Consider the following 57,671-nt stretch of genomic DNA (forward strand, 5'->3'; position numbering starts at 1 on the left):
TCTTCTTGATTTGGTGTTTCTGTCACACAAACTATACCTGTAAGCAGTCCATGTAACTCACTTGGGCTTGTAATTTCTTCAATTTTAGAAAAATTAATTTCCCACTCTGACCAACCTGTAATATCGTCTTGCATTCGTCTTTCCAATCTCTATACTGCGTATATATTACCTTTGTTTGCAACACTGTGCGACCACGATATGTTAGAAGAATTAAAGCAACTTCAAATTCAGATTGAAGGCTTAAAAGATCGCCAAAAAAGATTGGAAAAAGAAAATGCAACCCTGCGTGAAAATCAAAAACAGGCAGAAAAGCAATTTGAGGAACAACTTGCTCAAAAAGAGCGTAAAATTACGCATCAACAAGATGAAGCAACTGTTCTGAAAACCAAATTTGAAGATCTTAAGCATCATCATAAACAGCTTAAAGAAGACTCAAGCACACTTGCCGAGCGTTATAGCCGTTTAGATAAAGGCTGTAACGACCTTAAATCACGCTTCCAAGAAATTTTAACGGAACGCAATGAGCTCAGAGTCAGTAAAGAAAAATTACATAACGATCAACGCCATGCCGAACAACAACTCACAGAGCTTCAGCATGAACGTGAACATTTGATTGCCAAAAATACGCAAGCCAAACATAAAATTGATGCCATTATTCAACGCTTAAGTACGTTGGGTACAGATGAACAGGCGCAAGAAATTCAGCAACTTGCCCATCCGATTGAGGACTAATCCATGAGTGAAGCTGTAACTGTTGAACTTCGCCTCATAGAGCAAATTTTTAGACTCTCTACCACACGCGAAAAAAAAGCCGACTTAGAAAAAGCGGCTGATTTACTAAACGAGAAATTTCAAGAATTCAGACGTAATGCCCCGCGTGTTGAGCATAATAAACTCGTGATTATGGTCGCCCTTGAACTCATGCAAGAAATTTTAGCAATGGATAAAACCCTTACAGAAATCAATGAATGTAAATCTCTTGTAAATACATTACTTGAAAGTACAAAAGCACACCAACTGTAACTTTTCATAGCGCTCTATTTTCGCTATAATCATATTAGTTTCTGAGGTGTTCGCCAGCGGTCAAATTCCCCTGAGCCGATATCAACACTTTAGGGTGTTTTCTGCATATTTAGCGTGTATGCCTACCTTGAGTAGGAAACCCATCAAGTATACGTTACACCCACCTTGAACTTTAGGGTTCAAGGGTAATGACATGCAGCGGCATCTTGGGACTACTTTTCTACCGCTTTCCACATCTTTAAAGCAGCGACTGTTGCTTTTACATCATGTACTCTTATAATTTGCGCACCTTTTTGTACACACAATAAGTGTCCTATTACACTGCCTGTAATACGATCATCTGCAATTTCTGATACAAAACGCTTACGAGATAATCCCGCTAAAATTGGATAACCAAGCACTTTTAATTGCTCAAATTGTTTTAGAATTTCTATGTTTTGCTCAGTATTTTTTGCAAAACCAAAGCCGGGGTCTACAATAATATTGTCTGCTTTTACCCCTGCCTCTAAAGCAAGTTTAATTTTTTCTTTTAATTCTCTTAAAACTTCCTGCATAACGTCATTGTAATATGCAAGTTGGTTCATCGTCGTGGGTTCACCACGCATATGCATGAGTACCACAGGAATATTAAGCGCTGCTGCGGTTTCTAGTGCATGTGGTCGAGTCAATGCGCGCACATCATTCCAAATATGTGCTCCTGCTTGAACAGCCTGTTTAATTACTTCAGGTTCACTTGTATCAATTGAAATTTTTACATTGTATTTTGCAAGTTCTTTAACAACAGGAATCACTCGTTCAAGTTCTTCTTGTACATCAACACTTGCTGCACCCGGGCGTGTAGACTCCCCTCCAATATCAATGATCGTTGCACCCTCTTCTATCATTTGCAGTGCATGCGCCACAGCCTGTTCTTTTTGGTTATGTTGTCCACCATCACTAAATGAGTCTGGTGTAACGTTTAAAATACCCATTACTTCAATCATACTTTTTCCTCTTAAAAAAAAGAGCCACCGAAGTGACTCTTTTAAATTAATTTGCAGGTAACGGTGGTGGTGTATCTGTTACATCAATCACAGGATTTTCAGCAACATATACTTTTGGTGGACTAGGTTCTTTACCTTCCATAATCTCAAGCACTTGCTCACGATTAATTGTTTCCCACTCCATCAACGCATTTACCATTACATGTGCTTTATCCTTGTTTTGCTCAAGAATATCCCATGCAACTTTATATTGTTCATCTAAGATACGACGTACTTCAGCATCAATTTGCTGTTGTGTTGCTTCGGAAATGGTACGGCTTGTAATGTTACCCATCATTGATTGTTGGCTATCATCTTCGTAAACCATCACCCCCATCTTATCAGACATACCATATTTGGTAACCATCGAACGTGCCATTTTCGTTGCACGTTCAAAGTCATTTGATGCACCCGTTGACTGCTGATTAATAAAGATCTCTTCTGCAATACGACCACCAAACAAAATCGAAATTTCATTTAACATTTTGTTTTTGTAGTGGCTGATTTGATCTTGTTCAGGCAACTGCCAAGTGACACCTAAAGCCCAACCACGTGGCATAATTGTTACTTTATGAACAGGGTCTGTACCCGGAAGCATTTCGGCAACAATTGCATGACCAGATTCATGATAAGCCGTAGCACGACGCTCTTCATCACGAATAATCATCGATTTACGTTCAGGTCCCATATACAACTTGTCTTTTGCATCTTCAAAGTCATGCATATCCACTGTGTTCTTGTTGCGACGTGCAGCAAATAACGCAGCTTCGTTAATTAAGTTTGCAAGTTGTGCACCAGAGAAGCCTGGTGTACCACGCGCAAGCACAGGCACTTCCACACCCGTTACAGAAGGTAACTTCTTAAGATGTACATTTAAAATTTGCTCACGACCTTTGATATCAGGCAAACCAACCATCACTTGACGGTCAAAACGCCCCGGACGAAGTAATGCTTTATCAAGTACGTCCGCACGGTTAGTTGCAGCAATAACAATAATACCTTCATTGCCTTCAAAACCGTCCATCTCAACGAGCATTTGGTTGAGTGTTTGCTCACGCTCATCATGACCACCACCTGTACCTGAACCACGGTGACGACCCACTGCATCAATCTCATCAATAAAGATAATACATGGCGCATGACGTTTTGCTTGTTCAAACATATCACGTACACGAGAAGCACCAACACCCACAAACATTTCAACAAAATCTGAACCTGAAATGCTAAAGAAAGGTACTTTAGCTTCGCCAGCAATGGCTTTAGCAAGTAATGTTTTACCTGTTCCCGGTGGTCCAACCATCAGTACACCTTTTGGAATAGATGCACCTAAGCGTTTAAATTTTGCTGGATCTTTTAAAAAGTCTACAATTTCAACTACTTCTTGTTTTGCTTCGTCACAGCCAGCAACATCACCAAAATTTACTTTAATTTGGTCTTCTGCCAACATTTTTGCTTTTGACTTACCAAAACTCATTGGACCATTTTTACCACCAGCACCACCGCCCATGTTACGCATAAAGAACATGAACAAGCCGATAATTAAAATCACAGGGAAACTTGCAATGAGTAACTGCATCAAAACACCCTGACGCTGAGGTGCTGCACCCTCAACCACCACGCTGTTTTTAATTAAACTTGGCATGAGTTCAGGATCTTGTACCGCAGGGCGAATACTTTCGAAATCCGTACCATTCTTTTTTTCGCCAGTGATTTTTTCGCCATCAATGGTGACTTGTTTAATTTGACCGGCATTAACCGCAGAAACAAACTCTGAATAGTTCATTTGTGAGGTTTTGTCGTGACTTCCGAGGTTACTGAAAATTAAGATCAGCACTCCGAGTATCACAAGCCACAACACGGCATTTTTGAAGAGATCGCTCAAAGCTTTATTCCCATATCATCAATCTAGTTTTTTGCCTTACTGTTAAGACAGATTTTTAAATCCGAGTAAAACACTCAAGATAAACCTTGCCTAATTTTTCCCGACTTGGCAAGTCGTTACAAAGACTTTTTACGCCCTTGCCCTATCAGAAACACTTCTTTAGAACGTGCACGAGAGGCTGCAGGTTTCGCTGTTTTAAGTACGTCGAAAGTATCAACCACTTGTTTACGAAACTCGTCAAATCCTGTGCCTTGAAACACTTTAACAACAAACTGTCCTTTTTGATCAAGGACTTTTTGAGCAAAATCGAGCGCAAGTTCACATAAATAAATTTGACGTGGCTGATCAACAGACTTATTACCTGATGTATTGGGGGCCATATCTGAAATTACAATGTCTACCTTACGTCCATCTAAAATATTTAATAGTTTTTCAAATACTTCTTGCTCGCGAAAGTCACCTTGTAAAAAGGTTACATCAGGCAGTGCATCCATTTCTAAAATATCAGATGCCACAACAAGCCCTTTTGTACCTACAAGTTTTCCTGCAATTTGTGACCAACTTCCTGGTGCTGCACCAAGGTCAACCACTGTCATTCCAGGTTTAATCAGCTTATATTTTTCTTGAATTTCAAGAAGTTTATAGGCAGCACGTGCACGATAACCTTCTTTCTGCGCTTTTTTTACAAAAGGGTCATCAAGATGTTCTCTCATCCACGCACGACTACTTTTAGATAACTTTTGGTTGGTAATGCGTGTTGCCATAATCTTCAAAATTCATAAACATCAATATTGTATTGTACGAAAAAAACAAGGTTCTTGCAGTAAGCAACGACATGAGTTTTTCTGATTGTAATTATCGTTTTCGCAACAATAATAAAATCACTGACCTTTGCAATTTATCATACTTTTAACATGGGTCAGTTATATAATTGTTTATTTTATCAGCTTTTATGAGTTTTTTATACTTTATAAGGTACAATTTGATATACTGCAACGCTTTTTAAAATAGGTTGACTCATGGCAAATTTATCCATTCAAGAACGCAAACGTTTACGCCAAATTGGGCATGCGCTAAATCCTGTTGTGATGCTTGGTACGCACGGTGTAAGCGAAAGCGTTGTTGAAGAAACATTACGTGCGCTTAATGACCACGAACTTATTAAAGTTAAAATTGCAGGCGAAGACCGTGAAGCACGCGTGCAGGCAATGGACGAACTTGCACAAAAAACAGGTGCTGAAGTCGTTCAAAAAATTGGTAAAATTGCACTGCTTTATAAAAAAGCACCGCAACAAAATGCCAAACTTTCTAATCTTGTTCGTCACGCACACGTTTCTAACTAAGCTATGGCAAGTTATGAGCTTCAGGCATTTTCGCGTTTTAGCGATGTAAGCATTGTAGGTGCTTTAGAATCGCAAGGCACAACGCTTAACGTTGGATTTTGGCTACGCGATCCACTTCAACTTATTGAATGGCAAACGCCTTGTGAGACTGTTCGACAAGATTTTCTTTGGGAAAATACGTGTTTTGAACTTTTTATTGGCGTTAAAAATGAAGATTTTTACCGTGAAGTGAACCTATCACCTTCTCAAGCATGGCAATGCTATCAATTTGAAGAATATCGTTATCCTGAAACCATGCCACCTGAGCATGCAAATGATATTGACCTTGTGGGTTTAAAACGCACGCATTACGGTATCAATGCCACAATAGATTTAGCGTTATTTATGGCAACACATCAACTAAAATGGGATGATCTTTTTTTAGGAATGTATGTTGTGCTCAAGACAACTCAAGGCAAACAATATTTTGCAATGCAACATAGTAGCCCTGAAGCAGATTTTCATAACAAACGAGATTGGTTACATACATTTTAAAAGTGGGCATTGTGCCCACTTTTTTATTTTTTATCGTCTTTTACTTTATGCCATGCTTCTTTGGCATTTTCTTTAGTGCGCTCTAACGCTTCTGATACATGTTCTTTATGTTTAGAAACATCTTCCTTAATTTCTTTAGAAAATTTAGATACTTCATTAAGTAAAGAATTAAATTCAATTTTTGCAACTTCTTTTAATTCAACCAAATCATCTTGAGATAATGTAAATTTATCTCGAAACTCATCAAAACGCGTTAGAAAATCAGCTTTAAATTCTTGCATTTGTGCTTGGAATGAGGCGTTGGCACCTTTTGCGTCAGATTCAGCTTTTTCTTTAATGTCTTGGATTTTTTCACTTGCCTCTTCTTTTACAGCCTCCACCTTGGGCTCAACTGTTTCTTTAGCATCCTCTATTTTGGACTCAACGGTATCTTTTACATTTTGAGCTTGTTCTTTAACTGCATCCACTTTAGGTTCAACTGTTTCTTTTGCTTCAACTTTAATTTCTGCAGTCTTATCGTGAGTTTGTGTTTTTACATCTTTTAGTTGGTTTTCAATTGACATAATAACCTCTATTTCTATGTTTTGTTTATAAGATTTAACATAGCAGAGCACTTAATTTTACGCTATTAATCTTAATATTTTTTTACAGAAATTAAAAACTTATCTTTAATTTTAATTTCTAGACATTCATGATTACTGTGCGTACAATACGTTTTTAAGTTACAAGCAAGCCACCTTAAAAAGTCTGTTTTCTACACACTTTTCGCTTTGTCTTGCCCTTTTACAGCTTAAAAAATTAGGAGCTTTGTGTTGAGCACCACTGCCATTTTAGCCCTTGCCGACGGTACTGTTTTTAAAGGAACATCCATTGGCGCAACAGGGTCAACGACTGGAGAAGTCGTTTTCAATACTGCCATGACTGGCTATCAAGAAATTTTAACCGACCCAAGTTATGCACAACAAATTGTGACATTAACTTATCCGCATATTGGAAATACAGGGTGTAACGAAGAAGACGTTGAGTCTGGTCGTATTCACAAAGTATGGGCAAACGGTTTAATTATTCGCGATCTTCCGCTTTTACACAGTAATTTTCGTGCAGAACAATCACTTAGTGATTATCTAAAAGCACAAAACGTTGTGGCAATTGCAGATATTGATACTCGAAAGCTCACACGAATCCTCCGACAAAAAGGTGCTCAAAACGGTTGTATTCTTGCAGGTGAAAATATAACCGAAGAACAAGCAATTGCAAAAGCACGTGAATTTGGCGGTTTAAATGGTTTAGATCTTGCAAAAGAATGTTGTGATCCAAAAGGTTTTGAATGGACGGAAGGCTCATGGCAACTTGGACACGGATTTAACACACCCGAAACAAAATTTCATGTTGTTGCATATGACTATGGCGTAAAAACAAATATTTTACGCATGTTGGTAGACCGTGGCTGTAAATTAACTGTTGTTCCTGCTCAAACTTCAGCAAAAGACGTTCTCGCACTTAATCCAGATGGTGTTTTCTTATCAAATGGTCCTGGTGATCCAGCAGCATGTGATTATGCCATTGAAGCTGTAAAAACAATTGTAAATACCACTGATATTCCTGTATTTGGTATTTGCTTAGGGCATCAAATTTTAGCACTCGCATCTGGGGCTAAAACTATCAAAATGAATCATGGACATCACGGTGCAAACCATCCTGTTCAAGATTTAGAAACTAAAAAAGTGATGATTACTTCTCAAAACCATGGTTTTGCGGTTGATGAAAACACATTACCTGAAAATTTAAAAGCAACTCACAAATCGTTGTTTGATCAAACATTGCAAGGAATCCATCGTACGGATAAACCTGCATTTAGTTTCCAAGGTCACCCTGAGGCAAGCCCAGGACCACACGACTGTGCCCCACTTTTCGATCATTTTATCGAACTTATTGAAGCATCTAAGTAAGGACTCAGACCATGGCTAAACGTACGGATATCAAAAGTATTTTAATTATTGGTGCAGGACCAATTGTAATTGGTCAGGCGTGTGAGTTTGACTATTCAGGTGCGCAGGCATGTAAAGCATTACGTGAAGAAGGTTACCGCGTTATTTTGGTAAACTCTAACCCTGCAACCATCATGACTGATCCTTCAATGGCAGATGCAACCTATATTGAGCCAATTACATGGCAAACGGTTGCACGTATTATTGAAAAAGAACGTCCTGATGCTGTACTACCGACAATGGGTGGGCAAACAGCACTTAACTGTGCACTTGCATTAGATGCTAACGGCGTCTTAGAAAAATATAATGTAGAACTCATTGGTGCATCAAAAGAAGCGATTGAAAAAGCAGAAGATCGTAAACTTTTTGATGAGGCAATGAAAAAAATTGGTCTTGAATGTCCGCGTGCTGCTGTTGCAGAAACAATGGAAGAAGCACTTAACATTCAAGCAGGTTTTGGTTTTCCTGTCATTATTCGTCCATCTTTTACAATGGGTGGTTCTGGCGGTGGTATTGCGTATAACCGTGAAGAATTTTTAGAAATTTGTGAACGTGGTTTTGAACTTTCACCAACCCATCAGCTTTTAATTGATGAGTCATTGATTGGTTGGAAAGAATACGAAATGGAAGTGGTTCGTGATAAAAACGACAACTGCATTATCGTATGTTCTATTGAAAACTTTGACCCAATGGGCGTCCACACAGGTGACTCTATTACTGTTGCCCCTGCACAAACTCTCACAGACAAAGAATACCAACTTATGCGTAATGCATCGGTTGCAGTATTGCGTGAGATTGGTGTAGAAACAGGGGGTTCTAACGTTCAGTTTGGTATCAATCCAAAAGATGGACGTATGGTCATTATTGAAATGAACCCACGTGTATCACGTTCATCTGCTTTGGCATCTAAAGCAACAGGTTTTCCAATTGCTAAAATTGCGGCAAAACTTGCTGTAGGTTATACCCTAGATGAGCTTAAAAACGATATTACAGGTGGTATTACCCCTGCTTCATTTGAACCTGCAATTGACTATGTGGTAACAAAAATTCCTCGCTTTAACTTCGAGAAATTTCCACAAGCAGAACCTGTACTCACTACACAGATGAAATCTGTGGGTGAAGTAATGGCAATTGGTCGTAACTTCCAAGAATCTATGCATAAAGCATTACGTGGCTTAGAAGTGGGTGCATGCGGTTTTGATGAAAAAATTGATGCAGATACACCAAATGCTAAAGAGAAAATTTTAGTTGAGCTTAAAGTACCAGGACCTGAGCGTATTTGGTATGTCGCAGATGCATTCCGTCATGGCTTTAGCTTAGATGAAGTATTTGAAGCGACTAAAATTGACCGTTGGTTCCTTATTCAAATTCAAGACATCATCAACACAGAATCACAAGTCAAAACACTTGGTTTTGGTGATTTAACGGCAGAAAATATCCGTACATTTAAACGTAAAGGATTATCTGATTTACGTATTGCCAACTTGATGGGAATTTCACAAAAACAATTCCGTAAACAACGTTGGAACTTAGGCGTTTATCCTGTTTACAAACGTGTAGATACCTGTGCGGCTGAGTTTGAATCAGGTACGGCTTACATGTACTCAACGTACGATGAGGAATGTGAAGCAAATCCATCAGACCGTAATAAAATTATGGTGATTGGTGGTGGTCCAAACCGTATTGGTCAGGGTATTGAGTTTGATTACTGCTGTGTTCATGCTGCACTTGCAATGCGTGAAGATGGTTATGAAACCATTATGGTCAACTGTAACCCCGAAACCGTATCAACCGATTATGACACATCAGATCGTTTGTACTTTGAACCTGTAACGCTTGAAGATGTACTTGAAATTGTACGTACAGAAAAGCCAAAAGGTGTAATTGTACAATACGGTGGTCAAACACCACTTAAATTGGCACGTGCTTTAGAAGAAGCAGGTACACCAATTATTGGTACATCACCAGATGCAATTGACCGTGCAGAAGACCGTGAACGTTTTCAACAAATGATTCAGCGTCTACAACTGCGTCAGCCTAATAACAGCATTGTTAAATCGGCAGAAGAAGGTATTGCTGAGGCATCTAAAGTTGGCTATCCACTTGTTGTACGCCCATCTTACGTACTCGGTGGTCGTGCAATGGAAATTGTATATAACGAAGATGAGCTTAAACGCTACCTCCGTGAAGCTGTACAAGCCTCTAACGAAGCCCCTGTTCTACTTGACCATTTCTTAAACTCAGCGATTGAAGTTGACGTAGATTGTGTCTCTGATGGTAAAGATGTGGTCATTGGCGGGATTATGCAACACATTGAAGAAGCAGGTATTCACTCAGGTGATTCAGCTTGTTCAATCCCACCTTACTCATTATCACAAGATGTACAAGATGAAATGCGTCGCCAAACGGTTGCAATGGCAAAAGAACTTGGTGTAATTGGTTTAATGAACGTACAGTTTGCTGTAAAAGGCAATGATGTGTACATTCTTGAAGTTAACCCACGTGCATCACGTACTGTACCATTTGTATCAAAATGTATTGGCGAATCTTTAGCAAAAGTGGCTGCACGTTGTATGGCAGGTATTTCTTTAGTTGAGCAAGGCTTCACCAAAGAGATTATTCCAAAGCATTTTTCTGTAAAAGAAGCGGTATTCCCGTTTGCTAAATTCCAAGGTGTAGACCCAATGCTTGGACCTGAGATGAAATCTACAGGTGAAGTGATGGGGGTTGGTCAAACATTTGGCGAAGCATTTTATAAAGCTGTTTTAGGCTCTAACGAACGCTTACCAGGTCTACCAACCGATGGTGAAATCAAACGTGCGTTCTTATCTGTACGTGACTCTGACAAACAAGATGTTGTCAAAGTTGCCAAACAGCTTGCAAATTACGGCTTTAAACTTGTTGCAACAGGTGGTACGCATCAAGTAATTACTAATGCAGGATTAGACTGCCAGCGTATTAATAAAGTGACAGAAGGTCGTCCGCATATCGTAGATAGCTTGAAAAATGGTGAAATACACCTTATTGTCAATACAACTGAAGGCAAACAAGCGCAATACGACTCTGCTGCAATCCGTCGTGCTGCTTTACAAGGTAAAGTTTATTACACGACAACAATCAGCGGTGCTGAGGCAGTTTGCCAAGCATTTGCTGTTCAATTGCCAATGGATGTATATCGCTTGCAAGATTTAAACGCAACTAGCTAATCCGTTTTACTGAAAGGTCCCGTCACCTTCTCGGTGGCGGGATTTTTTATTTTTATATCCCAATTTTGGAGGACAACATGCAACGTTATCCTATGACACCTGAAGGCAAAGAAGCCTTAGAGAAAGAACTACAACATTTAAAAACTGTTGATCGACCACGTATTATTCAAGCCATTGCCGAAGCACGCGAGCATGGCGATCTAAAAGAAAATGCAGAATACCATGCAGCTCGTGAGCAACAAGGTTTCTGTGAAGGTCGTATCCAAGATATTGAGGGTAAACTTGGTGCTTCTCAAGTTATTGATGTAACAACACTTGAAAAAAACGGTCGTGTGGTGTTTGGTGTTACTGTAACAATTGAAAACTTAGATACAGAAGAGCAAAAAACCTACAAGATTGTGGGTGATGACGAAGCTGATTTTAAAGCAAATAAAATCTCAATTAACTCACCTATTGCGCGTGGTCTACTCGGTAAAAATGAAGGCGATGACGTTAAAATTACAACACCACAAGGTGAAGTAGAATACGAACTTATTAGCGTTAAATACCTATAATTTAAAGCCTCCTTATTAGGGGGCTTTTTTATGGCATCCATTGGTACTGTTTTAATTTTACACGCCAATCTATTACTTCCACACCTTCTACAATCAAACGTTGTTGCTGTTCTTCACGGTTAATGCCACCCTTTTCACCTAAAATACTAATTTTGCCTTGTGAGTTAATTACTCGATGCCATGGAAGATCACTTTTAGGGTCTAAATGCTTTAAAACATACCCCACTAAACGTGCATGTTTAGGTAATCCTGACATACGTGCAATTTGTCCATAAGTTGCGACCTTACCTTTTGGAACCAAGGCTACAGTTTCTAAAATTTGACAGTGTAACTCTTTCATTTCTCTTCCATAAAAAAAGCCACGAAAGTTCGTGGCTTTTATCTAAAAACGAGGAATTAACCTAATTTTTTAGATACGTAGTCAATCGCAGATTGAACAGTTGTTAATTCGTTAGAATCTTCATCTGGAATTGTGATGTCAAAATCGTTTTCGAAAGACATAACAAGCTCAACTAGATCTAAAGAATCAGCACCTAAGTCATCTGTGAAAGATGCTTCGTTTTTGATTTCTTCAGCATTCATGCCTAATTGTTCTGCAACTGCTTGTTTAACGCGTAGTTCGATATCGCTCACAGGAAAATCTCCTCATTGCTTGTGGCGTTTTAATTGCCGTTAGTTTAATTGAATATCAAAAAATTTGAAAGTTTATTGCTTGGCTTACGCCATATATAAGCCACCATTTACATGCAATACATTGCCTGTAATGTAACTAGATTTTTCACTCGCCAAAAAGCTCACCGCATTGGCAATATCTTGTGGCTCACCAAAACGACCTAAAGCCACTTGTTCGTTCATTTTTTTACAAATGTCTTCACTTAAATGTGCAGTCATTTCTGTTGAAATAAAACCAGGTGCAACACTGTTTACAGTAATCTGACGACTGCCCATCTCTTTTGCCAAACTACGACCAAACGCTTCCATACCTGCTTTTGCCGCAGAATAGTTTGCTTGACCTGGGTTTGCAAGATGTGCAACAACCGAGCTGATATTGATGATACGACCAAAACGGGCACGTGCCATACCTTTAAGTACACGCTTAGACAAACGATATACTGCTTTAAGATGAATATTTAAAATATCATCCCAATCATCTTCGCTCATACGTAGTAGTAAGCCATCACGCGTAATACCTGCGTTGTTTACCAATACCAATACTGCACCGTGTTCCTTTTCAATATGAGAAACAAGATTTTCAATTGCATCAGCATCACGTACATCTAATACAGCACCAGCACCATTTTCGGCAAACTGTGCTGTTAATTTCTCTGCCCCTGCTTCAGACGTTGCTGTACCGACAACAAAAAAACCGTCTTGAATAAGTTGTTGAGCGATGGCTGCGCCAATCCCTCGGCTTGCACCTGTTACTAGGGCAACTTTACGTTCTTGTGTCATGCAATTTTTCCTTCTGCCACTAAAATCGTATTTAATGCATCTTCCATACGACTTTGAGTATCTAATGCAAATGTTTTTTCAATATTAGGCAGACGTTTTGCCATATTGCTTAATACAGTACCAGGACCACACTCAGCAATATACGTCACACCGTGTTCTTGTAAATGTGCGATGGTTTTTGTCCACTGCACAGAACGATATAATTGTTCTGTTAAAGATTGACGAAGTTCTTCTACATTTGCTGCCGCTTTTGCGTTGACATTTTGTATTACAGGAATACAAGGTAGCTCAATGGCAGTTTGTTCCAACGCTTGTGCAAACTTTTCGGCAGCAGGTTTCATTAAAGAACAATGTGATGGTACAGAAACAGGCAGTGCAATCGCTTTTTTACCTTGCTCTTTTGCTTCTGCCATCACTGCATTTACAAGCTCAGCTGTACCTGCAATCACAACTTGACCTTTTGTATTATAATTTGCAGCTTCTACAGAACCTGTTGCAGACTCACTTACCTTTTGGCATAGTGCAACTACATCTTCATCAGCCAAACCTAAAATAGCTGCCATTGCACCAACACCTTGTGGTACAGCATTTTGCATGAGTTTGCCACGTAGATGTACCAACTTAACGGCATCGCCTAGGCTCATTGCCTCACCTGCAACCAATGCACTGTACTCACCTAATGAGTGACCTGCTAAGAATTTTGGCGCAACTCCACCCAAAGATAACCATACACGCCATAGCGCAATACTTGCAGTTAATAAAACAGGTTGAGTATTTTCGGTTTGGTTTAAGCCTTCACCTGTTTGGGCAATTTGCCATAAATCAAAGCCAACAGCTTCAGATGCCTCATTAAAGGTATCGCGCACTTCACTAAACTGTTCTGCAATTTCAGCGAGCATGCCAACTTTTTGAGACCCTTGACCAGGAAAAACAAACGCTGTTTTTTCTGCTTGAGCCAGCTGCTCGAGTCGTTTAACAGACATATTAAGAATCCTTTTTCGTCTTCTGTAGAAGTTCGGTGAAGCAATTTATCATTATTTTTTATTTTTTTTAATTGCCAAATACACCAATAAAAAAGGGAGCTTTCGCTCCCAATTTTCATTAAGTCAGGCTTAATGACTGCAATTATTCAGCAGATGCTTTAGCGAATAATTGACGACCACGGTAAAAACCGTCTTTAGTTACGTGGTGACGACGATGTGTTTCACCAGTAGCTTGGTCTACAGTTAATGCATTCTCAGTCAAAGCATCATGCGAACGACGCATGTCACGACGAGAGCGACTTTTACGGTTTTGTTGAACTGCCATGATGGCTCCTTACAAAAATCGAAAAATGGATCAGAACAAAAAAGTTGTCTTAACCCATAAGTATAACATAGTTTATGAGTTAAGTTTACCTTTCAGACTTGCTAATACATCAAACGGATTATCCCGTTTTTCTTCAGCAACATCCTGTTCGGTAGGTTGATGCTTATGCTGACAGACGTCATGTCTAGGAGACAAAGGCACCAACAATAACAATTCATCTTCAATAAGTGCTAACAGGTCAACAACAGCATTATGATCAATAGACCCTTTTGTTGATGACTCATTTTCACCCAATACGATGAAATCAGCATCCTCATCCAAGCGCTCTATCAGTGACTCATTTTCAACTAATGCAAGATGCATCTTTAAGTCAAGCGGAATGTGAACGGTGTCTAAACAACGCTGACACTCCATAGGTGCTTGGGCACTTACTTCTGCATCAAACCACACTAGACGAAGATATGCGTCCATTGATAGCTTACAATTTATTTGAACCCGTTGATCTTCAACAGACCCAACGGCTTCACGGGTAATCCGAGCAAAGCGAGACAAAGGCAGTGTACCTGACCATGTAAAGCCTTGTTCAGCCCATTTAAACGGCTCAATTTGTGCCGGAAAGGTATTTGCTGACATAATTTAGGCGGCAATTCTACAAATTCATCTGAACTCTGTCAAAGTTTAAGATACAATTTTGCACTTTAAAACAGAACGACTGGGTTAAATAAGTGATGGATGTATTGCAATCCCCTGCTCAAGACAACCCGTATTCTACTTGCACCTTAAGTTTACAGCTTTTACCTTGGCAAGATTTGCAAACCGAAGAAGCACAAGTAGATTGGCTTATCTTACACTTTAATACATGGTTTTCCCACCATAATGTGATACTTGTGCGCGGAGATTTTGAACCCGAATATTTTCCTGCCACATCAGATGAGCCTGCTAAAATTCAATTTGCACATGGTTTTTTTAACAGTGCCTTACATGAAATTAGCCATTGGACAATTGCAGGACAAGCACGGCGTCAACTGCCCGATTTAGGTTATTGGTATGCCCCCGATGGTCGTACCCAAGAACAACAAGCACTTTTTGAACAAGTTGAAATTAAACCTCAAGCTATAGAGTGGTTATTTGCTACCGCTTTTGGGCGTAAATTTCGTGTGTCCTTAGATAACCTAACAGGCGAAGGCGGAAACGGTGAAACCTTTAAAAAAAATGTATATGCGCAAGTAAAGCGGTATATTAACCAAGAAGACCGTCTCCCGCGTGATGCCGAACGATTTATCGAATGTATTTGCGCTTGTACACGTCAAGGTCAACCTTTACAACTCAGTGAATTTAAATAAAGAGAACAACAATGCTACATTTAAGAATACATCCCGAAAACCCACAGCCACGTCTGATTCAACAAGCAGTCGAAGCTATTCGTAACGGTGCCGTTGTAGTTTACCCAACCGATGCAGCCTATGCCATTGGTTGCCAAATTGGAAACAAAAGTGCGATGGAGCGTATTGCACAAATTCGTCAACTGGATGATAAACATCAATACACAATCATGTGTTCTGATTTATCGCATTTAGCCAATTTTTCAAAGGTTGATAACAGTACTTACCGCTTACTCAAAGCCCATACACCATCAGAAACCACCTTTATTTTGCCTGCAACAAGCGAAGTACCACGTCGCTTAATGCATCCTAAAAAGAAAACGATTGGTATTCGGATTCCAACCAATCCAATTTGCCGTATGTTACTTGAAGAACTTGATGAGCCATTACTCACAAGTACACTGATTATGCCTAAACAAGATGCGCCGTTAGATGACCCATACGATATAGAAGTACAACTGGGTAAACGCATTGATGTGTTTATAGATGGCGGTTTTGGCACGCTCAATACAACAAGTATTGTGGACTTATCAGGAGACTCTCCCCAAGTCATTCGCCATGGTTTAGGCGATGTCAGTACATTTGAATAAAACCCTAAAAAGCTGATGACATCATCAGCTTTTCTTAAATTAAAGTTTATTTACTCACCTAAATACGCTACAATCTCGCCGCCCCATTCATGCTTTTGAAAATTCGCGTGGTCTAATGAACGTACAATCAACGCCCATCCGCATTATGGATGAATGGCAAGATGTTCCCGAAGATTTATACATCCCTCCTGCTGCGTTTGAAATTTTACTCGATCATTTCGAGGGACCACTCGACTTCTTAATTTATCTCATTCAAAAGAATGGCTTCGATTTACTTCAACTTGATATTGCACCCATCGCAACGCAATATTTAAGTTATATGCAAACGATGAAGTCTTTAAATATTGAATTAACAGCCGACTATATGGTGATGGCTGCTTTGTTGGCAGATTTAAAATCTCGTTTACTTTTACCTAAACCCACTAAAATTAATTTAGAACAAGACCCAAAACAGCAACTCATTGACCGTTTAGAAACCTACTTACGCATTAAAAAAGCCGCAGAACATTTAGATGGACGTGATGTCCTTGAACGAAATACCTTTAGTACGCATGTAAGTATTAATAAACAAACGCCACAAGGTTTTAGTGCCAATTTATTAGCTGATGCCATGGCATGTGTTTTTAACCGTCCTGAGCCGATTATTCATCAAGTACAATCTGATGCGGTATATTTAGAAGAACGTTTACAACATATACAAAAGCTCACGCAGTCAGGGCATATTTTAAATTTTGAGCAATTACTGACCCCCACCCAAGGTAAAATGGGCATGGTCGTTACGTTTATTGCAGTGCTTGAGCTGACCCGTCAGCAAAAAATTAATATTGTTTCTACAGGAGTAGATACTCCTCTTGCTATTCGTGGGGTACAATAATGTCCGCTCACATTCTGTTGCAATTAGAAGCCATTATTTTTGCAAGCGATACGCCTGTTTCTATTGCACGTCTGAAAGAGGCTTTTCAGAACCAATACGATAAAACACAATTGCGTCAGTTTGTAGATCAATTGACCCAACTGCAAGCGGGTCGCTCAATTGAACTAGTTGAAACCGCACAGGGCTTTCGCTTTCAAGTCCGTGCACAATACCAACATATCATTGCACAAACATGGGCTGAACGACCAAAAAAGTTGTCTCCCTCTTTACTTGAGATCGTGGCAACCATTGCCTACCATCAACCCATTACCCGTGCAGATATTGAACAAATCCGTGGAGTAACCAACAATCCACAAGTGTTACGCACACTTTTTGATTGGGGCTGGATCAAAGAATCTGGCTTTCGTGAAATTCCCGGACGCCCGGCGTTACTTGTTACAACGCCACAATTTTTAAATGCTTTTGGTTTAACATCGTTAAATCAATTGCCTCCCCTACAGGATGCCAAGGAAGCTTTCATGACACTTGATGCCCAAGCAGCAAAGTCGTGAAGAGGTGGACTGTTGATTGATTAATTCTAAGGTTATGCTGTTATGAGTGAAAAGTTACAAAAAGTTTTAGCGCGTGTCGGTTTAGGTTCACGTCGTTATATGGAAGAAGTAATTGCCGCAGGACGTGTGAGCGTAAATGGTAAAATTGCACAAGTGGGCGAACGTATCGAACAAAACGATGAACTTCGTATTGATGGTCGCCGTGTACAATTTCAGTTAGAAGATGAAATTCGTCGCCGTGTGATTGTTTACTACAAACCTGAAGGTGAAATTTGTTCACGTAATGACCCAGAACAACGCCCAACAGTATTTGAACGTTTACCACAAATTCCAAACGATCGTTGGGTAATGGTAGGACGTTTAGATATTAACAGTACAGGTCTATTATTGTTCACAAACGATGGTGAGTTAGCTAACCGCTTGATGCACCCTTCTAACGAAGTAGAACGTGAATATGCGGTACGTGTAATGGGTGAAGTAACACCACAAATGCGTCAAACCCTTTTAAAAGGTGTAGAACTTGATGATGGTCCTGCTAAATTTGAGTCATTCTCTGATTTAGGTGGTGAAGGGATCAACCGTTGGTATCAAGTGGTTGTAAAAGAAGGGCGTAACCGTGAAGTACGTCGTTTATTTGAATCACAAGGGTTAAAAGTAAGCCGTTTATTACGTACACGTTATGGTTCTGTGATTTTACCGCGTGAGCTTCGTACAGGTCGCTGGACTGAACTTGATAAGCAAGACATTGATAACCTAACTAAAATTGTTGAGTTAAAGCCACGTCAAGGTACAGGTCTCTTTGGTATGGCAAAACGCCGTGCGGAACGTATGACTGAAAAACCAATGGCAGCACGCCGTGGTGGTTACTTACGTCAGCAACGCCGTGATGAAGATGGTGAGCAACAAAACCAACAACCACGTTCAAATACGCCACGTAGTCCATTTGGCATGAAGCGCAATAACAATAATCGCTAAGAAAAAATGCCTCAATTGAGGCATTTTTTTATATCACAGGAATATTCATCCACTGTGCATTTGGAAAATGCTGTGCAACATAATTTTTTAAATATTGTTGCGTACTATCAGAGATAAGTTTGTTTTTAGACTCATCTTTTAAATTATACGCGATGGCAAATAATTCAATGCCACGCGTTTTAAGAGCTTCCAAACTCAATAATGTGTGGTTAATACTGCCTAATCGCCCTGATGTAACTAAAATAACAGGGTAATTTTTTTCTTGAACATAATCGATAGTCAGCTTTTGTTCTGTTAAAGGAACCATCAAACCGCCTGCACCTTCTAACAGAACCACATCAAATTGCTGTTCTAGTGCTTGGGTTGCTTTCTCAATTTTCTCAAAATTGATCTCTCTTCCATCAATTTGCGTAGCTAAATGTGGCGATGCAGGATAACTAAAAATTTCAGGCATGGTGAGTTTTTGATGATCTTGCTCAAAAAAACCTGTACCCATAATTTCACGATGCTTTTCAATATCCTCAGAGATATCAACATTGCCTGTTTGGATTAGCTTTTGCGTAATAATTGAAGATGTTTGCCACGTTTTTGCAAGATAACCTGTGGCGTATGTTTTTCCAATTTCAGTATCAATACCGCTTACAAAATACACGCTCATTACTTTCTCCGTGTAATCAAATAAATAGGGTGATAAGTTAATTTGTTTTGATAACGTTGTTGATACTGCTCACAAAACTGTTTCAGTGACTGTTTTGTCCATCTAAAATTGGCTTGATTTGCCGTCACGCCTGTCTCTTTTAAATGATGTAACACAGCCAACGGCGTATCGAACTCTAAAACAAGTGTTTGTTCTTCTGCCTGCAACACCTCAAAACCGTATTGGTCAAACAAGTCACAAAGCTGTTGTTTAGAATAATATTCAAGCCCTTGTCCTGTTAAGGCTTTTACTTCTTGCACATTTTGTGTACCAAAAGTAGAAACACACAACCAACCACGACTCACAAGTGCATCCTGTGCTTTTTGCAATACAACAGGTAAATTCATCCACTGCAATGCAGAGCTAGAAACAATTAAATCTGCTTGTGGAAAATCAACCTGTTCGGCATCGCCAATATAGGTTTGAACGCCTTGAGGTAAAAACTCTTTTACATCTGCATATAAATCATTGGCAATATAAGTTTGAGCATGAGGTGCAAGTAAATATGTTAAATTACCCGAGCCACAGCCAATTTCAAACACTTGCTTAAACGGTGCATATTGCATGGTCAAGGTATACAAATGATCACAGATTTGTTGCTGAGCAATTGCCTGTTGTGTATAGCTTTGTTTTGCTCGTGCAAAGCGTTGTTTCACTTGCGTTTTATTTATAGACATTTAATCAATGGCTCAAGGTCTTGATGTTGTATTAACGCACTGAGCGAAATTCTTAACCGTGCACTATTTTTAGGCACAGTAGGTGGGCGTACAGGCATAATATAAAACCCTTGCTGCTGTAAGGTTTTGGCTTTTTGTACTGCAAGCGTACTTTCTCCCACAATCACAGGCACCAAATGGCTAGTTGATGGGCTTTGGTAGCCTTTTTCTAGTACATGTTGTTGTAGCGAATCACTTAAATTTTGAAGGTGTGCACGTTGTTTTTGCATGGTTTGCATATGCTCAAACACATATTGTGTCCATGCTATATTCAACGGTGGTAGTGCCGTACTAAAAATGAGGGGTCGCATGGTATTAATCAGAAATTCTCGAATAATAGAATGGCAAATTAAATAGCCACCCACAGATGCCAATGCTTTACCAAATGTGCCCACTAGAAAATCAATCTCATCAAGCACGTTATATTGCTCGGCACAACCTAACCCTTTTGTACCGCGTACGCCAATGGCATGCGCTTCATCCACATACAACATTACACGGCTAAATTTATTTTTAATGGCAACCAAAGCACTTAAATCTGTTTCATCACCATCCATACTAAAAATACTTTCAGTCACCACCACAATACGCTCGTATGTATCGTGGTTTTGCTCAATTAATTTTTCAAGATGAGCCAAATCGTTATGGCGGTAACGCACATATTTTGCCGTACTTAAACGAATGCCATCAATCATACTGGCATGCACAAGTTTGTCTGCCAAAATTAACGTTTTATTATCACAAATGGCAGGGAGTATGCCAATATTCATGTGATAGCCACTATTAAATAACAGTGCCGAACGCCCATTAAATGCTTTAGATAAACTAGCTTCACACGCTTCGTACTCAGCAAAATCACCTGTGAGTAAACGCGATGATGAGCTACTTAAATAACTGTTCGATTGCTGTAAAAATTGTGTTTTAAGCTCGGTATTTGAAGCTAGCCCTAAATAGTCATTAGATGACAAATTGAGCATTTTATTTTGTTCAATCGTAATCCATTTATCTGTTTGATGGTTTTGCGTAAACTGTCTAAAATTGCCTTGCTGTTTGAGCGTATCAAGTTGTTGTGCGTAAAAATCAAGCATCTTGTATGACCTCAACCAACTGTGTGAGTAAATAATTTAGCTCCTCATCGGCAATAATATAAGGTGGCATCACATACACCAATTTGCCAAATGGACGCACCCAAATTCCACGTTTTACAAACACTTGCTGTAAGGTTGCCATATCCACATTTTTTTTAAGCTCAACTACACCAATAGCACCCAATACACGCACATCTTGTACGGTATCTAACACCGCCAATGGCTGTAAATGCTGTTTTAATGTTGTAGAAATACGTTCAATATTTTTTTGCCAATCTTGTGCAAGTAAAAGTTGTGTACTTTTTAATGCAACAGCACAAGCAAGCGGATTTGCCATAAAAGTAGGACCATGCATAAACACCCCTGCCTCACCTTTTGAGATGGTTTCGGCAATGTGTTGTGTAGTCAGCGTTGCAGACATGGTCATGTAACCACCTGTCAGGGCTTTACCCATACACATAATATCGGGTTGTACTTGTGCATGCTCCCAAGCAAATAACTTACCTGTACGCCCAAACCCCGTGGCAATTTCATCAAAAATTAAAAGGATATTGTATTGCTCACATAATGCTTTCACTTGGCGCAAATATTCAGGGTCATAAAAACGCATACCGCCTGCACCTTGTACAATCGGTTCAATAATAAACCCTGCAATACTTTGGTGATGCTCGGCAAATAATGCTTTTAACGGATTAAGCTCATCAGGGCTAAACGTCGCACACGGTGCGGGTACAAAATGACGAATAGGCAAACAAGAACCAAACACTTGATGCATCCCTGTGACAGGATCACATACCGACATCGCATTCCATGTATCCCCATGATAGCCCGAACGCGTACTCACAAAATTAGTCTTTTGCGTTTGCCCTTGCGATGTCCAATACTGTACCGCCATTTTTAAAGCAACTTCTACCGCGACAGAGCCCGAATCGGCGTAAAAAATTTTATCAAGCTGTGGTGGTGTAATTTTTAATAATAGCTTACCCAACTCTATGGCAGGGTCATGCGTAAAGCCACCAAACATAATGTGCGACATCTGCTCAAGCTGATCTTTTACCGCTTGATTTAGTTCAGGATGATTATAGCCATGAATGGTACACCACCAAGACGACATCCCATCAATCAATGTTGTGCCATCCTCAAGCTCAATCGTTGCACCGTACGCTTTTTTTACTTTAAACGTAGGCAATGGATTAAGCATAGAAGTATACGGATGCCATAGATGTTTGGCATCAAATTGATCTGCCATCCTGTTGTCGTCCTGTGGTTTTGGTTAAACCATCTTAATTTTTTTTTATTTAGGATGCCATTGCGAGATACATCAAAATTGCTTGAACGGTTTTTTCGACCTCAAATACACAAAACGCATGCCCCACATTGTTAAATTGTTGTTGGTGGATAGAACGTGGCACTAACGTATCGTGTTCGGCATGAATATGGAGTGCATCAAGCTGCTTAGCTTGCTCAACCAGATTAAGCTGTTCAAGCTGTTGTAAACCTTTTTTTAGTTTTTCATCGCTTGGCGGATTGGCAATTTCTAAAAGATGTTGCCAACATGCTTTAGGGTTAGCTTGCCCCTTAGAAACATTTAAATAAAACTGCTTGAGTGTTTTTTCTGGATGGGTCAAATAACCTTGTTTAAAAGCTTCAAATTGCATTTGAGGCATGGCAGTTTGCCAATTTTTATTTTGTACAAAACATGGATTACTTGCTAAGGTAATCACTTTTTTATGAAATTTTACGCCTAAATCAATCGCAATTTGCCCACCTAAAGACCATCCAATTAAAAGATCTGCCATTTGTGCTTGATGGGTTAAATCATCGTAAGGTTCTACAAGCTCTACTGTAAAATATTGTTCTAATGCGTGTTGTAATGGTTTTAAAGGTGCTGTACCTACTCCCCACCCTGTAATTAGCAGTACGTTCATCATACAACTCAGTGAAAAATAGGTACATTCTAACGTAGTTTATTTTTTTGATTGTGCTTTTTGTCTAAAGTCTTCGTCACCACATAAAAAAACAGGCTTAAGAGACTTCTTTTTTTCTAACTCTTTTTTGGCATCAGCCAGCATTTTTATGAATTTAGGATCTGCATGTAAACGTGCCACTTCTGCTGCCCCCATCATACGCCCTGCATCTACATCACTTTGCCAATGTGCACCACAAATCACACGGCTTTGACCATAGTCATAACCACGCTTTAAAATTTCGTTTTGACGTTCAGGTAAAATTTCCGCCAAAATTAATGCAGTTGACCAACCAATCGTAGTATGCCCTGATGGATATGAGCCATTGCCACGCAAATAATGTTCATCTTCAGGCATACAAGTTTCGGTATTAAAAAATACAAAGGGACGCATACGGTTATAATGTTGCTTTGCCGTTTTGGTTGCTAATGAGCCACTATCTGTACGGATATTTTTTAATAATGCATAAGTAATTGGTGTGTTTTTTTCAGAAATTTCAACACCCACAACATCTGAAAACGGTTCGCCAATACTCTCATCGCTCCACTCTGCATCTTTTTTAGCACGTTCCCAACGTGGTGTGTCTTTGAGCATACGTCCTGCATCAAATGCGGCTTGGTCTGCTAAAAATGCCACGCTATTAAAGGCAGGTGGTGGTGGTAAAATTGCTAAACTATTTGGCGTTTGCGCTTGAGTTAGAAAAGAAGGTTCATCTGCATGAGCCAAAGAACCACAAAGCGCAAGTGCCATTAAGCATGTTTTTACTGACATACAACAACTCAGTCAAAAACGTTTATTTTAATTTCTTTTGTAGCTCAAGTCTTGCTTCTTTTAATGTTTTCATAAAGTTAGCATCTGCATGTAATCTTGCAACTTCTGCTGCACCTGTCATACGTCCTGCATCTACATCACTTTGCCAATGCACACCACAAACCACACGGCTTTGTCCAAATTCATAACCGCGTTTTAAAATTTCGTTTTGACGTTCAGGGCGTAACTCTGCCAACACCAATGCAGTAGACCAACCAATGGTGGTATGACCTGATGGATACGAACCATTTTTACTTAAACTTGCTTCATCATTGGGGGTACACGAGTGCGTATTAAAAAATACAAATGGGCGCATACGCATGTAATGCTCTTTTGCTGCTTTTGTTGCAAAGTTACCACTATCTGTACGCAATTTTTTGAGTAAGTCGTACGTAATTGGCGTATTAGTTGCAGAAATTTCTATACCCAATGCTTCAGAAAATGGCTTACCAATATTGGCATCAGATAAGTCTGCATCTTGAATGGCTTGTTGCCAACGTGGTGTGCCTTGTAACGTTCTTGCCTGATCAGATGCAGCTTTATCACGTAAAAAATCAACGCTATCAAACGCAGGTGGTTTAGGAACATATGCAAGGCTATCGGGGGTTTGCTCTAAGGTTAAAAATGAGTCTGCAAACGTACTATAAGATGTGGTTGCAACGAACATTGCCATTAAGATTTTTTTAAAATTCATGATATTGCATACATTTAGGTTTGCACACAATATACAAATATTTTTTGACACTACTGTGACATTTTTTTGACAGTATGATGAAAAAAGCCCTCATTAGAGGGCTTTTATTTTATTTCATTTTTTTATGGATTTCGCGTTTTGCTTCTTCTAACGTTTTCATAAATTGTGGGTCTGCATGTAAACGTGCCACTTCTGCCGAACCTGTCATACGTCCTGCATCAATATCACTTTGCCAATGTGCGCCACAAATGACACGGCTTTGCCCATACTCATAGCCACGTTTTAAAATTGTTTCTTGGCGATCAGGACGAATTTCAGCCAAAATTAACGCAGTTGCCCAACCAAATGTGGTATGACCCGATGGATAAGAACCACCTTTGCGTAAATCTTCTTCCCAATCTGGCGTGCATGTACCTGTATTAAAGAACATGAATGGGCGAATACGCATATAGTGATTTTTCGCCACTTTTGTTGCATAACCTACACCATCTGTACGTAATTTTTTGATGATGCTGTAGGTTACAGGCGTATTGGTTGGCGAAATTTCAATTCCAAATGCTTCGCTAAATGGTTTTGCAATTTCAGCATCAGACAGGTTTGAGTCACGAGTTGCCTCATCCCAACGTGGTGTTCCTTTTAACATACGCCCTGCATCAAATGCTGCTTTATCACGCATGAACGCAACACTGTCAAATGTTGGTGGTTCTGGAATATAAGCAAGACTATTTGGCGTTTGTTCTAAAGTTAAAAAAGAATCACCTTTTTCTGAAGAAGCAAAAGTAGATGATGTAGCAACTGCAGCAAGTACTGCACATAAATAAGTTTTTACTGACATTACAATCTCGTAACTTTGATTGGCCGATGGCAAAATTTTACTTTTGCCGTTGGGTTGCTCTTAATATTAAGAGTTAGAAAAATTTGTAATTAAAACCAACTTCAACGTTTGTTTGACGCTGAGAAAGATAATTTTTATAACATTCATTACGAATTTCAAAATAGGGTTTGAAGTTTGGTGTTAACTTATATTCAGCCGCAAACTTTACTTTGTAATCAACATACTGGTTATCGTACATATAATTACGTGATGTGTAGTATTGATCATAACCATAGGTTAAACCCCAATTCCCTACATTTTGGTTTAAACCTAATTCGATGGTGTAGTAATCAAAGTTACTTGCATGTTTATTTGTAAAGTAGTCGTAACGATATTTATTATAGACTTGGAATTGCGGTGTGAGGTTATAGGTAAAACCAACACGGACTTTATAACGCTCAGTTTCTTTTTTATGGTAATGATCCCACCCCATATCTGGTGAAATTGTAAGACGGTCTGAGTAACGATATTTATATTTAACTTTATAATGCGTTTCTACCAAATCTACATTTGATAGCGCCTTTCCTTGCTTTCCATTTGCATATTCTTCTGACTTCCCACGCATTTCAAATGTTGTGGTGACATTATTTTTAAATGTATGGCTTAAATTAATTTGATCATAGTTTTTCTTACTATAATCCTCATAAGTATGTGAGTATCCGACATCAAACGCATAAGTACTTGGTACGACACAGACCAAAACAACAGGTAATAACAAACGACGTATCATAAAATTCAAAGCAACAATTTGAAGAAAAAAAAACAAAATAGCCAAAGTGCTATTCTAAAATTTGGCGCATTATACAAAAAAAATATTTCTAATGAAATATTAAAGACTTATTTTTACCATTTTTATCTTAATATATTTTTTTATTTCTTTTAACTACACTTACTTGTAGATTTCATATATTTATCTTACTTAACTTAATCACAAATAATTCTTATTTTCACTTAGAGTTAAAACCAATAATACTATGAACGGGTACAGAAGAAATTTGAGGATAGTCTTGATTAAAATGTGTACCTCGGCTTTCTTGTCGCTGTAAGGCACTTTGCACCATTGCCAAAGCAGTAATTAGCTCATCTTGAGACGGCGTCGCTTGATACCAATATATAAGTTGTATATAGAGTTTTTTAAGTTCAGCTACACAACGGACAATTCCAAAAAAGCGTGTCATCCATTGTTGTAGATGCTCTATTGAAAACGCAATTTTTTCTGCTTGTTCAATATTTAAATGATATTCAATCAAAAATGCAGAGGGCACAAGATTTATACTATAAGTTTGCTGCTCAATAATATCTTGTGCAGTATTTCGCCCCATCACTACACATTCGAGTAATGAATTACTGGCTAAACGATTTGCACCATGTAAGTAAGTGCAAGCAACCTCACCAACTGCATATAAATGTTTAACTTGAGTATGTCCTAAAACATCTGTAAGTACACCGCCACAGCTATAATGTACAGCAGGGGCAACAGGAATAGGATGCTTTGTTATATCTAGACCTAATGCCAAGCACCGTGTATAAATTTGAGGAAAATGTTGCTGAATAAAATTTGCATCTAAATGCGTCATATCTAGATAAACAGCACCTGTAAGTTTAATTTCTCGCTCAATAGCACGTGCAACAATATCTCTAGGTGCAAGTTCGGCACGTAAGTCATACGCCAACATAAAACGCTGCTGATAAGCATTTTTTAAAATTCCACCTTCACCACGTAATGCCTCTGAAATTAAAAAATGAGAAGCACCTCTTAGTACTAATGCCGTGGGATGAAACTGAATAAACTCCATATTAGCCACTTGGCAACCTGCCTTTAATGCAAGCGCAACACCATCTGCTGTGGCTGTACGTGGATTTGTGGTACAGCTAAAAATTTGGCCTACGCCACCTGTTGCTAAAACCACATGACGTGCTGTCATTTCACCTTGTGTTGTTTGTACGCCATAACACTGTCCATTTTTAACTAGCAATTCTATCACTTTACACTTAATGACATTGTGTACAGCTAATTTTTCTAAAACAGCACGTCCTGTGTAATCTGCAACATGACTAATTCTACGATGCTGATGTCCACCCTCATGGGTGATATCTTCATCAAATATAACACCTTGTGCTTTTAACCATTTTAAAGCTTCAGGAGCTTGCTCTAAAATAGACCTAACATTTGTTTCGCAACACAACCCCGCCCCTGCTACCAACGTATCTTGTACATGGCTCTCTATACAATCTGTGGCGTCTACAACCGTTGCAATTCCACCTTGGGCATAATAACTTGCACATTCTGTTAAATTTTCTTTGGCAAGAATGGCAACTTTGAATGTATCAGGCAAAGATAAAGCTACTGTACGTCCTGCCAAACCTGCACCAATAATAATAACGTCGTAATCCATCATAGATTTACTCGCTGTGCAAACTGCAACATATTTAAAATAGGTTTTGATGCACGCTCAATTAACTGTGGTTCAAGCAAAATTTCATGCTGCGATTGGTATTGGAGTGCCTCCAAACAAGATTCTAACGAATTCATTTGCATCCAAGGGCAAAATGCACACGATTTACATGTTGCCCCTTTACCTGCAGTGGGTGCAGGAATAAACGTTTTTGTAGGTTCTTGTTTTTTCATCTCATGCAAAATTCCTTGGTCAGTTGCTACAATAAACGTGTCATTGCTAAACTCAGATACTGCACTGAGTAAACGGCTAGTTGAACCCACAACATCGGCATGTTTAACAACTTCAGCAGGTGATTCTGGATGAACAAGTACAAGTGCATTGGGATATTTTTGTTTTGTATATGCAAGTTCTTCACCCTTAAACTCATCATGCACCACGCAAGACCCTTGCCAAAGCACCATATCTGCACCTGTCTTTTCTTTTAGATATGTACCTAAATGACGATCAGGTGCCCACAAAATCTTTTGCCCTGTCGCATGTAAATGCGTAATAATTTTTTTTGCAATTGAAGAGGTAACAACCCAATCTGATTGTGCTTTAATTTCTGCACTGGTATTGGCATAAACCACAACGGTACATTCTGGATGTTGCGCACGAAACTTGGCAAACTCATCTGCAGGACAACCAATGTCTAAAGAACAAGTGGCTTGTAAATTGGGCATCAATACTATTTTTTCTGGGCTAAGTATTTTTGCTGTCTCACCCATAAAACGCACACCTGCCACTAACAATGTTTTTGCAGTATGTATTTTACAAAACTTTGCCATTTCTAAAGAGTCACCTACCATGCCTCCTGTTTCTAAAGCAAGATCCTGAATTTCAGGTTCTACGTAGTAATGTGCAACTAAAACAGCACCCTGTTGCTTCAATTCTCTTTTAATTAAACTGATTGTATCCATACAAATTGCACTAATATGCCTAAGTTTTACTTAATTATGCTCATATTGAGTATAATAATTCAATCCCCTTTTTACTATTTTTAGCTTTAAAACATCATTCATCTTGTTAGATCATCAATTACAATAATCCCTTTCATTTAAACTGTAGAAATAATGCAAAATTTAGGTTCAAACACAGAAGTGGTTGCTGTACTTATTGCAATTACCAACTTCTCTGCCCGAATTCTAACCATCGACCAGGGACGTTTATTACCTTCAGGTCCTATAACACCTGTACACCATTCCTTACAAGCAGGTGCACGTGCATGGGTGAAACAACAAACACAACAACCTTTAGGTTATATTGAACAACTTTATACATTTGTAGATATGGAGCGCTCAGCCCAAGCACCTTTTATTTACATTAGTTATTTAGGATTAGTAAAAGAGGCAGAAGAGACTATTTTAGAACTCGATGCCAAATGGCATGATTGGTATGATTATTTTCCATGGGAAAATTTTAAATATGCAGATCATACACCTCTTCTCAAACAACTGACCTATTGGGCAGACAGCGCCCCCAATACAGTTTTAAGACAGCACCGTTTAGAACGGATTTCTTTATGTTGGGGATTAAATGACTATCTTTGGTTAGAAGAAAATACGTTATTACGCTACGAATTATTATATGAAGCAGGACTTGTTCAAGAGTCGCCTTATTTTGCATATCAGCTTGATACCAAATTTATTGGTCAACCAATGCAATACAATCACCGTCGTATTTTAGCGACTGCAATTTCGCGTTTAAGGTCGAAAATTAAATACCGTCCTGTCATTTTTGAACTTTTACCTGATGAATTTACACTCTTACAACTTCAAAAAAGCATTGAAACACTCACAGGGATTGAACTACATAAACAAAATTTTAGACGCTTAATGCAAAACCAAAATCTTTTAGAAGCAACAGGCAAAGAGGCTATTGTTGCACGTGGACGTCCCGCTCAACTGTATCGTTTTAACCAAAAGATATTGCAAGAATATTTATTATCTCATTCTAAACTCCCCAAAATCGCGCCTTAAAATATTGCATATTGATTTTAAATCTTATATATACTCATTATGAGTATAAAAAGGATTTATCATATGAATTATAGCTTACCCGATATCATGATTCGCCCAATGGTTCAACAAGCCTTACAAGAGGATTTAGGGCGTAGAGGTGATATTACTTCCGAAGCAGTTATTCACCATACACGCACAGCAAAGTTACATATAGTTGCACGAGAAGCAGGTATTTTGTGCGGTTTGGATTTAGCTCGACTTTGTTTTAACGAGATGGGGGCTCAATTTACCACTACAGTTCAAGATGGTATGCCCATTAAAAAAGGTACTATATTGGCTACAGTAGAAGGTCAAGCTTATACATTGCTGAGTGCAGAACGGACAGCTCTCAACTTTCTCACCCATCTTACAGGGATTGCCACACAAACCCATCAATTACAACATCAAATCTCTCATACAAAAGCAAAAATTACATGTACTCGCAAAACCATACCTTTATTGAGAGTTTTACAAAAATATGCAGTACGCGTAGGTGGCGGTCGTAATCATCGCATGGGGTTAGATGATGCGATTTTAATTAAAGATAATCATATTGCATTATCAGGTGGCAACATTGTACAAACTATCCAACAAGCAAAAGCATATGCAGGACATCTAATTCCTATTGAAATTGAAGTTGATACCTTAGAACAGCTCAAAATTGTCCTAAATGAAGGGGTGTCTTTGGTCTTATTAGATAATATGTCAACTGCCCAACTCACAGAAGCTGTTGAGCTGTGTCGTGGACGTACTCAAACAGAAGCCTCGGGCGGTTTAAACCCCTCTAATTTGGTAGAAGTGGCTCAAACAGGTGTCGATTTTTTAGCGATGGGTTACTTAACGCATAGCGCATCTTACATTGATATTGGTTTAGATTATCTCTGAATAAAAGGAATACAGGACGCAAGGTCTACGCATGCCTGACCTTGTTTTGCTAAAATAAAGTAGTCTTGTACCATTTGGGCTTGTTGCTCAATACCATAATTTAAAAATTGCTTCCCTTGTTCAATCACATACCGATAACGGCGATCAAACAATGCACCTCTCACCACCTTAATGCCTTGTTGAATTTGCCATACGTGCACAAGCTCATGTACTAACCAAGATTGTTTTGCAACAGAGTGTAAAGAAAAATCCTCTATCCAATCTTGTGGATTAAAATAAATACATCCATTTGGGCTCATCACATATCCTTTTAAAATAAGGCGATGTGCCACTAGCTCAATATCATCTAATATCAAGTGATTTTTAAAAACAAATTGAGCAATTTCACGCTCACCTAAAGTGAGTTTACGGCGCTTTACAATAAGTCTCATAAAAATTTTTTTGTTTTAGGCTTAATCTATTAACAGTTTCGTATATAGTATCAAAGACTTCGTTATTTACTACAAATCGTTGAATAATTAAATGGATAAATCAACTGATTGTAAGCCCTATAGGAATAGGATTTTAGTTCAATGAAAAACTTTAAAATTGCACTTGCTCAATTTTCTCCAGACAATGGCAATATAGAACATAACGCGCAAAAAATCATTGCACAAGCGAACCATGCAAAACAGCAAGGTGCAGATTTGGTGATTTTTCCCGAACTGAGCTTAATTGGTTACTGTGCAGAGGATCTATTTTTACGTCCTAGCTTACAAAAACGTACCGAACATGCATTTACTGAATTAAAAACAGTCAAAGATATTGTGATGGTATTTGGTTTTGTACAACACTCTCCCGATGGACAACGTTACAACGCCGCTGCCGTGATGAAAGATGGCGAAGTACTTGGTATTTATAACAAACAAAATTTACCTAATTATGGCGTATTTGACGAAAAACGTTACTTTAGTGCAGGTCATCAGCACCTTATTTTTGAATATTTAGAACATAAATTTGGTGTACTTATTTGTGAGGATGTATGGAATATCAACACCGTACAGCAACTTGCAAAACTCAATATTGACACAGCATTAGTATTGAACTCATCACCTTATGAAGTAGGTAAACCGCAGCACCGTATTGAAACCTTAAGCGAGCTTGCAAAACAGCTTAACATCAACTTGGTCTACAATAACCAAGTAGGTGGACAAGACGATTTAATTTTTGATGGCTCAAGTTTTATTGTGAATAAAACAGGTCAACTTATTCTTAAAGCCGAAAGCTACAAAGAAGAAACTTATATTGTCGAGTTTGAAAATGCACAATTTAAGCCAATTAAACCGCAAGAAAGCTTAAGTACCATGGCTGAGATTTATCAAGGCTTAGTGCTTGCCACACGTGACTACGTAGAACGTTCAGGTGCTAAAGGCGTTATTCTTGGCTTATCAGGTGGTATTGACTCAGCATTAACACTTGCAATTGCTGTAGATGCCCTAGGCAAAGAGCGTGTACAAGCAGTCATGATGCCATATACCTATACCGCACAAATTAGTGTTGAAGATGCAACAGCTCAAGCAAAAACCTTAGGCGTGGCATTTGCAGTAACGCCAATTGAAAATATTGTAAATAGCTTCTTACAGACACTATATCCATTCTTTGGCGATGCGCCTGCTGATGCAACTGAAGAAAACTTACAAGCACGTGCACGCGGTACCTTATTGATGGGCTTATCCAATAAATTCGGTAATCTTGTACTCTCTACAGGCAATAAATCTGAGCTTGCCGTGGGTTACTGTACGCTTTACGGTGATATGGTGGGAGGATTTGCCGTTCTTAAAGATGTTTATAAAACGATTGTTTTTGAACTAGCAAAGTACCGTAACAGCATTGCACCTGTTATTCCAGAACGTGTAATTACTCGCCCACCTTCTGCAGAACTACGTCCAGACCAAAAAGACCAAGACTCTTTACCTGCTTACGATGTATTAGATGCTATCTTGTATGCTTACATTGAAGAAGATCAAAGCCAAGCAAATATTATTGCAAAAGGTTTCGATAAAGAGACTGTTGAAAAGGTAATTGCGCTTGTTGATCGCAACGAATATAAACGCCGTCAAGGTGTGATTGGACCTCGTATTAGTCCACGCGCATTTGGACGCGAACGCCGTTACCCAATTGTAAATGGCTGGAAAGCTGGCGTCTAAAATCAACGGCACCCCTAAAGGGGTGCTTTTTTTAAGTCAAAAAAAAACCTTGCTGAGAGCAAGGTTTATAAAATGGTGGCTATGACTGGACTCGAACCTGTGACCCCAGCATTATGAGTGCTGTGCTCTAACCAACTGAGCTACATAGCCGTAAACTGTGCGTGCATTATCTATAGATATTGATAAACCGTCAACCACTTTTTGTTTTGCTTGATCACCAAATATTCAAAAGCCTCCAAAATGGAGGCTTTTTATTACCAAATATCTGAATTTATTTTCTTTTTCAACTTTGGATGATCATCAAGTTTAAATACAGGATCTTTAACCCCTGCTTTTTGTTGACGGCGATAATCTTTCAGCAAAATAAGTAAACATGGCATTAACAGCAAAATTGCCGCTAAGTTTAAAGTTGCCATAATACCCATAGAAAGATCTGCTAAATCCCATACCAATTGCGCACCTGATACAGCACCAAAATACACCATTATCAGCACAATAATACGGAACACAAACATCACTTTACGGTTACTATTTAAGAACTGTAAGTTACCTTCAGCATATGCATAATTACCTAATACCGCAGAATAACAGAATAAGAAAAGTAAGATTGCAAGTAAATCGCCACCCCAATTTCCAAGCTGTGTTTCAAGTGCATGCTGTGTGATTTTTACACCGACATCACTTGTATTTTTGTACACACCAGAAATTAAGATAATCATTGCCGTACTTGTACATACAATAAATGTATCTACAAATACACCTAGCATTTGTACTAAACCTTGGTTTACAGGATGTGGCACATCTGATGCAGCAGCGGCATTGGGTGCAGAACCCATACCTGCTTCATTTGAGAATAAACCACGTTTAATCCCCTGCATCATTGCTACAGACACCATACCACCTAAAAAACCACCTGCAGCAGCATCAAATTTAAATGCTTCTGAGAAAATTAAGCCAAATACATGTGGTACTTCTTGATAATTGATCAAAGCAATATAAATTGCCAAACCAAGGTATAAACCTGCTTTTAAAGGAACAAACATCTCGGCAAAACGTGCAATACGTTTAATACCACCAAAAATTGCAATCGCAGTCAAAACCACAACAACAATCCCTACCCAACTCGGATTTAAACCCCAAGCGTGTGATGATGCACTCACCATGGCATTCACTTGTAGTGAGTTAAATACCAAGCCATAGGTTAAAATCATTGCAATGGCAAACACAGCACCAAAGACCTTACTCTTTAAACCATACGTAATGTAGTAAGCAGGACCACCACGAAACTGTTTTGTTTCTGGATCACGTATTTTAAATAACTGTGCTAAAGAAGATTCAGCAAATGCAGAGCTCATACCAATCAGTGCAGTTACCCACATCCAAAATACAGCGCCTGGGCCACCAATGGTAATTGCTAATGCAACACCACCAATATTACCTACACCAACACGACTAGCAAGACCTGTCACGAACGCCTGAAAAGGTGTTAAACCTTGAGTTTGTACTTCACCCTCTCCACGGCTACCTTTCATTACTCGAATACTTTCGAGAAACATTCTGATTTGTACACCACCTGTAAAAATGGTGTAGATAATTCCTACCGCAAGTAAGAATACAAGCAAAAAACTCCACAGTGGGCTATTCAAGTGCTCAACCCAGTTTTTGAGTATTTCCTGATTCATTCAGACGTCCGTCCTTATATAAAACATGGCTACATAATGCAAAGCACTATGAGTCAAAATATTAAACGAGCATTGATTATCGTGCTATGTACACAATAAGGTATCCTCTAGCCAATTTTTGAGAAGAAAACTTTTTGTAAATTAGATACAAAAAAACACGCAATTATACCCATACAATGCTTTAAACAAAATTATTTCGCATATCCTTGCGGTTTGCGAGTGTAGCATTTTTAAACTTTCTTTTACTATGTTCTTTGTTCCTGTACATTAAATTTTGCTTAAAAATATTATTTATCTTTTATTATCAGTTACTTATTTTTTATTACTTTAGTATAAAGCCTGATAAGAGTTGAAACAATTTTACTCTACATTATAAGATTGAATCACTTCAATTATAGTTATAAACGATAAAATAATGGAAAACTTAATTAAACAACGTCATTCCGTTCGGGCTTTTTTACCACAACCTATTGATTCAAAAACTATTCACTCTATTTTAGATCTTGCACGATTTGCCCCATCAGGTACAAATACACAACCATGGAAAGTGTATGTCGTAAGTGGAAAAACGCGTGATCGTATTAGTGAACTTGTCTGTAATGCAAATCCTAACGACCACCACGAAACTTTTTCTTATTACCCACAGCAGTGGATCTCACCGTTTATTGAGCGACGTCGTCAAAATGGTTGGAGTCTGTATGGGTTGTTGGGTATAGAACGAGGTGATAAAGACAAAATGATAGCCCAACAACAACGCAACTTTAAATTTTTTGATGCCCCTGTCGCTTTGTTTTTTACCATTAATAAAATAATGGGAATTGGCGCTAAAATGGACACAGCAATGATGATTCAAAATGTCCTATTAATGGCAAAACAGTATGGTTTAGACACTTGCCCTCAAGCCGCGTGGAACCAATATCATCAAATTGTATTACAAGAGCTTGATGCACATGATGACGAAGAGCTTGTTTGTACTGTTTGTCTTGGCTATGCAGACCCAAATCATATTGTAAATACACTGGTTACCCCACGTGAGCCAGTTGAAAACTTTACCGTTTTTTATGACTAAAAACACAGTATAATAAATCGTCGTGATGAGGTAAGGGTACATCTTTGGATCTTGGGTTTCGGCGCAATACCGCTTTAATGTATAACATCCGTATTGGCATCGCTTTTTGTGGCACTGCATTTGTGCCTTACTTTTTACATTTACAAATGGCAACTATTCCACTTACCCTTGGTGTTGTTGCCGCAGGTTTAAGCGATATTGATGACCGCTTTACCATTCGTATTTTAAATCAGCTCTATACCTATATTGGATTTTTTATTGCCTCTAGCGCAATTCAATTTTTATTTCCTTATCCTGTTGTTTTTGCAATTAGTTTGCTATTTGCCTGTGTAGCATGGATTTTATTAGGTTCATTAGGTCGGCGTTATGCCACAATTTCTTATGGCTGTTTAGTTGTTTCTGTTTACAGCATGTTGGGTGTCCATCTCTTTGAAGAATGGTATTTACAACCTATTTTGTTGGTGATTGGCGCAATCTGGTACGGTATTTTATCAACCATTAGCTTTTTAATTGCTCCTGTACGCCCTGTACAAGAAAAACTTGCCAAAAGCTACGCTTCATTAGGCGATTTTTTGTTTGCAAAATCTAATCTGTTTGATGTGGATATGACGGTAAAAAGCTACCGCCAAAGCATGATTGATTTATCGTTAGAAAATGGCAAACTCATTTCATTATTTAATGAGATGAAAACAGCACTTCTCACTCGTTTAAAAGGAGATCGTGGACGCAAAGCCACACGACGTTCATTACAATATTATTTTGTTGCTCAAGATATTCACGAACGTGCTAATTCAGCGCATATTGACTACCAAAAACTAGCAAAGCACTTTAAACATAGCGATATTTTATTTAGATTCCAACGTATTCTCACACTACAAGCAAAAGCCTGCCAAGACTTAAGCCGTCATATACTTAAAAACAAAGCCTACCAACATAACCTGCGTTTTACCCAAGCGTTTGACAACTTAAAACTTTCGTTAGAACATTTGAGTATCGATTATCCACATCACCCTATTTGGACAAATGCGCTCTCATCTTTATATAAAAATCTAAAATCTATTGATGCCCAACTACGTAATTTAGAAAGTGAATTTGAAGATATAAAACTAGACGAACAACTCAAAGACGATGATTTAAAAGGTTGGGTTGATATTAAATCACGGATTAAACAAAACTTAACGCCTGAGTCTGTGTTATTTAGACATGCTATTCGGCTATCTATTGTTTTGTTTACCTGTTATTTATTTATTCAAATCACCGACATCAAATACGGATTTTGGGTATTACTGACTGCACTTTTTGTGAGTCAACCTAATTTTAATGCCACAAAAAGACGGCTTCGTTTACGTATTTTGGGCACACTCATTGGTATTGTCGTCGGTTTTGCTATTTTACATTTTATTCCTTCGGTCGAAGGACAACTCATATTATTAGTGATCAGTGGTATTTTGTTTTTTGAACTTCGTAGCCAACAATATGCCCAAGCCACAGCTTTCATTACCATTTTAGCGCTTATTAATTTTAACTTAGATGGTGGCTTAGGTTACGCTGCGGTATTCCCACGTATGTTAGATACACTTATTGGCTGTTTTTTTGCTTGGCTTGGGGTAACTTTTATTTTTCCTGATTGGAAATTCAGACGCTTACCACGCAATATTAAAAAAACGCTTCAAGCACAATGCGACTACTTAAAGGAAATTGCCAGCCAATACCACCTTGGTAAAAACAATAATCTTAATTATAGAGTTATAAGACGTGCAGCACACAATAGTGATGCAGAACTTGCTTCTGTAATTTCAACACTTGCTACAGAACCTGACTTAGATCAAAGCTATAAAAACCTAGCCTTTGATTTTTTGTGTTTAAGCCATACTCTACTTAGCTATATTGCTGCCTTAGGTGCTCACCGCGAAAAAATACAAGACCCGCACACTTTAAAGCTTTTAGATACTGCTGTAATAGACATTCAGCGCGCACTTTTATATGACGAAACACCCAACCTAAGTGTGCAAAAACTCAAAGCTTATCTTGAACAAAATGATGCGTTTATTGTTCTACAACAGCTGTCGCTAATGCTAGGTATCCTTAACCAACTATGTACGCTCAAACAAAACCTGAATTACATTGATGCAGACGAAACCACATTTGGCTCAATTTAAGGTAAGATAACCACATGCTAAAATGTTTACGATGAATTATGAACGCTAAAAACTTATATGCTTACACTTTACAACCTGTAAAATACGAAGTGTCTGAAGCAGAGCAACGTAATGCTCAACTGACTATTTGGCGTAGCACCAATAAAATTGGCACAAAAGCATGGGCAATTATGGGTGCAGTGCTCCTAGTTGCTATTTTAGGTCTTGTGTTTATTAAAAATTACTCAACTGTATTTTGTTGGGTTGCTATTGCCTGTGTTGCTATTTACCTACTGATCCGTAAATACGGCTTAGAATGGTATGTAAAACGCAAGATGCAAGAATTTCCAGTTCAAGATATCCAAAATATTCGTTTAGGCGTACAACCTAGTGGTTTAGTCATGCGTCAAAAAGTGGGTATGCAAGAAGGCGTTGGCTCTATTGGTTGGAAAGATATGTACGAATGGTACGATACACCTGACTTTTTACTTATCAACTTTAAAGTAAAAGGACAACAAGGTGCTTATATTCTACCTAAGCGTATGGATAGCAATAATTTTTCATTTGGCACTATTCGCAAACATTTAAAACAATCGGTTGGCGAAGCCAAAAAAGTCTAATTCAAAACTCCCATCTTGGGAGTTTTTTTATTGATAAATATTATTATTTGTAAAAGAATAACATTCGCATTTATAATCAGCGAGTCTGATTGTGCTTGTTATTGCTATGTTCAAAAAAATTCTGTTCCAACTGCATTGGTTTTTAGGGATCACTGCAGGTTTAGTATTGTCTTTAATGGGCGTTTCTGGCGCTATTTATTCATACGACCAACAAATCCTAAAAGCAATTAACCCTCAAAGCTACGTGGTTGTTGCACAACAAACTCCCAAACTTACGCCAGCGCAGCTCTATACCACTTTTGAAAAACAGCATGTGAATAACGTGACTATTTTTAAAGATCCAACGGCTTCTTCTATTATTAATGTAAAACAAGAAGGTAACCGTAAAGGGCGAAATATAATGGTAAATCCTTACACAGCCGAAGTATTACCTGAGGTAAAAGGACAGGAGTTCTTTAAGTTTATTCTTAATTTTCACCGTACACTTACGATGGGAGAAATTGGGAAACAAATTACAGGGTTTTGTGCATTTGCTTTGATTTTCTTTTTACTCAGTGGGCTATATCTTCGTTTTCCTAAAAAACATTCCTTTAAACAATGGTTTTTAATTAAACCTAAACTTAAAGGTCGAAATTTTATTTGGGACTTACATGCTGTAATTGGCACTTGGGTGCTCATTTTTTATCTCAACTTTGCCCTAACAGGACTATTTTGGTCTTACGATTGGTGGCGCAGCGGCATGTTCAGCGTATTACAAGTACAACGTACACCAATGCAAAAAGAACCATCAACACCTTTACCACCGCTTACTCAGGTACAAACTGACTTAAACCAAGCATGGCAACATACTCAATTTAATTATTCTAGTGTTACGCTGAATGTGCCAAAAAACAACAAAGTCGAAGTCAGCTTTGTCGATCCTACCCCTCAGCATGAACGAGCAAAAAACACCTCTACTTTTAATGTTCTCACACAAACGTTTGAAAATACTAAACTGTATGAACAAAAAGGGCTCAATGAAAAAATTATGACTAGTATGCTCCCCGTACATCGCGGAAGCTTTTATGGACCGATTTGGCACGTTTTTGCCATGTTGTCTGCACTGACAATGCCTCTCTTTTTTATTACAGGTTGGATGCTGTATCTTAAAAGAAGAAAGCCAAAAATTCAAAAGCCAACGTTAAACACTACATTTGATGCACCGACATGGCATGTTTTGTATGCTTCTCAAACAGGTACAGCCGAACAAATTGCATGGCAAACCACCGTACAATTACAACAAGCAAAACAAAATGTTATTACGCAATCTTTGCATAAAACAACTTTGGAGCATATTAAACATGCACAAAAAGTTTTGTTTGTCGTAAGCACTTATGGTGTAGGTGAACCGCCTGACTTAAGTAAAAATTTTGTAAAAACCATCTTAAAACAACAAGTCGATTTGTCACATGTTGAATATGCTGTTTTAGCACTTGGATCACATGATTATCCAGAAACATTTTGTGCTTTTGGACATACCCTTAATACATGGTTAGAAAGCTGTGGTGCATTACCACTATTTGAACTTATAGAACTCAATAATAAGCTTTGGCATGAATCTATTGCGCATGTTACACATACTCAATTTCAAATACCTGATCAAACACCAACATTTGATCCATGGAAACTCATACATCAAGAGGTTCTTAATCCTGATAGTGTAGGTCGCCCTGTATATAGTATTCAACTTAAAACTCAAAATGATGAACTATGGCAAGCAGGTGATATTGCACAAATCCAACCCGAAAACAGTAACCGTGCCATTATAAAGTTTATGCAACAGCATCAAATCGACCCTCAACAATATAATTTTTTAAAAGATCGTCAACTTGAAAAAAATATACCTCTAAATCAGCTCAAACCCCTACCAATACGTGAGTACTCCATTGCAAGTATTCCACAGCAAGGCTATTTACAGCTTGTCGTTCGTTTACACGAGTTCGGGCTAGGCTCTCAATGGTTATGTACTTATGCCAAAGATACAATACATTTAAGAATTCGTACCAATGAGAGTTTTCATCTAATTAAGGACAACAGACCTATTATTTTAATTGGTAATGGTACGGGTATTTCTGGGTTATTAAGCTTATTAGAAACTCGTATCCAAAAAGGTTACCAACAAAATTGGTTGTTTTTTGGTGAACGCCAAGCGCAACAGGACTTTTTCTTTAAAGATAAACTCTTAAATTGGCAAAATTTAGGCTATTTAAAATTAGAAACTGCATTTTCTAGAGATACTCAACACTATGTACAGCATAAATTACTTGAAAACGCTATAACACTACAACAGTGGATCAAAAATGGCGCCATCATTTATGTGTGTGGAAGTATTAATGGTATGGCAACGGATGTAGAAAACACACTGATTAAAATTTTAGGACAAGATACGCTAGATGAATTAAGACAAACTCAACGCTATAAAAGAGATGTGTACTAGGCAACTAGTACCATTTTTTAGGCATAAAAAAACCGAGCTTAATCTCGGAATTAATGGTGGGTGCTGACGGGATCGAACCGCCGACATTCTGCTTGTAAGGCAGACGCTCTACCAACTGAGCTAAGCACCCTATATCTATGTTTTTAATGGCGCAGCGGACGGGACTCGAACCCGCGACCCTCGGCGTGACAGGCCGATATTCTAACCAACTGAACTACCGCTGCATATCACTCAAAAGAAAAACATAAAATCTTTTGATAAGGTCTGGTGGGTGCTGACGGGATCGAACCGCCGACATTCTGCTTGTAAGGCAGACGCTCTACCAACTGAGCTAAGCACCCTTTATCGCTACCGATAAGGTTAAACTTTAAAATGGCGCAGCGGACGGGACTCGAACCCGCGACCCTCGGCGTGACAGGCCGATATTCTAACCAACTGAACTACCGCTGCATAATCACTTAAAAGTAAAGTTTGAAACTTTTAAGGTTATGGTGGGTGCTGACGGGATCGAACCGCCGACATTCTGCTTGTAAGGCAGACGCTCTACCAACTGAGCTAAGCACCCGATGTTTTCTATAAAATGGCGCAGCGGACGGGACTCGAACCCGCGACCCTCGGCGTGACAGGCCGATATTCTAACCAACTGAACTACCGCTGCACTTTATAGAACAACTGAAATCTTAAATGGCGCAGCGGACGGGACTCGAACCCGCGACCCTCGGCGTGACAGGCCGATATTCTAACCAACTGAACTACCGCTGCCCTAAAAGATTTCACAATAAAGGTTGGTGGGTGCTGACGGGATCGAACCGCCGACATTCTGCTTGTAAGGCAGACGCTCTACCAACTGAGCTAAGCACCCTTTAACTAACGTCTTCATCGTTTGTGAGGTGCATTATAGAGAATCTATGCACAGTGTCAAACGCTTTTGCAAAGGTTTATGGTTTTTTTTATCTAAGTGATTAAAAAATAGCTTTTTTAGCTAAATTTTCAGCAATATAGACGGTTTCTTTTTCATTAATGATATCAAATAGTTCTAATAGATCTTGATTATGCATCCGAATACACCCATGAGATTGAGCAACTCCCATGGGTTGATTATTTGGTGTCCCATGAATATAAATATAACGCTGATAGGTATCGCACCCTTCGCCTGCATTAAAACCTTGTTCTAATCCTTTGAGCCACATAATACGTGTGAGTATCCAATCTCGGTTTGGATATTGTAATTCTAGTTGTTCAGAATAAATCTCACCTGTAGGTTGTCTACCGATAAATACTGTATTTACAGGCGTATCTTGTCCAATTTTTTGTTCAATACAATGCCATCCCCGAGGTGTTTTTCCACTATTTTCTGCTTCGCCAATACCATTTAGCCCCGAAGATATTTTGAAAGTTTTATTATATTTTGGAACATGAAGTGTTTGCGTTGCTAAATCAATCAAAACTGTGGGATTTTTCATCTTTTTCCTTTAGAGGTTCAGGACGTGTACATAACCATATTGCCACGATCAGCATAGTTACATCTGTAAAAATTTTAACAGGCAATGGCGCATTTGTATAAATCATCAAAACTGCACTTATCGCCATCATTGCAGTTGCCCAATATTTTGCTTTTCTAGGCACAGTGCCATGCTTTCGCCATTGTTTAAGTGTAGTTCCATATTTAGGATGATTAAGTAACCATTCATCTACTTCTGGCCAACCTTTAGATGCTGCCCATCCAGCTAAGATTAAAAAAACGGTAGTTGGCATACCTGGTAAAATTGCACCTATGACAGCAAGAATAATAAAAATAACCACTAAACTGCGCCAAAATAATGTTTTCATAGTTAAACCTGAATGTAGCAATGAGCTTTGGTATGGATTTTTTTGAACCATGGACACAGTACAAACATGCGTGTGTGCGTCAACTTGCTTTTTGTATTGCAAGTCCTAATATTATAAATACAATGCCGAACGATGTATGCCGAGAACATCTGTTTGATTGGCATACCAGCACATTTTGGAAAGATCAATTTGAACGCTATCAAGTAAGGCTAGAATATTTAGATCAAGACCCGACTGAGCTGATTGAGTTTTTAAGTTCTCTTAAAAGTACCCGCTTAGGTTTGCGTTTTGAAATGTTGTTATGGTTTTGGCTAAAAGATGAAGATTATCACTGTTACCACGTATTAGGACACAGTCTTCAACAAATTGAGGGTGCAAGAACGTTAGGTGAGTTAGATTTTTTAATTTTAAATAAGCAAACAGAAGAAATTGAGCACTGGGAAGTTGCACTTAAATATTATTTGGCAGAAGCACAGGGTTGGTTTGGTCTAAACCGTAGTGATACTTTGTATAAAAAGTTACAACACTTTACGATGCGTCAATTTCAATTTTCACATACACAGCAACATATTATTCAAAAAAAATATGCTGTGATGAAAGGACAGCTTTACCTACCCTATCAACAAAAATTTGATATACCTGATTGGCTAAATACTTCTAGAAGAACAGGTTTTTGGGGAAACAAGCCTGTTGCGCATCTTTATCGTTTGCAACGCCAAGAATGGATTATTCCAAATGAAACCCAAAGTTCTGGTAATGCTTATTGGTGGACTGACGGGCTTTACTGCAATGCTGAACAAAACTTTTTTTATATGTTTCGATACAATTTGAATACATTTTAAACGGAAAAATTGAGTAATCTTGGTGGTGAGGTAAGAAAAAATAAATACTGGAGAATATTATGAAAAAAGTTGTTTTTGCTTCAATTGCTGTTGCACTTATTTTGACTGGCTGTAATACATTCCGAGGGATCGGTCAGGATGTATCAGGTGCAGGACATGCCGTATCTCATACAGCAGATAAAGCCCAACAAAAAATCTAAAATTAAAGCCCTATCAACACGATAGGGTTTTTTTTTGCTATATTGGTTGTTTTTTAACAGCCGATTTTTTTCATGTCTTCTGATACGCTCACATTAAGTTTAGATCTTTTACGTCGTCCTTCTGTTACCCCAGTTGATTATGATTGCCAAACGCTGATGGCAGAACGTTTAAAACAAGTCGATTTTAAAATTGAATCTATGCGTTTTGAAGATGTTGACAACTTATGGGCACGACGAGGTACGCAAGAGCCTGTGTTTTGTTTTGCAGGACATACCGATGTTGTACCCACAGGCAAATTAGAAGATTGGAATACAGAGCCATTTATTCCTGAAATTAAAGACGGTAAATTATACGGGCGTGGTAGTGCAGATATGAAAACGGCTCTTGCAGCCATGGTGGTTGCCACAGAGCGTTTTGTTAAAAAGCATCCTAATCATAAAGGTTCTATTGCTTACCTCATTACTTCGGATGAAGAAGGTCCTGCAAAAAATGGGACTGTTAAAGTCATTGAAACATTAGAAAATCGAAACGAGAAAATTAAATGGTGTCTAGTGGGTGAACCATCAAGTACAGATCGTTTGGGTGATATTGTTAAAAATGGACGACGTGGGTCTTTAAATGCCAAACTTACTGTACAAGGTAAGCAAGGGCATGTGGCTTATCCACATCTTGCCAAAAATCCAATTCATTTAGCGACTAAAGCAATTGATGAATTGTGTAATACGGTATGGGACGAAGGTAACGAGTACTTCCCTGCAACTTCTTTTCAGATCTCTAACATTCATGCAGGTACAGGTGCAACCAATGTTATTCCACATACTTTAGAAGTAACTTTTAATTTCCGTTACTGCACAGAAGTAACTGCAGATGAACTAAAGACACGTGTGTTGGAAATTTTAGATCGTCACGAATTACAATACGATATTGAGTGGAATCACTCAGGGCAGCCATTTATTACACCTGTAGGAGATTTGGTAAAAGCAACTCAAACTGCAATTAAATCAATATGTGGTTACGATACACAGCTTTCTACCAGTGGTGGTACATCCGATGGTCGTTTTATTGCTCCAACAGGCGCACAAGTGATTGAGCTAGGGGTATTAAATGCCACCATTCATCAAGTGAACGAGCATGTTAATGTGGACGAATTAGAACCTCTTGCAGAAATCTATGAACGAATTTTGGTTGAGCTACTCGCTTAACAAAAAGCCCCTCATTTGAGGGGCTTTTTTTAGCAGATACTATTATAAATTTTATCAAGTGCAGGTACTTGATAAACGTTATTCTGCAAACTGACATATTGATAAATATGTTCATCACTTGTTGGACGATCTTCATCAACCATTTCTGAGATACGTAAACGCATTGTCTCAGGCATTTCATCGCATAACAAAACAAAGCGTTGTTGTGCTGTTTCACCTTCAATAATTAAAGCAACTGCTTCTTTTAATTGAGGGTTATTTAACGGATATACAGGTAAATAAACATCATGCCATTTATAACTTTTTACACTTGTTTTGGATGTTTGTGCAGAAAGAACAATATTTTGAGGTAAAAGCATGGGGGCTTGCTCAAAACAAGGGACTTTGTACACATCAATAAATCCCGTTGATACAGAAATTAGATGTTGTAGCTCTTGCTGATCCATACTTTACTCTCCAATTAAACGTTGTACTTGATGTAACAACTCAGTTTCTTGGAACGGTTTACCCATGTAATGTGTTACACCAAGGTTAAAAGCACGTTCACGATGCTTTTCACCTGTACGAGATGTAATCATAATAATTGGTAAGTCTTTATGAACGGAATCGTGACGTAACTGATTAGTTACCTCAAAACCATCCATACGTGGCATTTCAATATCGAGTAACATTAAGTTTGGCTTGATATGTTCAATTTGTTCAATTGCATCAATACCATCTTTTGCTGTCACAACATCGTAGCCATGTCGTTCTAATAAACGAGAAGTTACCTTACGCACGGTTACAGAGTCATCGACAATCATTACCAATTGACGAGCACGTTCTTTGTGTGCCATATCTTTAACTGATGATAAATCACGTAATGTATTTTGAATACGTCGAGCGATATTTTGCCCGTCTAAAATAAGACAAACTTGACCATCACCTAAGATTGTTGCACCACCTAAGACGTCCATTTTTTCAAATTGTGCGCCCAATGGTTTTACAACAATCTCCGCACGCGAACCAACCAGTTGATCAATCAATAAGGCAACCGTTTGATTGTTGTAACCTTTAATTAATAACATTGGTACTGTATGTGCTGTGGTGAAGCGAGGTTTTGGAGTTTGTCCTAAAAATTCACCCGCATAACGTAATTTATATTTGTATCCATCAATACTAAAAAATTCATCTTTTGAATTAAAGTAATCTTCTAATACATCTGATGAAACACGTACAATACGCTCAATCTGAGTCAATGGAATAGCCAATTGTTGGTCTAAAATTTTAACCATTAATGCATCGTGAACTGCCACAGCAGTTGGGATACGGATACTAAATTGTGTTCCCTCACCTACGATCGACTCAATAGAAACGTGACCACCCAGTGCTTTAATATCACTTTGCACCACATCCAAGCCGACACCACGACCAGAAATCTGAGTAACTGATTCTGCTGTAGTTAAGCCCGAGTGGAAAATATATTGCAATACTTCTTCTGCTGATAAACGATGGTTTTCTGGAATTAAACCTAAAGATTGTGCTTTTTTCTCAATTTTAGCAACATCGATGCCTCGCCCATCATCTTGAATAGTCACAACAATGTCTGAACCTTGACGATAAACATCAAGCTCAATTTGACCAGTTGCTTGTTTCTTTTGCTGGCTACGTTCATCTGCCGACTCAATACCATGGTCAATTGCATTACGTATCATATGCTCAAGTGGTACAGCTAAGCGCTCAAGAATATTTCGGTCAAGTTCGGTATTACGATTAGTAACTTTAAGCTGTACAGGACGTTCTAGTGTTGATGCCGTTTGGCGTACTAGTCGTTCAAGACGGTTGATTACATTAGAAAATGGCACCAAACGCACGCTCATTAAGTTATCTTGAATTTCAGCTTGAATACGAGACTGTTGTAACAATAAAGATTCAGCATCACGTACTTTATCTGTAAGTGTTACCTTAAAGTCAATTAAATCCGATGCTGACTCGGCAAGCGATTTTGATAATTGATTTAATGATGAATATTGATCCATCTCTAATGGGTCAAAATCTGCATAGCGAGCATTTTCTACATCGTGTTTTGCAAGAATCTGTGTCTCAAGCTCACCTTCCATTCGGCGAAGCTGGTCTGACAAACGCTTAATTGCCAGCTCCATCTCACTCAGCGTATTGTTAAATTGGCTCATACCCATTTCAATACGTGAACGGTTAATTGAGTTCTCACCTGTTAGATTGACCATTTTTTCAATCAAACTAGATGAGATACGGATCATTTCATTATGCTGAACTTTCTGCTCTGAACTACCCCATTCGCCAAGCATAGATGGTGGTTCTGTACCATCGCCCTCTACAAATACAGGTACCGTAATATCTTCAACATCATCAATTTGTGCAGTACGATCAATATAATCGATTGCTTTTAATTGAGCTTGATATTGGTTCATATCAGAATAGTTTTCTGATTCTAAAGCCTGCTGTAACCAACTAAATGTACGAATAATTAAATTATCATGCGCATTTGTTGTTAGCTGATGAAGTGCAAAATTCTCAAACGTATCTTCAAGCGCTTGTGTGATTTCAATAAATGGTTGTATTTCTACCATACGAGCACCACCTTTAAAGGTATGTGCATGGCGTTGTAATTGTAGCAATAAGCTACGACTACTACGATCGTCTTGCCATTTTTTGAAAGTTTGTTTTAATGCTTCTACTAACTCGTATGCTTCTTCAATAAAGCTATCATGTACAACATCAGAAACAGTCGGTTGTGGCTTTTCAATTACTAGCGTTGATGTTTGCTTTAATAAATCATTTAAAACAGCAAGTGTTTCTGTTGCATCAAAATCGATATTAGAATGACGAATAATATCAATACGTTCTGCTAATTGATCTTGAACAAGCCGCAACGTTGCGAGTAAGTCTTTAGTCGCTTGTAACTGTTGATTGATAAGCTTTTCATAAATACTTTCAAGTACATGCGCCACTGAACCAATATGACTGGCTTGAATCATATTTGCACCACCTTTTAAGGTATGCAAATAACGCATTAATTGTTTAAGTGCTTGAATATTATTTGTATCAAGTTGATAAGTTGTCAAATCTGTATCAATTTGAGATAGAAGTTCTTCTGCCTCATCCAAAAAGATATCCGTAAGCTCTTTATCTTTAAGCGTAATGCCTTGTTCAATTTTCGCTTTATCTAACTGCATGCGTTGTGATGCATTAGACTGTGGCATAACAGGTGGTGAAATATGCTGTTTAAGTGCAAATACAATATCTTGTGCACGTTGTGGAATAGCAGCTGTTTGTCCTGTAGCTAACAAATCAAAGTAATGAATTAATGCAAGATGTGCTTGATGAAAGAGTTCTTGTGTATCTGCGGTATCAAAGAAGATAGGGTCTTTTTTCAAAACCAAATAACTATCTTTTAAAGCACAAATAAAACGATGTAAATCTTGTAGATTATCCTGCGTATGAACCCTTAATAGTTCACAATCATGAACTAATTGATCCAAATATTCATTTGGATTTTTTCTAAATTCCTGAACAAAGTCCTGTTCAGCATCTAGTAAATGATCAATGTTTAGCGCAACTAATTCACATACAGCACCATTCATTGATTTGTTATCTTCAAATACCTGAATTTTTGTATATTGTTGCCAAACACGTTCAAACTCAAGACTTGCTTGGTCTAATACAGCCTGATTTGATTGCTGTAAACCAGATAAATAAAGGCTTAAACAAGTTGTAAATTGCGTAAGTAAATCAAATTCAGCAGTTGTAAGATGTGCTTCTTGTTGCAAATGAGATTTTAATGCACATTCCACTTGTGAACTTGCATGAAATACCGTATCAATTTGTGCCATGCCAGAACTACCTTTTAAGGTATGTAATGCACGGATTAAATTATCAGTTTGCTTCGCACTTGGTGCTTTTTCGGTTAAAAAATCTTGTATATAAGTCACATATTCTGTGGCTTCTTCTAAATAGATTTCTAAAGTTTCTGCAGATACTTGCGGTAAAATTGGCTTTGAAGATGATTTATCCTCAAGTAACTCAGCCACTTCTGGCTGTAATGTTTGACTCTTAAGTTGTTCACCCAACACTAAAAAGGGACGTACATCTATTGTCATTTCTTTTTGCTGTTCAAAACATGGGTATAACTGACTTTCAAAAACCTGAAAAATAGTCCACGCAAATTGCTGAATATTTTTATCAAGCGGAATTGATCCAGAGATCACACGGTTTAATGTATCTTCAACACTCCATGCTAACTCACCTGCTTGATTTGCCCCCACCATACGCCCAGAACCTTTTAGCGTATGAAAATGGCGACGAATATCCTTAAGATAACTTTGATTGTTAGTGTCTTTTTTCCACTGAGGTAAAAGTACATTTAGTTCATCAAATATATCTTTGAGCTCCTCTACAAAAATTTCGAGGATTTCAGCATCTTGCTGTAAATAACTGTCTTCAGGCAAGGAAGTTGTGGTCACTAATTTCTGTAGTATATTGTTCATCGCTCAAACTTCTTCTGTTTAGCTTAAGGCTACCCAAATGGGTAGCCCATGCGACTATTCTGGTAACTTAAAGTCAGTTACAGATTCACGTAGCGACTCAGCCATATTTGCAAGCTCAGATACAGAACGTGCGGTATCAAATGTTGCACTTGTTGTTTGTGATGTAATGTCCTGAACAACATTCATGGTATTTGCAATATGTCCAGCTGATGCAGACTGAAGCTGCGCTGCTCCAGAAATATTTTCCATCAACTGTGCAAGTGATTGAGATACCGTTTGAATTTCGTCAAGTGCCACACCAGCATCTTTTGCAAGGTTTGCACCACGTACAACCTCAGATGTTGTATGTTCCATCGAGATTACGGCTTCATTTGTATCTGCCTGAATGGTTTTAACAAGGTTCTCAATCTGTTTTGTTGCTGATGCTGAACGTTCTGCAAGACGTTGTACCTCATCGGCAACCACAGCAAAACCACGACCTGCCTCACCTGCCATCGATGCTTGAATTGCAGCGTTTAAGGCAAGAATGTTTGTTTGATCGGCAATATCGTTAATTAACGAGACAATGTTACCAATCTCTTGAGAAGACTCACCCAAACGTTTAATACGTTTAGAAGTTTCCTGAATCTGTTCACGAATTGTATCCATACCTTGCATTGAACGGTTTACAACTTCAGCACCATTTGCTGCAATACCTACCGAACGTTGTGCTACTTCAGAAGATTCACGCGCATTTGTCGATACTTCATCAATTGACAATGCCATTTCATTCATTGCTGTTGATGCACCTGCAATCTCTTGCGCCTGATGTTCAGTCGCTTCTGCAAGTTGGTTAGTAATCATTTGCGTATTTTGTGAGTACAAAGCGACTTCTTGAGAAGTTTGGTTAATTCGCGATACCAAATCACGTAATTGGTCGATTGCAAAGTTAATCGAATCGGCAATTGCCCCTGTAAAATCCTCAGATACTGTTGCATAACTACGTAAGTCACCATCTGCCAAGTCTGCAATCTCATCGAGGAGACGTAAAATCGCGCCTTGGTTACGGTCATACTCTTCTTGTAGATTTTGCATACGTTGTTGGTCAATATCGTTACGTAAACTAAGAATTTTATATGCACACAACAAGAAGATGATGAAAGCTAAAATTAAGATAAACGCAGGAACAATTACCGTATAAGATGTAATGACAACACGGTTTAATTCATTTAATAATTTATCAGATTGCGTAAAGATTTGTGCAGATGCTTTTTGAATTGCTGCAACCTTTGCCGAGTTATCAAATACAACTGCTGCACCTGACTTAATTACTCGATCATATTCTGCTTTCATTTCTACAAGTTGAGCACGTAATTCTGGATCAGTGATACGATCTACACCAAGATCTGTACTACCATCAAGCTGTGCATTTAAATAACTTGAAAATGTTTCTGTATCTTCTTTAAAGTCATTTGCTGAATCTTCAACCACTTTTGATGCAGATAAGATAGAATCAATTGAACGTAAGATACGTTCTGCCAATACAACTTGGTTTTTAGCCACAATGATTTGACTTGTAGGCGCATGTTTACGCTCCATTTTGTCTACCATTTCATTGTATTGTGCCTGCATCCCAGGAATTACTTGTGAGATTGCGACATTAGTTGCATAAAGCTTTGTTAAAATCTTTTCGTTTGCTGTAATGGTATCAATATTTTCTGATATGTCTGACCATTCTTTTTGAATAGCAATAAATTCTTCTTTATGTCTAGCCAGCTTTAATCGTCTTACATTTTCAAAGTTTTTAACAAAGTTTACTTGGTCTTCTTTTAATTTTTTAATTGCATCATCAGAACCTGATGCTGTAGCACTGTTTGCATGACGCGAGGTAGTTTGAGAAAGTAACTTAAGTGTATCCAAACTTACTGCAATATTTTTATTTCGTGGTACGGTATAAAATAATGTTAGAAGCAAAACAAACGCAATAAAAGCACTGATAATGCCAGTGAAAATATACGGCTTAGCTTGTTCAGCACTTCCAAAACTTTGGCTTAAATTTGCCATCATTTTGTTTATCTTTTTCATAAAACCATTTTTTGAGGAATGGTTTTGCCCCGTATCTTTCTTATCAAAAACTTTAAAGCCCATTCGGCTTCCCCCTAGCATCGCAATTTGCGATATACAAGATTTACTTTATAGCCGCATTCATATATTCAGTATCATTTAACATTTTACTGAATAAAAACACATTCCAATGTCGTTGGTGTTGGTTAAAATAACCTTGACAGTACTTTTGTAAGTTACTTTCCAAACTTTCGTTACTAGAAAAGAAACTTTTTTTGTTAAAGTGCTGAATACCTAAAACCTGATCGACAGCCAAACCTACATAATGATCTTGATGACTCACACACAATACTTTTTGTGTATCTTTACTACTTTGACCAGAAAAATATGCGGGTAAATCAGTAATTGTGAGTAATCTACCACGTACATTGGCTAACCCTTTTAGCCAAGATTTACTATTTGGTACTGGCGTAAAGGTAGGATAATAGATAACCTCTGACACTTCCCCCAAAGGCGCAACAAAATACTGTCCCAGCATCTCAAAGGCAATACCTGACCATCTTGCCACCTCTTGGCTAGAAGAGGTATTTTTCGTCCCTCTTTTTGCTAACCGAAGTAGCTCGATAAAACCATTTGCTGCCATAGTGATTTATCCTACATGCATGTGTTGCTCAATAACGCTCATTAAGTTATCTTCTGCAACAGGCTTGGTTAGATAGTCACGAGCACCTTGACGCTTACCCCAAACACGATCTGTTGCTTGGTCTTTAGTACTCACAATAATAATTGGAATATGTTTAGTTGTTTCATTGCGAGAAATTTGACGTGTTGCCTGAAAGCCATTTACACCTGGCATTACAACATCCATCAAAATAAGATCTGGTAATTCTGCTTGAGCAAGCGTTACCCCATCAGCACCATTTGTTGCTTCTAAAACTTCATGACCATGTTTAGTCAAAATTTCTTTAAAACGGAATGTTTCTGTTGGTGAATCATCAACAATTAAAATACGTGACATTTCTTTTCCTCAAAAGACACGTTTAAGCAACGTGCATGCGAATGGCTGCAACCAATTCGTCTTTACTAAATGGTTTTGTTAAATATTCGTCTGATCCAACAATACGACCTTTCGCACGATCAAATAAACCATCTTTACTTGATAACATGATAATTGGTACGCCTTGATATTGCTGTGAATTTTTAATCAAAGCACAAGTTTGGTATCCATCTAAACGTGGCATCATGATATCGATAAAAATAATATCAGGGTTCGTTTCAGCTATTTTGGAAAGTGCTTCAAAACCATCTACCGCTGTTACAACGTCATATCCTTCACGTTGTAATAATGTTTCTGCTGTGCGGCGAATTGTTTTTGAATCATCAATGACCATCACCTTGAGACTATTTGTGTTATCTTCTTGCATTTAATGATCCTTTCCACTCATTAGTTAAAAATTCGTGCAAATATTAAACATCGGATTGTACGATATTTCAATAAACACTTACTATAACATAACCATACAAAACATAGATGAATTGCAGACATTTTCACCACAGATTATGCATACTTATTACACACTTTTGCGAATTTTATAATTAACACTTGTCATCTGTTTAATTCATTTGATAATAGTAAGAAAATTTCTTTTGAGACTCTAATGTTATTTGAAACTGCTTTTTCTAAGAAAAATCGTTTTAAAAAAGTTTTGGGGACTACTTTTGCTTTAACTTTCTCCCATTTCCTCTTTCTAAACACAGCACATGCAACATGGTATCGCTATTATGATAATCGGGGTATTGCAAATATTAGTACGACTGTCAGTCCTGAGCATATTCGTCGTGGATATGAAACTTTAGACTCACGTATGCAAGTCATACGCAAAGCACAACCTTTTGAAAGTGAACAATTTGCAAAATTAGAAGCACAACGTGAACAAGCTTATAAACAACGCAACAATGATATTCGTCTAAAAAGTGCGTATTCTAATAGTCACTTAGCAGAAATTAAAAAGCGAGAAATGCTCACAGCAATTCAGCAGCAAATTAACTTTCAAAAAAAGCAGTTAAACTTGATTTATAAAGATCAACTTATATTGAAGCAGCAAGAGCAGGCCGCAACTTTAAGTGGTAAAGCAATTCCAAGTACACTTAAAAATGCGTTACAGACAAATGCTAACCAAATTGAGCGTACACAAAATAGTATTTTAATCAGTCAAACGAGCTATCAACGTACAGAACAACAATACGATGCGATTATTGCGCGATTAAAAGTGTTAGAAACCCAAAATTGACATAAATTATCGTATAATTTTTTCCTTAAAATTTTGTATTAGGACAACTTTCATGCGCGCGAGTCGCTTTTTATTTGCAACGTTAAGAGAAACACCAAACGATGCAGAAGTTATTTCGCATCAGCTTATGCTCAGAGCTGGAATGATTCGTAAATTGGCATCAGGTTTATATACATGGTTGCCAATGGGTAAGCGTGTTTTGAACAAAGTAGAAGCGATCATTAAAGAAGAAATGAACCGCTCTGGATCACTTGAAGTATTTATGCCTGTAACACAGCCTGCTTCGCTTTGGGAAGAGTCAGGCCGTTACATGCAATATGGTCCTGAACTTGCTCGCTTGAAAGATCGTCATCAAAATGAATTTGTCTTAGGTCCTACACACGAAGAAGTAATTACTGACCTTGCACGTAATGAGCTAAAAAGTTACAAACAACTTCCAATTAATTTTTATCAAGTACAGACTAAATTCCGTGATGAAATTCGCCCACGTTTTGGGGTAATGCGTTCACGCGAGTTTATTATGAAGGATGGTTATTCATTTCATATTGATCAGGCTTCTTTACAAGAAACTTACGATAATATGTATCAAACCTACTGCCGTATTTTTTCGCGCTTAGGATTAGATTTTCGTCCTGTACAAGCAGATACAGGTTCAATTGGTGGTTCAGGCTCGCATGAATTTCATGTACTTGCGTCTAGTGGTGAAGATGATATTGTGTTCTCAACTGGTTCAGACTATGCAGCCAATGTAGAAAAAGCAGAAGCCGTTTTAGTGGGTGAGCGTCAGGCACCAACGCAAACTTTAGAACTTATTGAAACACCAAATCAAAAAACAATTGCAGATGTCTGCACCTTTTTAAATACAGCACCCCAAACATCGGTTAAAGCACTGCTCGTACAAGGTGCAACCAAAGAACAACCTATCGTTGCGTTATTTTTACGTGGCGATCATGAATTAAATGAAATCAAAGCCGAAAAACACTCTCTCGTTGCTTCGCCACTAACCTTTGCTACACAAGAGCAATTAGATACTTACGGTTTAAATGCAGGTTTTATTGGACCACAAGGACTAGTTGAAAAAAATATCCCTGTCATTGTTGATCGTGCAGCTTCTGTTTTATCTGATTTTGTCGCAGGTGCTAACCAAGCAAACTACCATGCCAAAGGTGTTAACTGGGAACGTGATGCTCAGCTTACAGATATATTCGATTTACGTAATGTGGTTGAAGGCGATCCATCACCAGATGGTCAAGGTACGCTTCAAATTAAACGTGGTATTGAAGTTGGTCATATTTTTCAATTAGGTCAAAAATACTCAGAAGCACTCAACTGTACTGTATTGGGTGAAGATGGTAAGCCAACTGTTGTGACGATGGGCTGTTACGGTATTGGCGTAACACGTGTTGTGGCATCTGCCATTGAACAGAACTTTGATGAAAAAGGAATTATTTGGCCAGCTGCAATTGCACCATTTGAAGTTGCGATTGTACCAATGAATGCACATAAATCACCTCGTACTGTAGAAGCAGCCGAAGCGCTTTATCAAGAATTACAATCTCTCGGTTACGATGTCTTATTAGATGACCGTAACGAACGCCCAGGAGTTAAATTCTCAGATTTAGAATTAACAGGTATTCCTCACCGTATTGTGATTGGTGAAAAAGGACTTGATGCAGGTACGTTTGAATATAAAGGGCGCCGTGACGAGGCATCACAAAATGTAAGCAAAGATGATTTACTTACCTTAATTAAAGGTTAAATCAAAAATCCCGCAAATATGCGGGATTTTTTTATGCTTTAGGAAGCGTCACACCTGTTTGACCTTGGTACTTACCACCACGGTCTTTATATGAAGTTTCGCAAACTTCATCGCTTTCAAAAAATAGCATTTGCGCAACGCCTTCGCCTGCATAAATACGAGCAGGTAAATTAGTGGTGTTTGAAAACTCCAATGTAACGTGACCTTCCCACTCTGGTTCAAGTGGTGTTACGTTCACAATAATCCCGCAACGTGCATAAGTCGATTTACCTAAACACACAGTTAAGACATTACGCGGAATGCGGAAATACTCAACCGTACGCGCCAAAGCAAAAGAATTGGGTGGAATAATACAAACGTCTGACTCAACATTAATAAAACTTCTGTCGTCAAAGTTTTTCGGATCAACAATAGCAGAGTGTACGTTAGTAAAAACCTTAAACTCAGGTGCACAACGCACGTCATAACCGTAGCTAGAAACACCATAAGAAATGAGTTTTTCACCCTGTTCATTAAAACGAACTTGATTCGCAGCGTACGGTTCAATCATACCGTGTTGTTCGCTCATTTCACGAATCCAACGATCAGACTTAATTGCCATTTATCTATTCCAAAACGCATATTACAACGTACTTTAACCGAATTTAGATGCCAAGAAAACAAGAACAATTTTATTTTTAAAAAGAGTGTAGAAAAACTACAAAATCATCGTTTATGATGTGACACAAATAATAATGGTATGGATACTAAGAAAAGTAGATGAAACGATGTTATACGATTATTGCACTATTTATAGGAACAACGTTACACGCTGCCCCTTTACCTTCAATAGAATCTCAGTTGATTGTGCCTATTTTACCTATTGTGGGAACAACCAATCAAAAAGAGCCTCAACCTTTAGATAAAGCACATCTTAATTTAAACCATACCATTTTACTTGCTGTACAACGTCACCCTTCTATCACGCAAGCAGTGGCACAAATTTCACAACAACAAGCTAATATTCGGGCAGCACAAGCAGGATATTTACCTGCACTTACAGGTACCATTCAAATTGGTGACTTAACTTCATCGCAACGTGGTCGTCAGGTTTACAGTTTAAAAGCATCTCAATTACTTTACGATTTTGGTAAAGTTAAAACCAATGTGGATATACAACAAGCTAAAACTATATTAGAACAAGCAAATGCACTGATTAGCATAGATGATATTGCACAGACGACTAGCCGTACGGTTCTTGCTATTCAACACTATCAACATTTAGTCGATATTGCCCAAGAACAACTCAATGGCATGCAACACTTATATGAAATTGCCGAACTGCGTGCCAATGCAGGTATCAGTAGTCGTGCTGATCCTGTACAAGCCCAAAGCTATGTCGATTATGCAAAATCGTATCTTATTACACAACAAAGTAATTTAAGGCAAAATCAACAACGGCTCAATGTGCTATTAGGTTTTGATGTAAGTCATACACAATTTGAGGTTTCTGATCGGCTGTTAGAATACTCAGGTTTTTATGATGATGTTCCGCTCAATGAGGTACCTAAACTCGTTTCTGCCAAAGCAGAAATGGATGTGGCAACGGCGCAAAAACAACAGGCAAAAACAGGCGCTTACCCTACCCTTGCCTTAACAGGTACATTTAATCAGGCAATCAATGGACGTAACCCTGATACTGCAGAAAAAAATGGACATGATACTGCTGTGTACTTAACCTTAAATACAAATTTGTATCAAGGCGGTGCCATTAAAGCACAAATACAAGCTGCAAATTTTGCTGAACAAGCAGCCCAAGCAAAACTCAGCACCAATTATCTTGAACTGATTGAAACCACACGTAATGCACATGAAGTTATTGACCATACACAACAACAAATTTGGGTTTTAGTTGATAAACAAAAAGTGACTGCCAAAACGCGTGAACTGTATGAAGATCAGTACAAACTTGGGCATAGAACTATTTTAGACTTA

At 38.3% G+C, this 57,671-nt stretch carries 57 protein-coding genes, 9 tRNA genes, 1 other RNA gene and 1 pseudogene (2 of these 68 cut by a window edge); 26 read left to right on the forward strand and 42 right to left on the reverse strand.

The window, feature by feature from the left end:
• Positions 1–134 carry the beginning of a UPF0149 family protein gene (locus tag PCI70_RS04925; RefSeq protein ID WP_269914233.1) on the reverse strand. Its footprint begins 463 nt before the window's first position, so the window shows 134 of its 597 coding nt (coding positions 1–134); its start codon is at positions 132–134; the stop codon falls past the left edge of the window.
• A 64-nt stretch (positions 135–198) separates the two neighbouring features.
• Between PCI70_RS04925 and PCI70_RS04930 the strand changes: the two genes are divergently transcribed.
• From PCI70_RS04930 to ssrS, 3 genes are all read left to right on the forward strand, one after another.
• The gene (locus PCI70_RS04930; RefSeq protein ID WP_269914234.1) at positions 199–732 is read left to right on the forward strand and encodes a hypothetical protein; all 534 of its coding nucleotides are present in this window, start codon (positions 199–201) and stop codon (positions 730–732) included.
• A gap of 3 nt (positions 733–735) precedes the next feature.
• Entirely contained in the window at positions 736–1,023 is a 288-nt protein-coding gene (locus tag PCI70_RS04935; RefSeq protein WP_269914235.1) for a cell division protein ZapA, read from the forward strand.
• A 35-nt stretch (positions 1,024–1,058) separates the two neighbouring features.
• Positions 1,059–1,240, forward strand: a non-coding RNA gene (gene ssrS, locus PCI70_RS04940) — 6S RNA.
• On the opposite strand, the gene folP is transcribed toward ssrS, so the two are convergent.
• The 3 genes from folP to rlmE form a co-directional block, all read right to left on the reverse strand.
• Complete coding sequence (folP, locus tag PCI70_RS04945) at positions 1,236–2,006, reverse strand: dihydropteroate synthase (RefSeq protein ID WP_269914236.1); 771 nt, start codon at positions 2,004–2,006, stop codon at positions 1,236–1,238. The two genes, ssrS and folP, sit on opposite strands and share 5 nt — an antisense overlap.
• Positions 2,007–2,052: 46 nt before the next feature.
• The gene (gene ftsH / locus PCI70_RS04950; protein WP_269914237.1) at positions 2,053–3,927 is read right to left on the reverse strand and encodes an ATP-dependent zinc metalloprotease FtsH; all 1,875 of its coding nucleotides are present in this window, start codon (positions 3,925–3,927) and stop codon (positions 2,053–2,055) included.
• 116 nt (positions 3,928–4,043) lie between these two features.
• A complete protein-coding gene (gene rlmE, locus PCI70_RS04955; RefSeq protein ID WP_269914238.1) occupies positions 4,044–4,691 on the reverse strand; it encodes a 23S rRNA (uridine(2552)-2'-O)-methyltransferase RlmE in 648 nt (215 codons plus the stop codon).
• Positions 4,692–4,946: 255 nt separating this feature from the next.
• Here rlmE and PCI70_RS04960 point away from each other — a divergent pair, with 255 nt between their 5' ends.
• Positions 4,947–5,270: a YhbY family RNA-binding protein gene (locus PCI70_RS04960; RefSeq protein WP_269914239.1), complete on the forward strand. Its 324-nt coding sequence runs from the start codon at positions 4,947–4,949 to the stop codon at positions 5,268–5,270.
• A 3-nt stretch (positions 5,271–5,273) separates the two neighbouring features.
• Complete coding sequence (locus tag PCI70_RS04965; RefSeq protein WP_269914240.1) at positions 5,274–5,804, forward strand: DOMON-like domain-containing protein; 531 nt, start codon at positions 5,274–5,276, stop codon at positions 5,802–5,804.
• A gap of 23 nt (positions 5,805–5,827) precedes the next feature.
• On the opposite strand, the gene PCI70_RS04970 is transcribed toward PCI70_RS04965, so the two are convergent.
• Positions 5,828–6,367, reverse strand: a complete 540-nt coding sequence (locus PCI70_RS04970) for a hypothetical protein (protein WP_269914241.1) — start codon at positions 6,365–6,367, stop codon at positions 5,828–5,830.
• 249 nt (positions 6,368–6,616) lie between these two features.
• Between PCI70_RS04970 and carA the strand changes: the two genes are divergently transcribed.
• From carA to greA, 3 genes are all read left to right on the forward strand, one after another.
• Positions 6,617–7,753 (forward strand): glutamine-hydrolyzing carbamoyl-phosphate synthase small subunit, encoded by a 1,137-nt coding sequence (gene carA, locus PCI70_RS04975; RefSeq protein WP_269914302.1) that lies wholly within the window; start codon positions 6,617–6,619, stop codon positions 7,751–7,753.
• Positions 7,754–7,764: 11 nt separating this feature from the next.
• The gene (gene carB, locus PCI70_RS04980) at positions 7,765–10,998 is read left to right on the forward strand and encodes a carbamoyl-phosphate synthase large subunit (RefSeq protein ID WP_269914242.1); all 3,234 of its coding nucleotides are present in this window, start codon (positions 7,765–7,767) and stop codon (positions 10,996–10,998) included.
• Between the two features lie 77 nt (positions 10,999–11,075).
• A complete protein-coding gene (gene greA / locus PCI70_RS04985; RefSeq protein ID WP_269914243.1) occupies positions 11,076–11,552 on the forward strand; it encodes a transcription elongation factor GreA in 477 nt (158 codons plus the stop codon).
• A 28-nt stretch (positions 11,553–11,580) separates the two neighbouring features.
• Here the strand turns inward: greA and PCI70_RS04990 are convergent, their stop codons facing one another.
• From PCI70_RS04990 to PCI70_RS05015, 6 genes are all read right to left on the reverse strand, one after another.
• Positions 11,581–11,892, reverse strand: coding sequence for an MGMT family protein (locus tag PCI70_RS04990; RefSeq protein ID WP_269914244.1), 312 nt, complete (start codon positions 11,890–11,892; stop codon positions 11,581–11,583).
• A gap of 56 nt (positions 11,893–11,948) precedes the next feature.
• Positions 11,949–12,185, reverse strand: coding sequence for an acyl carrier protein (gene acpP / locus PCI70_RS04995; protein ID WP_269914245.1), 237 nt, complete (start codon positions 12,183–12,185; stop codon positions 11,949–11,951).
• A gap of 84 nt (positions 12,186–12,269) precedes the next feature.
• The gene (fabG, locus tag PCI70_RS05000) at positions 12,270–13,004 is read right to left on the reverse strand and encodes a 3-oxoacyl-ACP reductase FabG (RefSeq protein WP_269914246.1); all 735 of its coding nucleotides are present in this window, start codon (positions 13,002–13,004) and stop codon (positions 12,270–12,272) included.
• Positions 13,001–13,987 carry an ACP S-malonyltransferase gene (gene fabD / locus PCI70_RS05005; protein WP_269914247.1) on the reverse strand — a complete coding sequence of 329 codons (987 nt, stop codon included), beginning with the start codon at positions 13,985–13,987 and terminating at the stop codon, positions 13,001–13,003. Before fabD ends, fabG begins: the two co-directional genes overlap by 4 nt.
• 142 nt (positions 13,988–14,129) lie before the next feature.
• The gene (gene rpmF / locus PCI70_RS05010) at positions 14,130–14,312 is read right to left on the reverse strand and encodes a 50S ribosomal protein L32 (protein WP_023273709.1); all 183 of its coding nucleotides are present in this window, start codon (positions 14,310–14,312) and stop codon (positions 14,130–14,132) included.
• A gap of 72 nt (positions 14,313–14,384) precedes the next feature.
• Positions 14,385–14,945: a YceD family protein gene (locus PCI70_RS05015; protein WP_269914248.1), complete on the reverse strand. Its 561-nt coding sequence runs from the start codon at positions 14,943–14,945 to the stop codon at positions 14,385–14,387.
• A gap of 152 nt (positions 14,946–15,097) precedes the next feature.
• On the opposite strand from PCI70_RS05015, the pseudogene PCI70_RS05020 reads away from it, so the two are divergent.
• From PCI70_RS05020 to rluB, 5 genes and pseudogenes are all read left to right on the forward strand, one after another.
• Positions 15,098–15,655: pseudogene (locus PCI70_RS05020) on the forward strand (elongation factor P hydroxylase); the annotation flags it as partial.
• 11 nt (positions 15,656–15,666) lie between these two features.
• Entirely contained in the window at positions 15,667–16,284 is a 618-nt protein-coding gene (locus tag PCI70_RS05025; RefSeq protein ID WP_269914249.1) for an L-threonylcarbamoyladenylate synthase, read from the forward strand.
• 115 nt (positions 16,285–16,399) lie between these two features.
• The gene (locus tag PCI70_RS05030) at positions 16,400–17,158 is read left to right on the forward strand and encodes a segregation and condensation protein A (RefSeq protein ID WP_269914250.1); all 759 of its coding nucleotides are present in this window, start codon (positions 16,400–16,402) and stop codon (positions 17,156–17,158) included.
• Positions 17,158–17,709 carry an SMC-Scp complex subunit ScpB gene (scpB, locus tag PCI70_RS05035; RefSeq protein ID WP_269914251.1) on the forward strand — a complete coding sequence of 184 codons (552 nt, stop codon included), beginning with the start codon at positions 17,158–17,160 and terminating at the stop codon, positions 17,707–17,709. The genes PCI70_RS05030 and scpB overlap by 1 nt, the downstream gene beginning before the upstream one ends.
• 42 nt (positions 17,710–17,751) lie before the next feature.
• A complete protein-coding gene (gene rluB, locus PCI70_RS05040; protein ID WP_269914252.1) occupies positions 17,752–18,684 on the forward strand; it encodes a 23S rRNA pseudouridine(2605) synthase RluB in 933 nt (310 codons plus the stop codon).
• A 28-nt stretch (positions 18,685–18,712) separates the two neighbouring features.
• On the opposite strand, the gene bioD is transcribed toward rluB, so the two are convergent.
• The 11 genes from bioD to nadA all read right to left on the reverse strand — a co-directional run bounded on the left by bioD (position 18,713) and on the right by nadA (position 28,888).
• On the reverse strand, positions 18,713–19,342 hold the full coding sequence (gene bioD, locus PCI70_RS05045) for a dethiobiotin synthase (protein WP_269914253.1): 630 nt from the start codon (positions 19,340–19,342) through the stop codon (positions 18,713–18,715).
• Positions 19,342–20,058: a malonyl-ACP O-methyltransferase BioC gene (bioC, locus tag PCI70_RS05050; protein ID WP_269914254.1), complete on the reverse strand. Its 717-nt coding sequence runs from the start codon at positions 20,056–20,058 to the stop codon at positions 19,342–19,344. Before bioC ends, bioD begins: the two co-directional genes overlap by 1 nt.
• Complete coding sequence (locus tag PCI70_RS05055; protein WP_269914255.1) at positions 20,049–21,185, reverse strand: 8-amino-7-oxononanoate synthase; 1,137 nt, start codon at positions 21,183–21,185, stop codon at positions 20,049–20,051. The genes bioC and PCI70_RS05055 overlap by 10 nt, the downstream gene beginning before the upstream one ends.
• The gene (bioA, locus tag PCI70_RS05060) at positions 21,178–22,434 is read right to left on the reverse strand and encodes an adenosylmethionine--8-amino-7-oxononanoate transaminase (RefSeq protein ID WP_269914256.1); all 1,257 of its coding nucleotides are present in this window, start codon (positions 22,432–22,434) and stop codon (positions 21,178–21,180) included. The genes PCI70_RS05055 and bioA overlap by 8 nt, the downstream gene beginning before the upstream one ends.
• A gap of 49 nt (positions 22,435–22,483) precedes the next feature.
• Positions 22,484–23,116: a hydrolase gene (locus PCI70_RS05065; RefSeq protein WP_269914257.1), complete on the reverse strand. Its 633-nt coding sequence runs from the start codon at positions 23,114–23,116 to the stop codon at positions 22,484–22,486.
• Positions 23,117–23,152: 36 nt separating this feature from the next.
• A complete protein-coding gene (locus PCI70_RS05070; RefSeq protein ID WP_269914258.1) occupies positions 23,153–23,923 on the reverse strand; it encodes an acid phosphatase in 771 nt (256 codons plus the stop codon).
• Between the two features lie 22 nt (positions 23,924–23,945).
• Positions 23,946–24,656, reverse strand: coding sequence for an acid phosphatase (locus PCI70_RS05075; protein ID WP_269914259.1), 711 nt, complete (start codon positions 24,654–24,656; stop codon positions 23,946–23,948).
• A gap of 109 nt (positions 24,657–24,765) precedes the next feature.
• On the reverse strand, positions 24,766–25,491 hold the full coding sequence (locus tag PCI70_RS05080) for an acid phosphatase (protein WP_269914260.1): 726 nt from the start codon (positions 25,489–25,491) through the stop codon (positions 24,766–24,768).
• A 73-nt stretch (positions 25,492–25,564) separates the two neighbouring features.
• Positions 25,565–26,260, reverse strand: coding sequence for an oligogalacturonate-specific porin KdgM family protein (locus PCI70_RS05085; protein ID WP_269914261.1), 696 nt, complete (start codon positions 26,258–26,260; stop codon positions 25,565–25,567).
• Positions 26,261–26,477: 217 nt separating this feature from the next.
• Positions 26,478–27,929 carry an L-aspartate oxidase gene (gene nadB, locus PCI70_RS05090; RefSeq protein ID WP_269914262.1) on the reverse strand — a complete coding sequence of 484 codons (1,452 nt, stop codon included), beginning with the start codon at positions 27,927–27,929 and terminating at the stop codon, positions 26,478–26,480.
• Positions 27,926–28,888, reverse strand: coding sequence for a quinolinate synthase NadA (nadA, locus tag PCI70_RS05095; protein WP_269914263.1), 963 nt, complete (start codon positions 28,886–28,888; stop codon positions 27,926–27,928). The genes nadB and nadA overlap by 4 nt, the downstream gene beginning before the upstream one ends.
• A 153-nt stretch (positions 28,889–29,041) precedes the next feature.
• Here nadA and PCI70_RS05100 point away from each other — a divergent pair, with 153 nt between their 5' ends.
• Both PCI70_RS05100 and nadC read left to right on the forward strand, forming a co-directional pair.
• Positions 29,042–29,947 (forward strand): NUDIX hydrolase, encoded by a 906-nt coding sequence (locus PCI70_RS05100; RefSeq protein ID WP_269914264.1) that lies wholly within the window; start codon positions 29,042–29,044, stop codon positions 29,945–29,947.
• A gap of 63 nt (positions 29,948–30,010) precedes the next feature.
• Positions 30,011–30,853 (forward strand): carboxylating nicotinate-nucleotide diphosphorylase, encoded by an 843-nt coding sequence (gene nadC / locus PCI70_RS05105; RefSeq protein WP_269914265.1) that lies wholly within the window; start codon positions 30,011–30,013, stop codon positions 30,851–30,853.
• Here the strand turns inward: nadC and PCI70_RS05110 are convergent.
• The gene (locus PCI70_RS05110; protein WP_269914266.1) at positions 30,844–31,284 is read right to left on the reverse strand and encodes a type IV secretion protein Rhs; all 441 of its coding nucleotides are present in this window, start codon (positions 31,282–31,284) and stop codon (positions 30,844–30,846) included. The two genes, nadC and PCI70_RS05110, sit on opposite strands and share 10 nt — an antisense overlap.
• A gap of 141 nt (positions 31,285–31,425) precedes the next feature.
• Between PCI70_RS05110 and PCI70_RS05115 the strand changes: the two genes are divergently transcribed.
• The gene (locus tag PCI70_RS05115; RefSeq protein WP_269914267.1) at positions 31,426–33,039 is read left to right on the forward strand and encodes an NAD+ synthase; all 1,614 of its coding nucleotides are present in this window, start codon (positions 31,426–31,428) and stop codon (positions 33,037–33,039) included.
• Positions 33,040–33,112: 73 nt separating this feature from the next.
• Here the strand turns inward: PCI70_RS05115 and PCI70_RS05120 are convergent.
• Positions 33,113–33,189 (reverse strand) — tRNA-Met (locus PCI70_RS05120).
• Between the two features lie 104 nt (positions 33,190–33,293).
• Positions 33,294–34,721 (reverse strand): alanine/glycine:cation symporter family protein, encoded by a 1,428-nt coding sequence (locus PCI70_RS05125; RefSeq protein ID WP_269914268.1) that lies wholly within the window; start codon positions 34,719–34,721, stop codon positions 33,294–33,296.
• A 415-nt stretch (positions 34,722–35,136) separates the two neighbouring features.
• Between PCI70_RS05125 and PCI70_RS05130 the strand changes: the two genes are divergently transcribed.
• From PCI70_RS05130 to PCI70_RS05145, 4 genes are all read left to right on the forward strand, one after another.
• The gene (locus PCI70_RS05130) at positions 35,137–35,790 is read left to right on the forward strand and encodes a nitroreductase (RefSeq protein WP_269914269.1); all 654 of its coding nucleotides are present in this window, start codon (positions 35,137–35,139) and stop codon (positions 35,788–35,790) included.
• 77 nt (positions 35,791–35,867) lie between these two features.
• Entirely contained in the window at positions 35,868–37,949 is a 2,082-nt protein-coding gene (yccS, locus tag PCI70_RS05135) for a YccS family putative transporter (RefSeq protein ID WP_442865156.1), read from the forward strand.
• Positions 37,950–37,987: 38 nt separating this feature from the next.
• Positions 37,988–38,548 (forward strand): hypothetical protein, encoded by a 561-nt coding sequence (locus PCI70_RS05140; protein WP_269914271.1) that lies wholly within the window; start codon positions 37,988–37,990, stop codon positions 38,546–38,548.
• Between the two features lie 106 nt (positions 38,549–38,654).
• Positions 38,655–41,024 (forward strand): sulfite reductase flavoprotein subunit alpha, encoded by a 2,370-nt coding sequence (locus PCI70_RS05145; RefSeq protein WP_269914272.1) that lies wholly within the window; start codon positions 38,655–38,657, stop codon positions 41,022–41,024.
• A gap of 54 nt (positions 41,025–41,078) precedes the next feature.
• Here PCI70_RS05145 and PCI70_RS05150 read toward each other — a convergent pair.
• The 10 genes from PCI70_RS05150 to PCI70_RS05195 form a co-directional block, all read right to left on the reverse strand.
• Positions 41,079–41,154: transfer RNA gene (locus tag PCI70_RS05150), tRNA-Val, on the reverse strand.
• 17 nt (positions 41,155–41,171) lie between these two features.
• Positions 41,172–41,248 (reverse strand) — tRNA-Asp (locus PCI70_RS05155).
• A 41-nt stretch (positions 41,249–41,289) separates the two neighbouring features.
• Positions 41,290–41,365: transfer RNA gene (locus PCI70_RS05160), tRNA-Val, on the reverse strand.
• Positions 41,366–41,397: 32 nt separating this feature from the next.
• Positions 41,398–41,474 (reverse strand) — tRNA-Asp (locus tag PCI70_RS05165).
• 39 nt (positions 41,475–41,513) lie between these two features.
• Positions 41,514–41,589, reverse strand: a tRNA-Val gene (locus PCI70_RS05170).
• 16 nt (positions 41,590–41,605) lie between these two features.
• Positions 41,606–41,682 (reverse strand) — tRNA-Asp (locus PCI70_RS05175).
• A gap of 27 nt (positions 41,683–41,709) precedes the next feature.
• A tRNA-Asp gene (locus PCI70_RS05180) sits at positions 41,710–41,786 on the reverse strand.
• A gap of 24 nt (positions 41,787–41,810) precedes the next feature.
• Positions 41,811–41,886 (reverse strand) — tRNA-Val (locus PCI70_RS05185).
• 100 nt (positions 41,887–41,986) lie between these two features.
• Positions 41,987–42,487, reverse strand: coding sequence for a cell wall-recycling L,D-carboxypeptidase ElsL (gene elsL, locus PCI70_RS05190; RefSeq protein ID WP_269914273.1), 501 nt, complete (start codon positions 42,485–42,487; stop codon positions 41,987–41,989).
• Positions 42,462–42,854 (reverse strand): YbaN family protein, encoded by a 393-nt coding sequence (locus PCI70_RS05195; RefSeq protein WP_269914274.1) that lies wholly within the window; start codon positions 42,852–42,854, stop codon positions 42,462–42,464. Before PCI70_RS05195 ends, elsL begins: the two co-directional genes overlap by 26 nt.
• Positions 42,855–42,886: 32 nt before the next feature.
• Between PCI70_RS05195 and PCI70_RS05200 the strand changes: the two genes are divergently transcribed.
• From PCI70_RS05200 to dapE, 3 genes are all read left to right on the forward strand, one after another.
• Positions 42,887–43,696, forward strand: coding sequence for a DUF1853 family protein (locus tag PCI70_RS05200; protein WP_269914275.1), 810 nt, complete (start codon positions 42,887–42,889; stop codon positions 43,694–43,696).
• Between the two features lie 59 nt (positions 43,697–43,755).
• Positions 43,756–43,896 carry an entericidin A/B family lipoprotein gene (locus tag PCI70_RS05205; RefSeq protein WP_269914276.1) on the forward strand — a complete coding sequence of 47 codons (141 nt, stop codon included), beginning with the start codon at positions 43,756–43,758 and terminating at the stop codon, positions 43,894–43,896.
• A gap of 72 nt (positions 43,897–43,968) precedes the next feature.
• Complete coding sequence (gene dapE / locus PCI70_RS05210) at positions 43,969–45,099, forward strand: succinyl-diaminopimelate desuccinylase (RefSeq protein ID WP_269914277.1); 1,131 nt, start codon at positions 43,969–43,971, stop codon at positions 45,097–45,099.
• Between the two features lie 29 nt (positions 45,100–45,128).
• Here the strand turns inward: dapE and PCI70_RS05215 are convergent, their stop codons facing one another.
• Genes PCI70_RS05215 through pilG form a run of 6 tightly spaced genes read right to left on the reverse strand, consistent with a single transcriptional unit; the run spans position 45,129 to position 53,071 of the window.
• Positions 45,129–45,545, reverse strand: coding sequence for a hypothetical protein (locus PCI70_RS05215; protein ID WP_269914278.1), 417 nt, complete (start codon positions 45,543–45,545; stop codon positions 45,129–45,131).
• A gap of 3 nt (positions 45,546–45,548) precedes the next feature.
• Complete coding sequence (locus tag PCI70_RS05220) at positions 45,549–49,604, reverse strand: Hpt domain-containing protein (RefSeq protein ID WP_269914279.1); 4,056 nt, start codon at positions 49,602–49,604, stop codon at positions 45,549–45,551.
• A gap of 54 nt (positions 49,605–49,658) precedes the next feature.
• Complete coding sequence (locus PCI70_RS05225) at positions 49,659–51,731, reverse strand: methyl-accepting chemotaxis protein (protein ID WP_269914280.1); 2,073 nt, start codon at positions 51,729–51,731, stop codon at positions 49,659–49,661.
• Positions 51,732–51,771: 40 nt separating this feature from the next.
• Positions 51,772–52,290, reverse strand: coding sequence for a chemotaxis protein CheW (locus PCI70_RS05230; RefSeq protein WP_269914281.1), 519 nt, complete (start codon positions 52,288–52,290; stop codon positions 51,772–51,774).
• A gap of 6 nt (positions 52,291–52,296) precedes the next feature.
• Positions 52,297–52,665: a response regulator gene (locus PCI70_RS05235; protein ID WP_269914282.1), complete on the reverse strand. Its 369-nt coding sequence runs from the start codon at positions 52,663–52,665 to the stop codon at positions 52,297–52,299.
• 22 nt (positions 52,666–52,687) lie between these two features.
• Positions 52,688–53,071: a twitching motility response regulator PilG gene (gene pilG, locus PCI70_RS05240; protein WP_269914283.1), complete on the reverse strand. Its 384-nt coding sequence runs from the start codon at positions 53,069–53,071 to the stop codon at positions 52,688–52,690.
• A 234-nt stretch (positions 53,072–53,305) separates the two neighbouring features.
• On the opposite strand from pilG, the gene PCI70_RS05245 reads away from it, so the two are divergent.
• Positions 53,306–53,938 carry a hypothetical protein gene (locus PCI70_RS05245; protein ID WP_269914284.1) on the forward strand — a complete coding sequence of 211 codons (633 nt, stop codon included), beginning with the start codon at positions 53,306–53,308 and terminating at the stop codon, positions 53,936–53,938.
• 52 nt (positions 53,939–53,990) lie between these two features.
• On the forward strand, positions 53,991–55,697 hold the full coding sequence (locus tag PCI70_RS05250; protein WP_269914285.1) for a proline--tRNA ligase: 1,707 nt from the start codon (positions 53,991–53,993) through the stop codon (positions 55,695–55,697).
• 31 nt (positions 55,698–55,728) lie between these two features.
• On the opposite strand, the gene dcd is transcribed toward PCI70_RS05250, so the two are convergent.
• Positions 55,729–56,298: a dCTP deaminase gene (gene dcd, locus PCI70_RS05255; protein WP_269914286.1), complete on the reverse strand. Its 570-nt coding sequence runs from the start codon at positions 56,296–56,298 to the stop codon at positions 55,729–55,731.
• A 158-nt stretch (positions 56,299–56,456) separates the two neighbouring features.
• Here dcd and PCI70_RS05260 point away from each other — a divergent pair, with 158 nt between their 5' ends.
• Positions 56,457–57,671, forward strand: the 5' portion of a protein-coding gene (locus PCI70_RS05260) for a TolC family protein (protein WP_269914287.1). 156 nt of this gene lie beyond the right edge of the window; only the first 1,215 of its 1,371 coding nucleotides appear in the window; it begins with the start codon at positions 56,457–56,459; its stop codon lies off the right edge, out of view.

Origin of the sequence: Acinetobacter sp. HY1485 (assembly GCF_027568475.1) — a bacterium.
Classification (GTDB): domain Bacteria; phylum Pseudomonadota; class Gammaproteobacteria; order Pseudomonadales; family Moraxellaceae; genus Acinetobacter.

What these genes read in the sequence shown, in the direction of transcription:
- PCI70_RS04930 (WP_269914234.1), top strand. Translation starts at nt 199, where the DNA reads ATGTTAGAAGAATTAAAGCAACTTCAAATTCAGATTGAAGGCTTAAAA.
- PCI70_RS04935 (WP_269914235.1), top strand. Translation starts at nt 736, where the DNA reads ATGAGTGAAGCTGTAACTGTTGAACTTCGCCTCATAGAGCAAATTTTT.
- folP (WP_269914236.1), bottom strand. Translation starts at nt 2,006, where the DNA reads ATGATTGAAGTAATGGGTATTTTAAACGTTACACCAGACTCATTTAGT.
- rlmE (WP_269914238.1), bottom strand. Translation starts at nt 4,691, where the DNA reads ATGGCAACACGCATTACCAACCAAAAGTTATCTAAAAGTAGTCGTGCG.
- PCI70_RS04960 (WP_269914239.1), top strand. Translation starts at nt 4,947, where the DNA reads ATGGCAAATTTATCCATTCAAGAACGCAAACGTTTACGCCAAATTGGG.
- PCI70_RS04965 (WP_269914240.1), top strand. Translation starts at nt 5,274, where the DNA reads ATGGCAAGTTATGAGCTTCAGGCATTTTCGCGTTTTAGCGATGTAAGC.
- PCI70_RS04970 (WP_269914241.1), bottom strand. Translation starts at nt 6,367, where the DNA reads ATGTCAATTGAAAACCAACTAAAAGATGTAAAAACACAAACTCACGAT.
- carB (WP_269914242.1), top strand. Translation starts at nt 7,765, where the DNA reads ATGGCTAAACGTACGGATATCAAAAGTATTTTAATTATTGGTGCAGGA.
- greA (WP_269914243.1), top strand. Translation starts at nt 11,076, where the DNA reads ATGCAACGTTATCCTATGACACCTGAAGGCAAAGAAGCCTTAGAGAAA.
- PCI70_RS04990 (WP_269914244.1), bottom strand. Translation starts at nt 11,892, where the DNA reads ATGAAAGAGTTACACTGTCAAATTTTAGAAACTGTAGCCTTGGTTCCA.
- fabG (WP_269914246.1), bottom strand. Translation starts at nt 13,004, where the DNA reads ATGACACAAGAACGTAAAGTTGCCCTAGTAACAGGTGCAAGCCGAGGG.
- fabD (WP_269914247.1), bottom strand. Translation starts at nt 13,987, where the DNA reads ATGTCTGTTAAACGACTCGAGCAGCTGGCTCAAGCAGAAAAAACAGCG.
- rpmF (WP_023273709.1), bottom strand. Translation starts at nt 14,312, where the DNA reads ATGGCAGTTCAACAAAACCGTAAAAGTCGCTCTCGTCGTGACATGCGT.
- PCI70_RS05015 (WP_269914248.1), bottom strand. Translation starts at nt 14,945, where the DNA reads ATGTCAGCAAATACCTTTCCGGCACAAATTGAGCCGTTTAAATGGGCT.
- PCI70_RS05025 (WP_269914249.1), top strand. Translation starts at nt 15,667, where the DNA reads ATGCTACATTTAAGAATACATCCCGAAAACCCACAGCCACGTCTGATT.
- PCI70_RS05030 (WP_269914250.1), top strand. Translation starts at nt 16,400, where the DNA reads ATGAACGTACAATCAACGCCCATCCGCATTATGGATGAATGGCAAGAT.
- scpB (WP_269914251.1), top strand. Translation starts at nt 17,158, where the DNA reads ATGTCCGCTCACATTCTGTTGCAATTAGAAGCCATTATTTTTGCAAGC.
- rluB (WP_269914252.1), top strand. Translation starts at nt 17,752, where the DNA reads ATGAGTGAAAAGTTACAAAAAGTTTTAGCGCGTGTCGGTTTAGGTTCA.
- bioD (WP_269914253.1), bottom strand. Translation starts at nt 19,342, where the DNA reads ATGAGCGTGTATTTTGTAAGCGGTATTGATACTGAAATTGGAAAAACA.
- bioC (WP_269914254.1), bottom strand. Translation starts at nt 20,058, where the DNA reads ATGTCTATAAATAAAACGCAAGTGAAACAACGCTTTGCACGAGCAAAA.
- PCI70_RS05055 (WP_269914255.1), bottom strand. Translation starts at nt 21,185, where the DNA reads ATGCTTGATTTTTACGCACAACAACTTGATACGCTCAAACAGCAAGGC.
- bioA (WP_269914256.1), bottom strand. Translation starts at nt 22,434, where the DNA reads ATGGCAGATCAATTTGATGCCAAACATCTATGGCATCCGTATACTTCT.
- PCI70_RS05065 (WP_269914257.1), bottom strand. Translation starts at nt 23,116, where the DNA reads ATGATGAACGTACTGCTAATTACAGGGTGGGGAGTAGGTACAGCACCT.
- PCI70_RS05070 (WP_269914258.1), bottom strand. Translation starts at nt 23,923, where the DNA reads ATGTCAGTAAAAACATGCTTAATGGCACTTGCGCTTTGTGGTTCTTTG.
- PCI70_RS05075 (WP_269914259.1), bottom strand. Translation starts at nt 24,656, where the DNA reads ATGAATTTTAAAAAAATCTTAATGGCAATGTTCGTTGCAACCACATCT.
- PCI70_RS05080 (WP_269914260.1), bottom strand. Translation starts at nt 25,491, where the DNA reads ATGTCAGTAAAAACTTATTTATGTGCAGTACTTGCTGCAGTTGCTACA.
- PCI70_RS05085 (WP_269914261.1), bottom strand. Translation starts at nt 26,260, where the DNA reads ATGATACGTCGTTTGTTATTACCTGTTGTTTTGGTCTGTGTCGTACCA.
- nadB (WP_269914262.1), bottom strand. Translation starts at nt 27,929, where the DNA reads ATGATGGATTACGACGTTATTATTATTGGTGCAGGTTTGGCAGGACGT.
- nadA (WP_269914263.1), bottom strand. Translation starts at nt 28,888, where the DNA reads ATGGATACAATCAGTTTAATTAAAAGAGAATTGAAGCAACAGGGTGCT.
- PCI70_RS05100 (WP_269914264.1), top strand. Translation starts at nt 29,042, where the DNA reads ATGCAAAATTTAGGTTCAAACACAGAAGTGGTTGCTGTACTTATTGCA.
- nadC (WP_269914265.1), top strand. Translation starts at nt 30,011, where the DNA reads ATGAATTATAGCTTACCCGATATCATGATTCGCCCAATGGTTCAACAA.
- PCI70_RS05110 (WP_269914266.1), bottom strand. Translation starts at nt 31,284, where the DNA reads ATGAGACTTATTGTAAAGCGCCGTAAACTCACTTTAGGTGAGCGTGAA.
- PCI70_RS05115 (WP_269914267.1), top strand. Translation starts at nt 31,426, where the DNA reads ATGAAAAACTTTAAAATTGCACTTGCTCAATTTTCTCCAGACAATGGC.
- PCI70_RS05125 (WP_269914268.1), bottom strand. Translation starts at nt 34,721, where the DNA reads ATGAATCAGGAAATACTCAAAAACTGGGTTGAGCACTTGAATAGCCCA.
- PCI70_RS05130 (WP_269914269.1), top strand. Translation starts at nt 35,137, where the DNA reads ATGGAAAACTTAATTAAACAACGTCATTCCGTTCGGGCTTTTTTACCA.
- yccS (WP_442865156.1), top strand. Translation starts at nt 35,868, where the DNA reads ATGTATAACATCCGTATTGGCATCGCTTTTTGTGGCACTGCATTTGTG.
- PCI70_RS05140 (WP_269914271.1), top strand. Translation starts at nt 37,988, where the DNA reads ATGAACGCTAAAAACTTATATGCTTACACTTTACAACCTGTAAAATAC.
- PCI70_RS05145 (WP_269914272.1), top strand. Translation starts at nt 38,655, where the DNA reads ATGTTCAAAAAAATTCTGTTCCAACTGCATTGGTTTTTAGGGATCACT.
- elsL (WP_269914273.1), bottom strand. Translation starts at nt 42,487, where the DNA reads ATGAAAAATCCCACAGTTTTGATTGATTTAGCAACGCAAACACTTCAT.
- PCI70_RS05195 (WP_269914274.1), bottom strand. Translation starts at nt 42,854, where the DNA reads ATGAAAACATTATTTTGGCGCAGTTTAGTGGTTATTTTTATTATTCTT.
- PCI70_RS05200 (WP_269914275.1), top strand. Translation starts at nt 42,887, where the DNA reads ATGGATTTTTTTGAACCATGGACACAGTACAAACATGCGTGTGTGCGT.
- PCI70_RS05205 (WP_269914276.1), top strand. Translation starts at nt 43,756, where the DNA reads ATGAAAAAAGTTGTTTTTGCTTCAATTGCTGTTGCACTTATTTTGACT.
- dapE (WP_269914277.1), top strand. Translation starts at nt 43,969, where the DNA reads ATGTCTTCTGATACGCTCACATTAAGTTTAGATCTTTTACGTCGTCCT.
- PCI70_RS05215 (WP_269914278.1), bottom strand. Translation starts at nt 45,545, where the DNA reads ATGGATCAGCAAGAGCTACAACATCTAATTTCTGTATCAACGGGATTT.
- PCI70_RS05220 (WP_269914279.1), bottom strand. Translation starts at nt 49,604, where the DNA reads ATGAACAATATACTACAGAAATTAGTGACCACAACTTCCTTGCCTGAA.
- PCI70_RS05225 (WP_269914280.1), bottom strand. Translation starts at nt 51,731, where the DNA reads ATGGGCTTTAAAGTTTTTGATAAGAAAGATACGGGGCAAAACCATTCC.
- PCI70_RS05230 (WP_269914281.1), bottom strand. Translation starts at nt 52,290, where the DNA reads ATGGCAGCAAATGGTTTTATCGAGCTACTTCGGTTAGCAAAAAGAGGG.
- PCI70_RS05235 (WP_269914282.1), bottom strand. Translation starts at nt 52,665, where the DNA reads ATGTCACGTATTTTAATTGTTGATGATTCACCAACAGAAACATTCCGT.
- pilG (WP_269914283.1), bottom strand. Translation starts at nt 53,071, where the DNA reads ATGCAAGAAGATAACACAAATAGTCTCAAGGTGATGGTCATTGATGAT.
- PCI70_RS05245 (WP_269914284.1), top strand. Translation starts at nt 53,306, where the DNA reads ATGTTATTTGAAACTGCTTTTTCTAAGAAAAATCGTTTTAAAAAAGTT.
- PCI70_RS05250 (WP_269914285.1), top strand. Translation starts at nt 53,991, where the DNA reads ATGCGCGCGAGTCGCTTTTTATTTGCAACGTTAAGAGAAACACCAAAC.
- dcd (WP_269914286.1), bottom strand. Translation starts at nt 56,298, where the DNA reads ATGGCAATTAAGTCTGATCGTTGGATTCGTGAAATGAGCGAACAACAC.